Source organism: Pseudomonas sp. Irchel s3a10, assembly GCF_900187525.1.
Taxonomy (GTDB): Bacteria; Pseudomonadota; Gammaproteobacteria; order Pseudomonadales; family Pseudomonadaceae; genus Aquipseudomonas; species Aquipseudomonas koreensis_G.
In genome coordinates this window covers 57,125-114,795 of the sequence record NZ_FYDR01000005.1, presented here as the reverse complement: position 1 = coordinate 114,795, position 57,671 = coordinate 57,125, and the positions used below count along the sequence as shown (strand labels likewise).

49 protein-coding genes (2 of these 49 running past the window's edge) are annotated in these 57,671 nt (G+C 60.3%); 18 read left to right on the top strand and 31 right to left on the bottom strand.

Features of this window, described 5'->3' with window-relative positions:
* The 11 genes from CKW11_RS16255 to CKW11_RS16205 all read right to left on the bottom strand — a co-directional run.
* Window positions 1–381 carry the 5' portion of a hypothetical protein gene (locus CKW11_RS16255; protein ID WP_095138322.1) on the bottom strand. 177 nt of this gene lie to the left of the window's left edge, so only the first 381 of its 558 coding nucleotides appear in the window; the start codon lies at window positions 379–381; its stop codon lies off the left edge, out of view.
* 155 nt (window positions 382–536) lie between these two features.
* On the bottom strand, window positions 537–1,250 hold the full coding sequence (locus tag CKW11_RS16250; RefSeq protein WP_095138321.1) for a TetR/AcrR family transcriptional regulator: 714 nt from the start codon (window positions 1,248–1,250) through the stop codon (window positions 537–539).
* A 105-nt stretch (window positions 1,251–1,355) separates the two neighbouring features.
* Window positions 1,356–2,858 (bottom strand): lysine--tRNA ligase, encoded by a 1,503-nt coding sequence (gene lysS, locus CKW11_RS16245; protein ID WP_095138320.1) that lies wholly within the window; start codon window positions 2,856–2,858, stop codon window positions 1,356–1,358.
* A gap of 112 nt (window positions 2,859–2,970) precedes the next feature.
* A protein-coding gene (gene prfB / locus CKW11_RS16240; RefSeq protein WP_143500019.1) for a peptide chain release factor 2 occupies window positions 2,971–4,066 on the bottom strand; the annotation gives its coding sequence in 2 pieces (ribosomal slippage) (window positions 2,971–3,993 and window positions 3,995–4,066; 1,095 coding nt in all).
* 235 nt (window positions 4,067–4,301) lie between these two features.
* Window positions 4,302–5,303, bottom strand: a complete 1,002-nt coding sequence (locus CKW11_RS16235) for a diguanylate cyclase domain-containing protein (RefSeq protein ID WP_095138319.1) — start codon at window positions 5,301–5,303, stop codon at window positions 4,302–4,304.
* Window positions 5,304–5,351: 48 nt separating this feature from the next.
* Window positions 5,352–6,362, bottom strand: coding sequence for a chemotaxis response regulator protein-glutamate methylesterase (locus CKW11_RS16230; protein WP_095138318.1), 1,011 nt, complete (start codon window positions 6,360–6,362; stop codon window positions 5,352–5,354).
* Window positions 6,359–8,650 carry a hybrid sensor histidine kinase/response regulator gene (locus CKW11_RS16225; RefSeq protein WP_095138317.1) on the bottom strand — a complete coding sequence of 764 codons (2,292 nt, stop codon included), beginning with the start codon at window positions 8,648–8,650 and terminating at the stop codon, window positions 6,359–6,361. Before CKW11_RS16225 ends, CKW11_RS16230 begins: the two co-directional genes overlap by 4 nt.
* Window positions 8,647–9,342, bottom strand: coding sequence for a chemotaxis protein CheW (locus CKW11_RS16220; protein ID WP_095138316.1), 696 nt, complete (start codon window positions 9,340–9,342; stop codon window positions 8,647–8,649). The genes CKW11_RS16225 and CKW11_RS16220 overlap by 4 nt, the downstream gene beginning before the upstream one ends.
* Window positions 9,339–10,610, bottom strand: a complete 1,272-nt coding sequence (locus tag CKW11_RS16215; protein ID WP_095138315.1) for a protein-glutamate O-methyltransferase CheR — start codon at window positions 10,608–10,610, stop codon at window positions 9,339–9,341. Before CKW11_RS16215 ends, CKW11_RS16220 begins: the two co-directional genes overlap by 4 nt.
* A complete protein-coding gene (locus tag CKW11_RS16210) occupies window positions 10,607–11,125 on the bottom strand; it encodes a chemotaxis protein CheW (protein WP_095138314.1) in 519 nt (172 codons plus the stop codon). The genes CKW11_RS16215 and CKW11_RS16210 overlap by 4 nt, the downstream gene beginning before the upstream one ends.
* Entirely contained in the window at window positions 11,125–12,747 is a 1,623-nt protein-coding gene (locus CKW11_RS16205; protein ID WP_095138313.1) for a methyl-accepting chemotaxis protein, read from the bottom strand. Before CKW11_RS16205 ends, CKW11_RS16210 begins: the two co-directional genes overlap by 1 nt.
* A 266-nt stretch (window positions 12,748–13,013) precedes the next feature.
* Between CKW11_RS16205 and CKW11_RS16200 the strand changes: the two genes are divergently transcribed.
* Both CKW11_RS16200 and CKW11_RS16195 read left to right on the top strand, forming a co-directional pair.
* Window positions 13,014–17,690 (top strand): RHS repeat-associated core domain-containing protein, encoded by a 4,677-nt coding sequence (locus CKW11_RS16200; protein ID WP_256582081.1) that lies wholly within the window; start codon window positions 13,014–13,016, stop codon window positions 17,688–17,690.
* Between the two features lies 1 nt (window position 17,691).
* Window positions 17,692–18,222, top strand: a complete 531-nt coding sequence (locus tag CKW11_RS16195) for a CPCC family cysteine-rich protein (RefSeq protein ID WP_159974167.1) — start codon at window positions 17,692–17,694, stop codon at window positions 18,220–18,222.
* 396 nt (window positions 18,223–18,618) lie between these two features.
* Here CKW11_RS16195 and CKW11_RS16190 read toward each other — a convergent pair whose 3' ends face one another.
* Window positions 18,619–19,341 carry a tellurite resistance TerB family protein gene (locus CKW11_RS16190; RefSeq protein WP_095138311.1) on the bottom strand — a complete coding sequence of 241 codons (723 nt, stop codon included), beginning with the start codon at window positions 19,339–19,341 and terminating at the stop codon, window positions 18,619–18,621.
* 177 nt (window positions 19,342–19,518) lie between these two features.
* Here CKW11_RS16190 and CKW11_RS16185 point away from each other — a divergent pair, with 177 nt between their 5' ends.
* The 8 genes from CKW11_RS16185 to CKW11_RS16150 all read left to right on the top strand — a co-directional run bounded on the left by CKW11_RS16185 (window position 19,519) and on the right by CKW11_RS16150 (window position 29,558).
* Entirely contained in the window at window positions 19,519–20,433 is a 915-nt protein-coding gene (locus CKW11_RS16185) for a LysR family transcriptional regulator (RefSeq protein WP_007967749.1), read from the top strand.
* A gap of 130 nt (window positions 20,434–20,563) precedes the next feature.
* On the top strand, window positions 20,564–22,021 hold the full coding sequence (locus CKW11_RS16180) for a gamma-aminobutyraldehyde dehydrogenase (RefSeq protein WP_095138310.1): 1,458 nt from the start codon (window positions 20,564–20,566) through the stop codon (window positions 22,019–22,021).
* 85 nt (window positions 22,022–22,106) lie between these two features.
* The gene (gene ydcS, locus CKW11_RS16175; protein ID WP_095138309.1) at window positions 22,107–23,258 is read left to right on the top strand and encodes a putative ABC transporter substrate-binding protein YdcS; all 1,152 of its coding nucleotides are present in this window, start codon (window positions 22,107–22,109) and stop codon (window positions 23,256–23,258) included.
* Between the two features lie 225 nt (window positions 23,259–23,483).
* A complete protein-coding gene (locus tag CKW11_RS16170) occupies window positions 23,484–24,521 on the top strand; it encodes an ABC transporter ATP-binding protein (protein WP_095138308.1) in 1,038 nt (345 codons plus the stop codon).
* 1 nt (window position 24,522) lies between these two features.
* Window positions 24,523–25,458 carry an ABC transporter permease gene (locus tag CKW11_RS16165; RefSeq protein WP_095138307.1) on the top strand — a complete coding sequence of 312 codons (936 nt, stop codon included), beginning with the start codon at window positions 24,523–24,525 and terminating at the stop codon, window positions 25,456–25,458.
* The gene (locus tag CKW11_RS16160; RefSeq protein WP_003222021.1) at window positions 25,448–26,257 is read left to right on the top strand and encodes an ABC transporter permease; all 810 of its coding nucleotides are present in this window, start codon (window positions 25,448–25,450) and stop codon (window positions 26,255–26,257) included. Before CKW11_RS16165 ends, CKW11_RS16160 begins: the two co-directional genes overlap by 11 nt.
* Before the next feature lie 171 nt (window positions 26,258–26,428).
* The gene (locus tag CKW11_RS16155; protein ID WP_095138306.1) at window positions 26,429–27,853 is read left to right on the top strand and encodes a gamma-aminobutyraldehyde dehydrogenase; all 1,425 of its coding nucleotides are present in this window, start codon (window positions 26,429–26,431) and stop codon (window positions 27,851–27,853) included.
* Between the two features lie 220 nt (window positions 27,854–28,073).
* On the top strand, window positions 28,074–29,558 hold the full coding sequence (locus CKW11_RS16150; RefSeq protein WP_095138305.1) for an APC family permease: 1,485 nt from the start codon (window positions 28,074–28,076) through the stop codon (window positions 29,556–29,558).
* 58 nt (window positions 29,559–29,616) lie between these two features.
* Here the strand turns inward: CKW11_RS16150 and CKW11_RS16145 are convergent, their stop codons facing one another.
* Entirely contained in the window at window positions 29,617–30,174 is a 558-nt protein-coding gene (locus tag CKW11_RS16145) for a hypothetical protein (protein ID WP_095138304.1), read from the bottom strand.
* Window positions 30,175–30,614: 440 nt separating this feature from the next.
* Between CKW11_RS16145 and CKW11_RS16140 the strand changes: the two genes are divergently transcribed.
* A complete protein-coding gene (locus CKW11_RS16140; RefSeq protein WP_095138303.1) occupies window positions 30,615–31,127 on the top strand; it encodes a Bro-N domain-containing protein in 513 nt (170 codons plus the stop codon).
* 144 nt (window positions 31,128–31,271) lie between these two features.
* Here the strand turns inward: CKW11_RS16140 and CKW11_RS16135 are convergent, their stop codons facing one another.
* Window positions 31,272–31,457, bottom strand: a complete 186-nt coding sequence (locus CKW11_RS16135) for a hypothetical protein (RefSeq protein WP_003222012.1) — start codon at window positions 31,455–31,457, stop codon at window positions 31,272–31,274.
* Window positions 31,458–31,849: 392 nt separating this feature from the next.
* Between CKW11_RS16135 and CKW11_RS16130 the strand changes: the two genes are divergently transcribed.
* Window positions 31,850–33,478, top strand: a complete 1,629-nt coding sequence (locus CKW11_RS16130) for a glucan biosynthesis protein D (RefSeq protein WP_095138302.1) — start codon at window positions 31,850–31,852, stop codon at window positions 33,476–33,478.
* 159 nt (window positions 33,479–33,637) lie between these two features.
* Here the strand turns inward: CKW11_RS16130 and CKW11_RS16125 are convergent, their stop codons facing one another.
* From CKW11_RS16125 to CKW11_RS16110, 4 genes are all read right to left on the bottom strand, one after another.
* Entirely contained in the window at window positions 33,638–34,171 is a 534-nt protein-coding gene (locus tag CKW11_RS16125; RefSeq protein ID WP_095138301.1) for a GNAT family N-acetyltransferase, read from the bottom strand.
* Window positions 34,172–34,254: 83 nt separating this feature from the next.
* Entirely contained in the window at window positions 34,255–35,361 is a 1,107-nt protein-coding gene (locus CKW11_RS16120) for an NADH:flavin oxidoreductase/NADH oxidase (protein WP_095138300.1), read from the bottom strand.
* A gap of 269 nt (window positions 35,362–35,630) precedes the next feature.
* Complete coding sequence (gene recJ / locus CKW11_RS16115) at window positions 35,631–37,340, bottom strand: single-stranded-DNA-specific exonuclease RecJ (RefSeq protein ID WP_095138299.1); 1,710 nt, start codon at window positions 37,338–37,340, stop codon at window positions 35,631–35,633.
* Window positions 37,341–37,395: 55 nt separating this feature from the next.
* Window positions 37,396–37,938: a YaeQ family protein gene (locus CKW11_RS16110; protein ID WP_095138298.1), complete on the bottom strand. Its 543-nt coding sequence runs from the start codon at window positions 37,936–37,938 to the stop codon at window positions 37,396–37,398.
* Window positions 37,939–38,084: 146 nt separating this feature from the next.
* Here CKW11_RS16110 and CKW11_RS16105 point away from each other — a divergent pair, with 146 nt between their 5' ends.
* Window positions 38,085–39,284: a CaiB/BaiF CoA-transferase family protein gene (locus CKW11_RS16105; protein WP_095138297.1), complete on the top strand. Its 1,200-nt coding sequence runs from the start codon at window positions 38,085–38,087 to the stop codon at window positions 39,282–39,284.
* The gene (locus CKW11_RS16100; protein WP_256582080.1) at window positions 39,232–40,191 is read left to right on the top strand and encodes a TIGR02285 family protein; all 960 of its coding nucleotides are present in this window, start codon (window positions 39,232–39,234) and stop codon (window positions 40,189–40,191) included. The genes CKW11_RS16105 and CKW11_RS16100 overlap by 53 nt, the downstream gene beginning before the upstream one ends.
* A 175-nt stretch (window positions 40,192–40,366) precedes the next feature.
* Here CKW11_RS16100 and CKW11_RS16095 read toward each other — a convergent pair whose 3' ends face one another.
* The 7 genes from CKW11_RS16095 to xerD all read right to left on the bottom strand — a co-directional run bounded on the left by CKW11_RS16095 (window position 40,367) and on the right by xerD (window position 47,657).
* Window positions 40,367–40,648 (bottom strand): DUF3509 domain-containing protein, encoded by a 282-nt coding sequence (locus CKW11_RS16095; protein ID WP_041063178.1) that lies wholly within the window; start codon window positions 40,646–40,648, stop codon window positions 40,367–40,369.
* A gap of 162 nt (window positions 40,649–40,810) precedes the next feature.
* Window positions 40,811–41,218 carry a response regulator transcription factor gene (locus tag CKW11_RS16090; protein ID WP_095138296.1) on the bottom strand — a complete coding sequence of 136 codons (408 nt, stop codon included), beginning with the start codon at window positions 41,216–41,218 and terminating at the stop codon, window positions 40,811–40,813.
* Window positions 41,219–41,334: 116 nt separating this feature from the next.
* Window positions 41,335–42,699 carry a transporter substrate-binding domain-containing protein gene (locus CKW11_RS16085; protein WP_095138295.1) on the bottom strand — a complete coding sequence of 455 codons (1,365 nt, stop codon included), beginning with the start codon at window positions 42,697–42,699 and terminating at the stop codon, window positions 41,335–41,337.
* Window positions 42,700–42,818: 119 nt separating this feature from the next.
* Window positions 42,819–44,228 carry a threonine synthase gene (gene thrC, locus CKW11_RS16080; protein ID WP_095138294.1) on the bottom strand — a complete coding sequence of 470 codons (1,410 nt, stop codon included), beginning with the start codon at window positions 44,226–44,228 and terminating at the stop codon, window positions 42,819–42,821.
* Window positions 44,229–44,294: 66 nt separating this feature from the next.
* Window positions 44,295–45,599 carry a homoserine dehydrogenase gene (locus CKW11_RS16075; RefSeq protein WP_095138293.1) on the bottom strand — a complete coding sequence of 435 codons (1,305 nt, stop codon included), beginning with the start codon at window positions 45,597–45,599 and terminating at the stop codon, window positions 44,295–44,297.
* Between the two features lie 131 nt (window positions 45,600–45,730).
* Window positions 45,731–46,462 (bottom strand): bifunctional protein-disulfide isomerase/oxidoreductase DsbC, encoded by a 732-nt coding sequence (gene dsbC, locus CKW11_RS16070; RefSeq protein ID WP_095138292.1) that lies wholly within the window; start codon window positions 46,460–46,462, stop codon window positions 45,731–45,733.
* 298 nt (window positions 46,463–46,760) lie between these two features.
* Entirely contained in the window at window positions 46,761–47,657 is an 897-nt protein-coding gene (gene xerD, locus CKW11_RS16060) for a site-specific tyrosine recombinase XerD (protein ID WP_007967784.1), read from the bottom strand.
* Between the two features lie 108 nt (window positions 47,658–47,765).
* Between xerD and CKW11_RS16055 the strand changes: the two genes are divergently transcribed.
* Window positions 47,766–49,574: a sodium:proton antiporter gene (locus CKW11_RS16055; protein WP_095138290.1), complete on the top strand. Its 1,809-nt coding sequence runs from the start codon at window positions 47,766–47,768 to the stop codon at window positions 49,572–49,574.
* Window positions 49,575–49,674: 100 nt separating this feature from the next.
* Here CKW11_RS16055 and CKW11_RS16050 read toward each other — a convergent pair whose 3' ends face one another.
* The 6 genes from CKW11_RS16050 to ffh form a co-directional block, all read right to left on the bottom strand.
* On the bottom strand, window positions 49,675–50,088 hold the full coding sequence (locus CKW11_RS16050; protein WP_007908981.1) for an acyl-CoA thioesterase: 414 nt from the start codon (window positions 50,086–50,088) through the stop codon (window positions 49,675–49,677).
* 147 nt (window positions 50,089–50,235) lie between these two features.
* Complete coding sequence (rplS, locus tag CKW11_RS16045) at window positions 50,236–50,586, bottom strand: 50S ribosomal protein L19 (RefSeq protein ID WP_003175895.1); 351 nt, start codon at window positions 50,584–50,586, stop codon at window positions 50,236–50,238.
* A 45-nt stretch (window positions 50,587–50,631) separates the two neighbouring features.
* Complete coding sequence (gene trmD, locus CKW11_RS16040) at window positions 50,632–51,384, bottom strand: tRNA (guanosine(37)-N1)-methyltransferase TrmD (RefSeq protein ID WP_095138289.1); 753 nt, start codon at window positions 51,382–51,384, stop codon at window positions 50,632–50,634.
* A gap of 3 nt (window positions 51,385–51,387) precedes the next feature.
* Window positions 51,388–51,924, bottom strand: coding sequence for a ribosome maturation factor RimM (rimM, locus tag CKW11_RS16035; protein WP_095138288.1), 537 nt, complete (start codon window positions 51,922–51,924; stop codon window positions 51,388–51,390).
* 5 nt (window positions 51,925–51,929) lie between these two features.
* Complete coding sequence (gene rpsP, locus CKW11_RS16030) at window positions 51,930–52,181, bottom strand: 30S ribosomal protein S16 (protein WP_003185073.1); 252 nt, start codon at window positions 52,179–52,181, stop codon at window positions 51,930–51,932.
* A gap of 262 nt (window positions 52,182–52,443) precedes the next feature.
* Window positions 52,444–53,820 (bottom strand): signal recognition particle protein, encoded by a 1,377-nt coding sequence (gene ffh, locus CKW11_RS16025; RefSeq protein ID WP_007967791.1) that lies wholly within the window; start codon window positions 53,818–53,820, stop codon window positions 52,444–52,446.
* 195 nt (window positions 53,821–54,015) lie between these two features.
* Here ffh and CKW11_RS16020 point away from each other — a divergent pair, with 195 nt between their 5' ends.
* The 3 genes from CKW11_RS16020 to CKW11_RS16010 all read left to right on the top strand — a co-directional run.
* Window positions 54,016–54,828, top strand: a complete 813-nt coding sequence (locus CKW11_RS16020; RefSeq protein WP_027610969.1) for an inner membrane protein YpjD — start codon at window positions 54,016–54,018, stop codon at window positions 54,826–54,828.
* Window positions 54,829–54,840: 12 nt separating this feature from the next.
* Complete coding sequence (locus CKW11_RS16015) at window positions 54,841–56,073, top strand: transporter associated domain-containing protein (protein ID WP_095138287.1); 1,233 nt, start codon at window positions 54,841–54,843, stop codon at window positions 56,071–56,073.
* 362 nt (window positions 56,074–56,435) lie between these two features.
* Window positions 56,436–57,671, top strand: partial view of an MFS transporter gene (locus tag CKW11_RS16010; RefSeq protein WP_047601383.1) — the 5' portion only. Its footprint extends 81 nt past the window's final position; the window shows 1,236 of its 1,317 coding nt (coding positions 1–1,236); its start codon is at window positions 56,436–56,438; its stop codon lies beyond the right edge, outside the window.

The window sequence follows — 57,671 nt, the reverse complement described above, 5'->3', positions numbered from 1 at the left end:
GATCTGTTCGAGGTCGAGGTTGTACACCACCAGCTCGTTTTTGTCGGTGAGTTCGAACCCGGCAATGGTGTATTGCCCCCCGTAACGCGCCGGCACTTTCGCCGACAGGTACCAGCGGCTGCCATGGCGCGACACAGTGAACGGGTGCGCCTCGCGCTCGTGGGGTCGGGCCTTGAACCAGGTAACGGCCTGATAGCGATTGGTGCCGATGCGGGTCAGCTCCAGGTTCATCGGCTCGCCCCAGGCATTGGTGCTCGCCCACGTGCCCAGCAGGCCCTTGGGCGCCGGCTCACTGGCAGGCAGCGGATCCTTGAAAGTCACCAGACAACCGCTAAGCAGCAGGAACGACAAGGCGATCAGCACGCCACGCCAGGCTTTCATTCAATACTCCCTATGAACACATAGCCCTGAACACCGCCACATTCCCCCTGTGGGAGCGAGCTTGCTCGCGAAGGCGGTGGGTCAGTCAACTGAAGCGTTGAATGTGATACCGCATTCGCGAGCAAGCCCGCTCCCACAGGGGACCTGATCAGCTGTCAGACCGAGGCCAGGACCAGATGCATATACCGCGTCAGAATCCCGAGCATGTCCTCTTCGGCCAATGGCTCGGCGTCGTTGAGCAGGCCCTGATATTCCATCCGTCCGATAATCGCCGTCAACACCTTGGCATCCTGCTGCGGTTCACGCGAGCCCAATACCTGAAACAACTGGCAGGTGCCCTGCAGCAGAATCTGCTGATGCGAGCGCACCAGATCCGCCAGACGCGGGTTGAGCAGCGCTTCCTGGCGGAACGCCTGCTCGGCCATCAGGTGTTCGCGGCGATTGACCAGTTGCCGGTGCACATAGTCAGCCATCAGCCGCGCGATGTCGTCCGCCAGTTGCGAGCGCGACTCGGGGCTGCCGTCGCCACTGACGACCATCTCGCGCAGCAGGCCTTCGTTGTTGATCCACAGCTTGGCCATGTAGGCCGCGCTGCGCTCGACGTATTGGGCGAAGGTATCGGTGAGCAGGTCATCGATATCCTTGAAGTAATAAGTAGTGGCCGACAGTGGCACGCCGGCCTCGGCCGCCACGGCCCGGTGGCGCACGGCGCGCACGCCGTCACGCACGACAATGCGCATCGCCGCGTCGAGAATGTCCTGTCGACGCTGCTCACTGCCCTGTCGGCTGGCCTTGCGGCCCTGGTACTGAACACTTTCAGCGACCGCAGTGGCGATACCCGCTGCACCTTCTTGAGCGATTGCAACCATCACGACTGGACTTCCTCTGCTATTGCAAAATTAACCAATTGATACATTTGTACCAGACAGGCAATAAAAAGCCGCCTGTTTTAGGCGGCTTTTTAACTGAAACGTTTACGCTTGCGGTCGCATGTGCGGGAACAGGATCACATCGCGGATCGACGGCGAGTTGGTCAGCAACATCACCAGACGGTCGATGCCGATGCCTTCACCGGCCGTTGGCGGCATGCCGTACTCCAGCGCGCGAACGAAGTCGGCGTCGTAGTGCATGGCTTCGTCGTCGCCGGCGTCCTTGTCGGCCACCTGCGCCATGAAGCGCTCGGCCTGGTCTTCCGCGTCGTTCAACTCGGAGTAGGCGTTGGCGATTTCACGGCCACCGATGAACAGCTCGAAACGGTCAGTGACGTTCGGATTCTCGTCATTACGACGGGCCAGCGGCGACACTTCGAACGGGTACTGAGTGATGAAGTGCGGCTGTTCCAGCTTGTGCTCGACCAGTTCTTCGAAAATCATCACCTGCAGCTTGCCCAGACCTTCGAAGCCCAGCACCTTGGCGCCGGCCTTCTTGGCGATGGCGCGGGCCTTGTCGATGTCGTTCAGATCATCGGCGGTCAGCTCAGGGTTGTACTTGAGGATCGAATCGAACACCGACAGGCGCACGAACGGCTCGCCGAAATGGAACACCTTGTCGCCGTATGGCACGTCGGTGCTGCCCAGAACCAGCTGCGCCAGTTCACGGAACAGTTCTTCGGTCAGGTCCATGTTGTCTTCGTAGTCGGCGTAAGCCTGGTAGAACTCCAACATGGTGAATTCAGGGTTGTGACGGGTCGAAACGCCTTCGTTACGGAAGTTGCGGTTGATCTCGAACACTTTCTCGAAACCGCCAACCACCAGACGCTTGAGGTACAGCTCAGGCGCGATACGCAGGAACATTTCCATGTCCAGCGCGTTGTGGTGGGTTTCGAACGGCTTGGCCGCAGCGCCGCCAGGAATGGTCTGCAGCATCGGCGTTTCGACTTCGAGGAAGTCGCGCTTCATCAGGAAGCTGCGGATGTGCGCGATCACTTGCGAACGCACGCGGAAGGTCTGACGCACGTCTTCGTTGACGATCAGGTCAACGTAACGCTGACGGTAGCGCTGTTCGGTGTCGGTCAGGCCGTGGTGCTTGTCCGGCAGCGGGCGCAGCGACTTGGTCAGCAGGCGCACGTTGGTCATTTCGACGTACAGGTCGCCCTTGCCGGAACGCGCCAGGGTGCCTTCGGCGGCAATGATGTCGCCCATGTCCCAGGTCTTGACGGCGGCCAGGGTGTCTTCGGACAGGGTTTTACGGTTGACGTAGACCTGGATGCGACCGGTCATGTCCTGGATCACCATGAACGAGCCACGGTTGAGCATGATGCGACCGGCTACCTTGACCGGAATTGCAGCCTCGGCCAGCTCTTCCTTGGTCTTGTCCGCGTACTTCTTCTGCAGATCTTCGCAGTAGTTTTCGCGGCGGAAGTCGTTCGGGAAGGCGTTGCCCTTGGCGCGCTCGGCAGCCAGCTTTTCCTTGCGCAGGGCGATCAGGGAGTTTTCTTCCTGTTGCAGGGCTTGCGGGTCGAGTTGTTGGTCGCTCATGTCTTCAGATATTCCATCAGGTTCGTTGCCCCCGGGCCTGACGGCCCGGGAATCGCCAGCAGGGCTGGCTCCTACAGGGATCGCGTTGCATCAGCGATCCTGTGTGCGTCTTTTACAGCCCCGATTTCAGGCTGGCTTCCAGGTATTCGTCGATGTCGCCGTCGAGCACCTTGTCGCAGTCGCTGCGTTCGATGTTGGTACGCAGGTCCTTGATCCGCGACGCGTCGAGCACGTACGAACGGATCTGGTGACCCCAGCCGATGTCCGACTTGGTGTCTTCCAGCGCCTGGGAAGCGGCGTTGCGCTTCTGCATTTCCTGCTCGTACAACTTGGCCCGCAGCATTTTCATGGCGGTGTCCTTGTTGGCGTGCTGGGAACGCTCGTTCTGGCAGCTGACCACGGTGTTGGTCGGTACGTGGGTGATACGTACGGCCGAGTCGGTGGTGTTTACGTGCTGACCACCGGCACCGGAGGAACGATAGGTGTCGATCCGTAGGTCTGCCGGGTTGATTTCGATTTCGACCTTGTCGTCGATCTCTGGCGAGACGAAAACCGCAGAGAACGAGGTGTGGCGACGGTTACCGGAGTCGAACGGGCTCTTGCGCACCAGACGGTGCACGCCGATCTCGGTACGCAGCCAGCCAAAGGCGTATTCGCCCTTGATGTGCACGGTCGCACCTTTGATACCGGCGACTTCACCGGCCGACAGTTCCATGATGGTCGCGTCGAAACCGCGTTTGTCCGCCCAGCGCAGGTACATGCGCAGCAGGATGTTGGCCCAGTCCTGGGCCTCGGTGCCGCCGGAGCCGGCCTGGATGTCCAGGTAGGCGTTGTTCGGGTCCATCTCGTGGCTGAACATGCGGCGGAATTCAAGCTTGGCGAGGTTTTCCTCGAGACGGGCCAGCTCGGCGACGACATCGCCCACCGCGCCTTCGTCGTTTTCTTCGACGGCCATGTCCAGCAGGTCGCGGCAATCGGCCAGACCAGCGTTCAGTTCGTCGAGGGTGTCGACGATCTGCGCCAGCGATGCTCGCTCGCGGCCCAGTTCCTGGGCGTATTCAGGTTTGTTCCAGACTGCAGGATCTTCAAGCTCGCGATTGACTTCGATCAGACGCTCATGCTTTTGATCGTAGTCAAAGATACCCCCGAATAGTTTCGGAGCGCTCGGACAGGTCCTTGATGGTGTTCAGGATCGGGTTGATTTCCATGACGGGCAGCACTCGTTGGCGAACTTTTGAAAGCCGGCGAGTATAACGTAATCAGGCTGTCACGGCAGCCCGTCTGGCGGCTGTTACGCCGAATCGATTGACATTGGCTCGGCGCACTTTTCAATGTGGGAGCGAGCTTGCTCGCGAAGGCGGCGTGTCAGGCAACATCAATGTCGACTGTCCGGCCGCTTTCGCGAGCAAGCTCGCTCCCACAGTGATTTGCGGTGCCCGGGGGTTATTCGATGCCGACCTGGTTACGGCCGTTATTCTTGGCCAGGTACAGGCCACGATCCGCCGCCGAAATCAGCAGCCGGCAATCACTGCCCGCCTGCGGCACCATGGTCGCCAGGCCGATGCTGATGGTCAGGCTCGCCCCGTCGCTCGGGGTGTTGTGCGGAATTTTCAGCGCCGCCACGGTCTGGCGCAGTTTCTCCGCCACCAGCCGCGCGCCGCCCGGCGAGGTGTTCGGCAGCACCAGCGCGAACTCTTCACCGCCGTAACGTGCCGGCAAGTCCGACGGCCGGGCGCTGGCGTCGCGGATCGCCGTGGCGACCTTGCGCAGCGCCTCGTCGCCCTCGACATGGCCAAAGCTGTCGTTGTAGGACTTGAAGTAATCGACATCAATCATCAGCAATGACAACTGGCTCTGGTCGCGCAGCGAGCGGCGCCACTCCAGCTCCAGGTACTCGTCGAAGTGCCGGCGGTTGGACAGCCCGGTCAGGCCGTCGGAGTTCATCAGGCGTTGCAGCACCAGGTTGGTGTCGAGCAACTGCTGCTGGCTGACGCGCAGCGCACGGTACGCCGCATCACGCTGCAGCAGGGTCATGTAGGAACGCGAGTGGTAGCGAATCCGCGCCACCAGTTCGATGGTGTCTGGCAGTTTCACCAGATAATCGTTGGCCCCGGCGGAAAATGCCGCGCTCTTGATCAGCGGGTCTTCCTTGGTCGACAGCACGATGATCGGGATGTCCTTGGTCGCCGGGTGATTGCGGTATTCGCGTACCAGGCTCAGGCCATCGAGGCCGGGCATCACCAGATCCTGCAGGATCACCGTCGGTTTGATCCGTACCGCCTGGGCGATGGCCTGGTGCGGGTCGGAGCAGAAGTGGAAGTCGATGTTCTCTTCGTTCGACAGCCCACGGCGCACGGCTTCGCCGATCATCGCCTGATCGTCCACCAACAACACCATGGCGGCGTTTTCGTCGGTTTTAATGTCGTCGATCTGTAAATCATTCATGGGCGGTCACCTGAGTACTGCGGGGGCCAGGATTGCGGAATAGCCTGTTCATTTGGGAAATACCTCCAGCAACCGTGGCGCGATCTTTTCCAGTGGACGGATTTCGACGGCAGCATCAATGGCCGCTGCGGCCTTGGGCATGCCGTACACCGCACTGCTGTGCTGGTCCTGCGCGATGGTCAGATAACCCTGCTGGCGCATGAGCTTAAGCCCTTGCGCCCCGTCGCGTCCCATCCCGGTCAACAAAACCCCGATGGCATCGCCGTTCCAGTAACTGGCGACACTTTCGAAAAACACGTCGATCGAAGGCCGGTAGATCTCGTTGACCGGCTCGGCGGTATAGGCCAGCGTGCCGTTTTTCAATAAGCGAATATGGTGGTTGGTGCCGGCCAGCAGCACCGCGCCGGCCTGCGGTGGCTCGCCTTCGCGGGCCAGACGTACGTCGAGACCGCTGGCGCTGGCCAGCCATTCGGCCATGCCCGCGGCAAACACCTGATCCACGTGCTGCACCAGCACGATGGCGGCCGAGAAATTGCGCGGCAGGCCCTTGAGCAGCACTTCCAGCGCTGCCGGCCCGCCGGCAGACGAACCGATCGCCACCAGGCGCTTGCACGACGCCGAACTGCGGTGGGGCGTCGGCACCGGGCGCGAGCGCGGGGTTTTCTCGCCGATCAGCCAGCCGATGTTGAGGATCTTGCGCAGCAACGGCGCCGCCGCTTCCTGCGCGTTCCCTGCACCAATGGCCGGGGTATCGACCACGTCCAGCGCGCCGTGGCCCATGGCTTCGAAGACCCGGTGCACGTTCTGCTGGCGGTCGACCGTGACAATCACGATCGCACAAGGGCTCTCGGCCATGATCCGTCGCGTGGCCTCGACGCCGTCCATCACCGGCATGATCAGATCCATCAGGATCAGATCCGGGGTGTTTTCGGCGCACAGACGCACGGCCTCGGCGCCGTTGTTGGCGACCCAGACCACCTGATGCGCCGGCTCGAAGGCCAGCGCACGGCGCAAAGCCTCCACCGCCAGGGGCATGTCGTTGACGATTGCGATTTTCATGCCCGCGCTCCTCCAATGAGCTCAACCACTGCATCAAGCAGGGCGTCGTCATGAAAACTGGCCTTGGCTAAATAATAGTCGGCGCCAGCGTCCAGTCCACGACGCCGGTCCTCTTCACGATCCTTGTACGAGACCACCATCACCGGCAGCGATTGCAGGCGGTTGTCACGGCGCAACAGGGTGACCAGTTCGATGCCGTCCATACGCGGCATGTCGATGTCGGTGATCAGTAAATCGAAGTCCTCCGAACGCAGCGCGTTCCAGCCGTCCATGCCGTCCACTGCCACCGCCACGTCGTAGCCGCGATTGAGCAGCAGCTTGCGTTGCAACTCGCGCACGGTCAGCGAGTCATCGACCACCAGAATCCGTTTGCGCGCCACTTCGGCGGCCTGATTGCCATGACGGGCAATGCGTTCCAGACGCCCGGTATTGAGCAGTTTGTCCACCGAACGCAGCATGTCTTCGACATCGACGATCAGCACCACCGAACCGTCGTCGAGCAGCGCCCCGGCGGAAATATCCTGAACCTTGCCCAGCCGCTCATCCAGCGGCAGCACCACCAGCGTGCGCTCGCCGACAAAACGCTCGACCGCCACCCCGTAGATCGCGTCACGCTCGCGGATCACCACGACCTTGAGGGTTTCGCCGCTGCTCTGACTGGCCGGACGATTCAGCAACTGACTGGCCGCGACCAGCCCGACGTGTCGGCCTTCATGCCAGAAATGCTGACGGCCCTCGATCTGTACGATGTCCTGTGGCTCCAGATCACACATGCGCTCGATATGCGCCAGCGGAAACGCATAAGCCTCCTCGCCGACTTCGACCACCAGACTGCGCACCACCGACAGGGTCAGCGGCACTTCCAGATGAAAGCGGCTGCCCTCGCCCGCCGTCTGCTCCAGCACCACCGCGCCGCGCAGTTGCCGCACCATGTGCTGCACCGCATCGAGACCAACGCCACGCCCGGACACTTCGGTCACCGTGTCGCGCAAGCTGAAGCCCGGCAGGAACAGGAACGTCAGCAGTTCCTCTTCGCTCAACTGCGCGGCAGTTTCTGCCGGTGACAATTGGCGTTCGACGATGCTGCGGCGGACCTTTTCCAGATCGACGCCATTGCCGTCATCGCTCAGTTCCAGCACCAGCAAACCCGCCTGATGCGAGGCCCGCAGGCGAATCAGGCCTTCTGCGGATTTGCCTTTGAGCAGGCGTTGTTCCGGGGTTTCGATGCCGTGATCGACGGCGTTGCGCAGCAGATGAGTCAACGGCGCTTCGAGTTTTTCCAATACGTCGCGATCGACCTGGGTCTTCTCGCCTTCGATCTCCAGCCTTACCTGTTTGCCCAGGCTGCGTCCCAGGTCTCGAACCATGCGCACCTGACCGGTGAGCACGTCGGCAAACGGGCGCATGCGGCAGGCCAGCGCGGTGTCGTAGAGCACTTGCGCGCGCTGGCTGGCTTGCCAGGCGAACTCGTCGAGTTCGGCGTTCTTTTCCGCGAGCAATTGCTGGGACTCGGCCAGCAAGCGCCGCGCATCTTCAAGCGCTTCCTGTGCCTCAAGGCTCAGCGCGTGCTCCTTGAGGTGCACATTGAGGCTTTCCAGCGCCCGCAGGCCGTTGTTCTGCATGCGCTTGAGACGCTGCATGGTCGCCAGATGCGGCTTGAGGCGCTGGGTTTCGACCAGCGATTTACTCGACAGGTCGAGCAGGCTGTTCAGGCGTTCGGCGGTGACCCGCAGCACCCGTTCGCCACCTTCGGTGGTGCGCTTGTTCTTGGGCGGTGCCGGATCGGAGGCTTCCAGCGGTGTCTCGATCACTGGCGCCGGGGTTTCAATCGGTGCTGGCGCAGGCGGCGCCTGCATCTGCAACTCGGCCATCGGCGGTGGCGCCACTGTGGGCGCTGCCGAAGGGTCGAGCAGGAGTCCCATCAACGCCACATACGCTTCGATGTCCGGCGCTTGCGGAGCATTGGCCGGCGTGGCGATACGCATCAACAGATCGGTGCCCTGCAACAACGCATCGATGTGCTCGGGACGCAGCAACAGCCGCCCTTCCTGGGCGCTGACCAGGCAATCTTCCATCACATGGGCGACGCTGACACCGCTGTCGATGCCAACGATCCGCGCCGCACCCTTGAGCGAGTGCGCCGCGCGCATGCACGACTCCAGATAGTCGGCCTGAGTCGGGTTGCGCTCCAGCGCCAGCAGTCCGCTGCTGAGCACCTGGGTCTGGGCTTCGGCTTCCAGGCTAAACAGCTCCAGCAGCGAGGCGTCGCGCATTTGCTCGGGGGTCATGTGAGGCTCCGGGTCACGGCGGACAGCAGCTGTTCTTCATCCAGCCAACGCAGGCTGCGACCCCGGAATTGCAGGACGCCACGGGTGTATTTGGCGCTGGACGTGCTGTGGTGTTCAGCGCCGGCACGCGAGGCAGCGTCGAGAATACGTTCGTCAATGGCGTGGATGCCGTCGACCTCGTCCACCGGCACCACCACCGGTCCGCCGTGGGCCGCGATGATCAGCATGCGCGGCATGATCCGCGCGCCAGTGGCCGGTGCGGCGTTGCCATCAAGGTCGAGCAACTCGACCAGCGACAGGCACGCGACCAACGCCCCGCGCACGTTCGCCACGCCGAGCAAGGCCCGCGAACGCTGGTGCGGCAACGAGTGAATCGCCTGCAGCGGCGCTACCTCCACCAGGCTGCGGGTGGCCAGCCCCAGCCATTCCTCACCGAGGCGGAACATCAGCAGCGAACGGGTTTTCACATCGGTTTCGACCGCCACGGCGACCGGATCGTGTTCGTCCTGCTGCAATGCATAACGGTCCAGCAGGCGCGTGGCGGCGGCGGAATACACCGCGCAGTTGCGGCAATGAATATGCTCGGCCAGCAACGGGCAGGACTTGTCGCCATGAATACCGATACGGTTCCAGCAATCATCGATGGCCCGGGCGTCTTCGTGGGTGACGTTCAAGGTGTCGGACGGGATCATCGTTTACGCTCACTGTCGGCGGTGCGGCCGCTGCGGGCGGCGCGTTCCTGCAATCGTCTGGCACCGGCGTTGTCGCCCTGTGCCTGCAGCAAGGCGGCCAGATGCATCAACGCTTCGGGGTGTTGCGGTTCAAGGTACAAGGCCTTGCGGTAATGACTCTGGGCTTCGAGCGCGGCGCCGGCCACGTCACTGAGCAGGCCGAGCCAGTAGAACACCTGTGCCACGGGTTCGTGACTGCGCAAATACTGCTCGCATGCCGCTCGGGCCTCGGCGCTTTTGCCTTCGTTGGCCAGCGCAGCGATGTTGGCGAGCAAGGTCGCCGCGTCCGGGTTGGCACTTTTGCTGGTCACGGGCAACGGTGCAATGCTGGCAAACGGACGCGGGCGCACCGTTGGCGGCGGCGCGCTGCGCAACGGTTGGCGCACGGGCAATGGCGTCGGGGTCGGCAACGACAGCGGTTCCGGTATCGGATCATTGTGTCGACTGAAGGCAAACGACTGCGGGATGCCGATCGAGCGCATGCCCAGACGCCCGAGCAGACTGCCCTCGGCCGGGCCGATGAACAGCACGCCATCAACGTGAGTCAGACGCTTGAGCACTTCAAACACCTGCTTCTGGGTCGGCTGGTCGAAATAGATCAACAGGTTGCGGCAGAACACGAAGTCGAACGGCGGCTCACCCGCCAGCAGCGTCGGGTCCAGCACATTGCCGGCCTGTAGACGCACCTGTTCGCGTACGGCATCGCTGACTCGATGGCCGTCCTGCTCGGCCGTGAAATGACGCTCGCGGAAATCCAGATCCTGCCCCCGAAACGAGTTCTTGCCATACAGCGCCCGTCGCGCCTTGTCCACCGACAGCGGGCTGACATCCATGCCGTCGACCTTGAACTGGTGCGGTTTGAGCCCGGCATCAAGCAAGGCCATGGCAATCGAATAGGGTTCTTCACCGGTCGAACACGGCAGGCTGAGAATGCGCAGCGCGCGCATGTTGTTCAATTCGTCCAGCCGCTTGCGTGCCAGCTTGCCAAGGGTGGCGAAGGATTCCGGATAACGGAAAAACCAGGTTTCGGGGACGATCACCGCTTCGATCAGCGCCTGCTGTTCGTCCCGCGAACCTTGCAGCAGTTGCCAGTATTCATCGCTGTGTGCCGCTTGCGAGAGCGTGGTGCGTTGGCGCACCGCGCGCTCGATGATCGCCGGCCCGACCGAGGTGACATCCAGGCCGATGCGTTCCTTGAGGAAATCGAAAAAACGCTGATCGCTGCTCATGACTGCGCCTCATGCGGCGCGGGGAACAGCAGACTGCGCACCGCGTCATCCAGCAGGTCGTTGACCCGCACCCACTGCACCAGCCCATGGGCATCTTCGCGCACCGGGCCGAGGTACGGTGCCTGGCGATTGTCCAGACCATACGGCTGAAAATCCTCGGGGTTGCAGCGCAAGGTGTCGGTCGCCTGCTCAAGGATCAGCCCGAGCCAGTGCGACGGCTTCAGTTCATCCGGACGGTAATGCACCAGCACCAGCCGGGTGCTGGTGCGCGCCTCGGCCGGTTGACCAAAGGTCAACGCGCTGAGGTCGATCGCCGGTACCACCGTGCCGCGATAGGCAAACACCCCGGCAACCCAGTTCGGCGCTTGGGCAATCGGCTTCAACGGCAGGCGCGGCAGCACTTCCGCGACCTCGGTGGCGCGCAAGGCGTAACGCTCGCTGCCGATGCGAAACAGCAGGAACAACGACTGTTTCGCCACTGGCGCAGCGCTGCGTTTGGCAGTGATTTCGCTCATCAGACTTTGAATCGCGAAACGCCGCTGCGCAGCCCGACGGCCACCTGACTCAGTTCGTCAATGGCGAAACTGGCCTGACGCAGCGACTCGACAGTCTGGCTGCTGGCGTCGCCCAACTGCACCAGCGCATGGTTGATCTGTTCGGCACCAGTGGCCTGGGCCTGCATGCCTTCGTTGACCATCAACACCCGCGGCGCCAGGGCCTGCACCTGATGGATGATCTGCGACAGCTGCTCGCCGACCTGCTGCACTTCGGCCATGCCCCGGCGTACTTCTTCGGAAAACTTGTCCATGCCCATCACGCCGGCAGACACCGCCGACTGGATCTCGCGGACCATTTGTTCGATGTCGTAAGTGGCGACGGCCGTCTGATCCGCCAGACGCCGCACTTCGGTGGCGACCACGGCAAAACCGCGCCCGTATTCGCCAGCCTTCTCGGCCTCGATGGCGGCGTTGAGCGACAGCAGGTTGGTCTGGTCGGCGACCTTGACGATGGTCACCACCACCTGATTGATGTTGCCGGCCTTCTCGTTGAGGATCGCCAGTTTGGCGTTGACCAGATCGGCCGCGCCCATCACCGAGTGCATGGTGTCTTCCATGCGCGCCAGCCCTTGCTGGCCGGAACCGGCGAGCACCGAGGCCTGATCGGCGGCGGTGGACACTTCGGTCATGGTGCGCACCAGATCCCGCGAAGTCGCGGCAATCTCCCGCGAGGTCGCGCCGATTTCGGTGGTGGTGGCCGCAGTTTCGGTGGCGGTGGCCTGTTGCTGCTTGGACGTGGCGGCGATTTCGGTCACCGAAGTCGTCACCTGCACCGAGGAGCGCTGGGCCTGGGACACCAGCGAGGTCAGCTCGGTCATCATGTCGTTGAAGCCGGTTTCCACCGCGCCGAACTCGTCCTTGCGGTCCAGATTCAGCCGGCTGCTCAGGTCGCCGGTACGCATGATTTCGAGGATCTTCACGATGCGGTTCATCGGCGCCATGATCGCGCGCATCAGCAGCAGACCGCAGGCACCGGCTGCGAGCACGGCCACCAGTAGCGAGACGAACATGCTGACCTTGGCCGCCGCCACCGCCTCGTCGATGTTGGCCATGGCCTGATCAGCGACCCGCTTGTTCTCGCCAATGATGTCGTTGAGTTTCATGCGCCCGGAATACCAGGCCGGGGTCAGCTTCTCGGTGAACATCTTGACCGCGTCCGCTTCCAGGTTGCGCTTATGCAGGTCCAGCACGGCATCCTGAATCTGGATGTAGGCATCGTGGTACTTCTCGAACGCGGCGAATTCGCTACGGTCCTCGTCAGTGGCCATGGTTTTGCGATAGTTGGCCATCTGCTCCTGCAAGCGCGCCTCAAACGCCTTGTAGTCTGCCGCGTCCTCGCTGGAAATCCCCTGACCTTCCTTGAGCCCGAGCAGTTCCTGGGTCTGCAGATAGCTGTCGACCCACGCACCGCGAATCATCGAGCTGTAATAGACGCCGGGAATCGCGTCATCACGCACGCTGTTTTCACTGGCCTCGATCTTCAGCAGCCGCGAATACGAAACGACCACCATCAGCAACATGATGGCGATAATCACCGCAAAGCTCGCCAAAATGCGTTGGCGCAACGTCCAGTTCTTCACAGTGATTCCTCGTACCGTAAGTCGAAATGCGGGGAGTATAGCCGAGGGCGGTGTTTCATTTATAAGACGCTTTTTAACCTGCTGCTCAACTGGCTCTTTTGTAGGGCGCGAGCTGATTTACAACCGTTCGCCCTGACAAACACCTCGTACATCGCAAAAATCGCCAAACTGTTCTATTTTTTGGATCCAAGGTCAGGTAAAGCGACTCGGGACTGCGCAAGGCTGCCACCCGCGACGCGGTTGTCACAGGAATCAAGGGAGCAAGGATGATCTCGTTAGTCAAGAAACGCATAGATTTTGTAGACAGCCAACTGAACGCCTTCACACTCAGTTTGGACAACTACAGAAAAACCTTGAAGAGCTCGTGGAATCAGCCCTTTGAAATGGGAAGTAAAGTAGCCAATACGCCCTCGCTACTTGGCATGGAACGAGTAATAAGGGTGGGTGATACATCCAAATCCGTGAACATGGAGGACGGATACTTCGCTTCAAATGTCGCCAAATGCCCACTGCAAGGTCCGCTCTTCATACACAGCAAATTCGAATCGGTTTTCGACATTCCAATTGGCGATATTGAAGTTGAGATCATTGCGCAAGAGGGCGGCGCGATAACCAAGGTTCGACTCGACTCAGAAGGAAAAGCCAGCTGGGCGGGGGGGATTCCCGGCAAGCAATACACGGTACGAGTTCATCAAGAAGTATCCTCAGAGCAGATTGATGAATTGTTTGAAGCCTACTCAAAGCTGGCAGGTGACCTGGAAAAAAACCTTCGAGAGAAATGGGAAGGCCCGACGGGGTATCGTCAGCAATGGTCGAGCCTTTCGGTCTCGGGCACCGTCTACGCTGTGGGCAAAGGCATTTTCGAAGCAGGGTTTGACGCCATCAAAGGCGTGTGGGAAGGCATCAAAACGGTGCTGGACATGCTGCAAGACCCGGCAAAATTCCGTGAAGAGCTAGGCGCCAGTGTTGATCGACTTGAGAACGTCGCCAGACAGTCGCCCCACATCATGAAGCAAGCCATGGTATTGGCCAGCGATGAGGCGGCACTGTTCTTGATGATGAACTGTGCATTTATATGGCTCGCGAGTTTACCGCCGATGCAGACGGCGGGAGAGCAGGCGAAAATGACCAGCAGTTTTTTATTCACAATCGCCATCGATATTGTTGTATCGATCGTATTGACCCTCGCCGCAGAAGGAACAGGCCTTATTTATCTGGGCAGCAAGTTGGGGAAGTACGGAAAAGTTCTTTACAACCTGGTTGTGGGTTTCGTCGAATCAATATTCGAAGTCATAACAGCCTTCATGGCGTATGTATCCAAATACATCCGCGTGGGGCTTAGAGGAATGGCGAAGCAAGTTAGAAATGGAACAACCGAAATTCGCTTCGACGGGCAGTCGAACGCTAGACTGGTGAGCGGTAAAACAGCTGACGATGCATCCACACAGGCGGTGACCCCCGCAGGTAAAAAAGCAGAGCCTGCCAATCGTACCTCCACCGACAAATGCCCGGTATCCATGGTTACCGGTGAGGAACTGTTGACGCTAACCGACGGCCAACTTGACGGTCTGCTGCCGTTTGAATGGACCCGTCTCTACCGAACCAGTGCAGTGGAAATCGATTGTGGCCTGGGTTATGGCTGGAGCCATGCGCTGGCGCATCGCCTCGAGATCAGTGACGACGAAGTCATCTGGACCGACCACGAAAACCGCTCGACACCCTTCCCGCTACCAAGCGAACAACGTCCAGCCATCACCAACAGCCTCTCGCGAGCCGCCATTTTTCTCGGTGACGATCCGTCAGAACTGGTTCTGGCGCAGGCAGGCAAACGCCCATCGTTCTACCACTTCCGCTTCAACAGCAAAGGCGCCACCCTGATCGCCATCAGCGACAGCTATGGCAATCGGCTGCACGTCACGCGCGATATCCACGGTCGAATCAAGCGCCTCGATAACGGTGCCGGGCGCGCCCTGCTGCTGCGTTACGACCGTAAACACATTATCGCTGTGGACTATCAACAGTTCTTGCCAGCGGACAACCTGGAAGATGCCTGGAACACCGTTCAAACGCTGGTGACGTACAGCTATGACGCACAGCATCGTCTGATCGAAGCGAAGAACGCAGCCGGCGAAGCCGAGCGCTATCGCTACAACGATCAGCACGTCATTCTGGAGCGGCAACTGGCAGGCGGCGCGGCCTTCTACTGGGAGTGGGAGAACGAAGGCAAGTTGTCTCGCTGCACCCGTCACTGGGCCAACTTCTCGCAGATGGAAGCGCATTACGCCTGGGACGATAAAGGCAGCGTAACGGTAACCAACGCCGACGGCAGCGAAGAGGTCTACACCCACGACGACCAGGCGCGACTGATCAGCAAGGTCGACCCGGACGGCGCCGAACACCTCAAAGCCTATAACGATAAAGGCCAGTTAATCGCGGAAAAGGATCCGTTGGGTGCCGTCACCGAATACCGGTACGACGACAACGGACTGATGACTGCCGTCATCCCGCCGGAAGACGAAGCCACCACGTATGAATACATCAATGGCTTCGTCAGCGATGTTCATCGCGGCAAAGCCAGTTGGAAGTACCAACGCAACCGTCAGGGCGACATCACCCAGCAAATCGACCCGGACGGCAATGCCACGCTATACAGCTACGACGCCCAGGGTCGCCTGCTGGAGATCCGCCACCCCGACGGCAGCCGCCATCAACTCGGCTGGAACAACCTCGGACAGTTACTGGAAGAACGCCTGCCGGACGGAGGTCAACGCAAGTATCGCTACGACGCACTGGGTCGGCAGATTACCCGCCAGGAAGAATCCGGCGCCATCACCCACTACCAATGGGATGCGGCCAACCGCCTGGCACAAGTCACGCTGCCGGGCGGTGCAACACGTGCCTTCACCTACAACGCCTATGGCAACGTCACCGCCGAACGCGACGAACTCGGTCGCGTCACGCGATATGAGTATGCGGACAACCTGCACCTGGTCAGCCGCCGCATCAATCCGGACGGCAGCCAACTGCGCTACCGCTACGACAACTCGCAACTCAACCTCACCGAGATCGAGAACGAACGCGGTGAGCGCTATCAGCTCGATTACTACTCGAACGGCCTGATCCAACAGGAAACTGGCTTCGATGGCCGTCGTACTGCCTACGAGTACGATCTCAACGGTCAGTTGCTGAAGAAAACCGAGTTCGGCGATGATGGCAGCGAGCTGATTACCGAATATCAGCGCGATGCTGCCGGCCGACTGCTGGTGAAAACCCTGGCCGACGGCGAAGAGATTCATTACGGCTACGACGCTTTGGGTCGTCTGGTGAATGTCGACGACGGCCACTGGCCGCTCGCCTATGAATACGATGTGCAGGATCGCCTGATCACTGAACACCAAGGCTGGGGCACCACGCGTTACGAATACGACAGCGTCGGCCAATTGAGCCACTGCCGCCTGCCCGATGGCAGTACGCTCGATTACCGCCACCTGCCCGGCGGGCGCCTGAGCAGCATCGACCTCAACGGCTCACGCCTGACCAGCCATCAGTTCAGCGCCGGTCGCGAACAACAGCGTCAACAAGGTCTGCTGCTCAGCCAATACCAGTACGACGAACAAGGCCGACTGCAAGCACACACCGTCGGCCAGCGTGATAAAAACCTGTTCCAGCGTCGCTACAACTACGACGCCAACGGCAACCTCGCCGGCATCGACGACAGCCGCAAGGGCAATCGCAGCTATCACTACGACCCGCTTGATCGGCTGATCAGCGTGCGCGGCGCTACGCCGGAAAGCTTCGCCCACGATCCGGCGGGTAACCTGCTCGGTCAGAACAATGAAGGCACGGCGAACCTGGCCAACGTCAAAGGCAACCGCCTGCTGATGCAGGGCGACCGCCATTACGACTACGATGCCTACGGCAACCTGATACGCGAACGCCGTGGTGCCGGCCAGAAACTCGTCACTGAATACCGCTACGACTGCCAGCACCGCCTGATCGGCGTAAGCCTGCCGGGCGGTAGCACCGCGTCCTACAAATACGACGCCTTTGGTCGCCGTGTCGAAAAAACCGTCGACGGCCAGACCACGGAATTCCTGTGGCAAGGCGAACGTCTGATCGCTGAAAGCGCCGAAAACCGCTACCGCAGCTACATCTATGAGCCCGGCAGCTTCCGCCCACTGGCGATGCTCGATGGCGAAGGCCCACGTAAGGCCACGCCGTTTTACTACCAACTCGACCACCTCGGCACACCACAGGAACTCACTGATTACAGCGGCGAGATCATGTGGTCGGCCAAGTACCGCGCCTACGGTAACCTCGCTGCGCTGGATGTCAGCGAGATCGATAACCCGCTGCGTTTCCAAGGACAGTATTTCGATCCCGAGACGGGGTTACATTACAACCGGCACCGCTACTACGATCCTGGAACTGGACGGTTTTTGACGCCGGATCCGATCACGCTTGCGGGTGGGTTGAACAACTATCAGTACGTGCCTAACCCTACGGGGTGGGTGGATCCGCTTGGTCTGAACACTTGTCCTGGCGGAGATAAATGCATTCCTGGGCAAGGTGCTGAGGCGCCTGAGGACAAAGCCAGAGTAAATCAAGGAGATGCGCAGGTTCCAACGGCGGCCGCATCTGTCAATTGGAAGGGATTTTCTTCCGGGAAGTTGGAACCTCATTATCAAAAGCATGTAATTGATCAAAAAGAATTCGGAAACATAAGCAAAACTGAATACTTAAAACAGGCGAAAGAATTCTCGAAAGAATCAGGAAATTTCAACGAAACGAATGTCGGAAATCTTGTAATCAAACATGACCCAGCAACTGGACGAATATTTATCGGAAACTTGAAATTCAGAGAAATTAGAACATTTTATAGAGAAGATGGTAGAAGCGCCGACGCCTTCCAATCCGCCATCGAATTGGCTAAGAGTTTATAAAATGACCAAAATTGATCGACACGATGCTATAAAAAAAATCTCAATGGCAATTTTGAGTTTGCTTGACCATGACGAGCGAGAATCTCATCTCCTCGATTGGTGGAGTATTGATGAGAGCAATCCTGAATTCCTTACGCTATCAGAGCCACTACAGATACTTATTACTAGCAAGGACGATTTACCTAGCGACATCGATGACAAAAAATATGACGAACTTATCATACTTGCCCTGACATCAAGCTTTAAAGGCGTAACAAACGCATTCCTGTCAAAAAAATTAAAAAAATTAAATATTGGAGAGTACGAGGTATCTGGAGAAATTGAATCTCTGATGCCTTGCCCGTGCTGTAAATATCGCACGCTTTCACTGCTTGGTAATTATGAAATTTGCGACCTATGCAAATGGGAAGACGATGGAACCAGCAACCTTGACACTTATAGCGGCCCAAACCACATGACTCTTCGGGAAGCAAAAGAAATATTTGCAAAAAAAACTGAGAAGCTTCCTTTGGATAAATGGGTGAAAGACTAACGTGGAGATGAGTCATTCGCGTGTCCGGATAGTCGAAATTGCGACTATGGCGAGCAAATCATCGGTGGATAATGTTTAGCCGCCGGCGCGGATGGCTTTATCGCGCTGATCGAAAAAAGATACCGAGCAGTTAATCTGGCTTGTGGTGCTAAGCGGAACGCCCCCCCCTTTGAGACACTGGAGTTAAGGGGGCATTTTATTCACGCAACTTCGTCCAGTAGAACTGTAGTGACCCTCCCCATCGACCAGCCAGACAAATTGTCTATCGCCTGGAACTGAGGAATCCAGAACCTGAAAAGGCGCAGATATATTTTCTGGATCTTGAAAATATATTTGCGCCTGATGTTGAAAGAAAGGCATCTGACAATGGCCGGCCCCCCGTCCGACCATCAGGATTTACGTCAACGCCAACCGCACCTGCTTCTCCAGCTCCACCTTCAACCCCGGCTCCAGCTTCAACTGGCGCGCCAGTTCATCCAGATAGCTCTTCTCCATAAAACTCTCCTCATCCACCAGCATCACACTGGCGATGTACATCTCTGCGGCCATTTCCGGCGTACTCGCGGCGCGGGCGACATCGGTCGGGTCGAGGGGTTTGTTGAGTTCGGCGTGCAGCCAGTGTTGCAGTTCCTGATCGTTGTCGAGTTTGGTGAATTCGCCTTCGATCAACTGGCGCTCGCGATCATCGATATGGCCGTCGGCTTTGGCGGCGGCGACCAGCGCTTTTAGAATCGCCTGACTGTGTTGCTCGGCTTGTGCCGGCGGCAGGCGATCCAGAGTTTGCGGTTCGTTCTGCGGTGCGGTGCCTTTTTGTGCGTTGTAGTTGCCGTAGGCCTTGTACGCCAGCACCCCCAGCGCTGCGAGGCCGCCGTAGATCGCGACTTTGCCGCCGACCTTGCGCACTTTTTTGTTGCCGAGCAGCAGGCCCATGGCGCCCGCCGCCAATGCGCCACCTCCAGCACCTGACAGCAGACCGCCGAGGCCACTGCCACCAGAAGAGCCACCAAGCAAACCGCCCAGCCCGCCAGCCGACGGTTTGTTCGGCGCCCCGCCAGCCTTGTTCTGCAACAGATCCTGGCCGGATTTGAGTAGTTGATCGAGCAATCCACGGGTGTTCATGTTCCGCCTCCAAAACAGGGGTTATCCGGATCTATCAGGCCCTCAGCCTAGTTCGAAAGTGCCCCGCGCCTGCTCGCGAGAGTGCTTCCAGATGTTGCTTCGCCTGCAACAGCCCTTCGTGAAAATAGATATACACTCAGGCCAATCGATAAAAACCGCCCACCGGGTACCCTTCTCATGATGACCCTGCGTCAGATCCGTCACTTCATCGCGGTGGCCGAGACCGGCTCGATTTCCGCCGCCGCGCAAACCGCGTTCATTTCCCAATCGACCCTGACCCTCGCCATTCAGCAACTGGAAGAGGAAATCGGCGTCAGCCTGTTCAGCCGTCACGCCAAGGGCATGACGCTGACGCATCAGGGCCATCAATTCCTGCGGCAGGCGCATCTGATTCTGGCCACCGTGGATAACGCCAAACGCAGCCTGCAACAGAGCACCGATCAGGTCGCCGGGCAGTTGATCGTCGGGGTGACCAGCCTGGTCGCCGGTTATTACCTCGCCGATTTGCTTACCCGATTCCAGCGCGCCTATCCCAACGTCGAGATTCGGGTGATGGAGGACGAGCGGCCGTACATCGAGCATTTGCTGGTCAGCGGCGAGATCGATGTCGGCGTGCTGATCCTCTCCAACCTCGAAGACCGCCACGCCCTGCAGACCGAAGTGCTGACTCACTCGCCGCATCGTCTGTGGCTGCCGGCCCAGCATCCACTGCTGGAACACGACAGCATCAACCTCGCCGACGTCGCTCGCGAACCGCTGATTCAACTGAATGTTGATGAAATGGATCGCAACGCCCAAAGACTTTGGCGCGGCGCCGGGCTGCAACCGAAGATCACTCTGCGCACCGCCTCCACCGAAGCCGTGCGAAGTCTGGTGGCGGCGGGTTTGGGTGTGTCGATCCAGCCGGACATGACTTATCGCCCATGGTCACTGGAGGGCGACATCATCGAAGCGCGGCCGATTGCCGACCTCAACCAGACCCTCGATGTCGGTCTGGCCTGGCGCCGCGGTACTGCACGTCCCGCTCTGGTCGACCCGTTTTTGACTGTGGCCCGCGAACAACCGCATGGCGGACGCAAGCCATCTATTTAATCGAATGCCACCTTCAGTATTTAGAATTTGTCGACCTCGGAGCCGCGCACTAGTCTTGCTGCATCTATAAGACGGTCGGCTCCCGGGCACGGGAGCCACAATGACCACACAAGAAAAGAGATCGCGGAAAATGGCTGGCGTGCAGACCCCGATGTGTACCGCGTTGCTGATCGACGGCGAACTGGTCGCCGGGCAAGGTTTTGTCGAACCGATCCTCAACCCGGCCACCGGTGAAATCCTCACCCACATCGCCGAGGCCAGCACCGAGCAGGTCGAAACGGCGATCCTCGCCGCCCACCACGCCTTTGCCGAATGGTCACGCACCACGCCGCAACAACGCTCCAACCTGCTGCTGGAAATCGCCAGCGCGGTGGAAAAACACGCTGACTACCTCGCCCGCCTCGAAGCGCTGAACTGCGGCAAGCCGCTGCACCTGGCGCGGCAGGACGATCTGACCGCCACCGTCGACGTGTTCCGCTTCTTTGCCGGCGCCGTGCGCTGCCAGACCGGCCAGCTCAGTGGCGAGTACCTGCCGGGCTACACCAGCATGGTGCGCCGCGATCCGATTGGCGTGGTGGCGTCGATTGCGCCGTGGAACTACCCAATCATGATGGCCGCGTGGAAAATCGCCCCGGCCCTCGCCGCCGGCAACACCCTGGTGTTCAAGCCGTCCGAACACACGCCGCTGTCGATCCTCGCACTGGCGCCAGCACTCGCCGAGATCCTGCCGCGCGGGGTGATCAACATCATCTGCGGCGGCGGTGAAGGCGTCGGCAGCCATCTGGTCGGGCACGCCAAGGTGCGCATGGTTTCGCTGACCGGCGATATCGTCACCGGGCAAAAGATCCTCCAGGCCGCGGCGAAAACCCTGAAACGCACACACCTGGAACTCGGCGGCAAAGCCCCGGTGATCGTCTGCAACGACGCCGACATTCAAGCGGTGGTCGACGGCGTGCGCACCTACGGTTACTACAACGCCGGGCAGGACTGCACCGCCGCGTGCCGGATCTACGCGCAGGCCGGGATTCACGACAAACTGGTGGCTGAGCTCGGCGCGGCGGTCAGCAGCCTGCGCTTCGCCGGCAAGCGCGATGCCGACAACGAGATCGGCCCGCTGATCAGCACCCGCCAGCGCGACCGCGTCGCCAGTTTCGTCGAACGCGCCCTCGGCCAGCCGCACATCGAACGGGTGACCGGCGCGGCGGTGCATTCCGGCGCCGGGTTCTTCTACCAACCGACGTTGCTGGCCGGTTGCAAACAGACTGATGAAATCGTCCAGCGCGAAGTGTTCGGCCCGGTGGTCACCGTGACCCGCTTCGACGAACTCGCGCAAGCCGTGGACTGGGCCAACGACTCCGAATACGGCCTCGCCTCGTCGGTGTGGACGCAGAATCTGGACAAGGCGATGCAGGTCGCCGCCCGTTTGCAGTACGGCTGCACCTGGATCAACAGCCATTTCATGCTGGTCAGCGAAATGCCCCATGGCGGGCTGAAACGCTCGGGATACGGCAAAGACTTATCCAGTGATTCGTTGCAGGACTACAGCGTGGTGCGGCACATCATGGCCCGCCACGGCCAGCATCTCTGACTACGCTAATAACAAGCCGCAAAACGGCATGGCTTCACCGCGTTCACAACTGCCCCGACCATAATTTAAAGAAGAGGGTTCAACCATGTTCGTGCACAAGACCGCACTGCTCAGTACAATCACCACAGCCCTGCTGGCCAGCGCCAGCCTGCAAGCTGCCGAGCCGCTGAAAGCCGTCGGCGCCGGCGAAGGTCAGCTGGATATCGTGGCCTGGCCGGGCTACATCGAACGTGGCGAGAGCGACAAGGCTTACGACTGGGTGAGCGGTTTCGAAAAGGAAACCGGCTGCAAGGTCAATGTGAAGACTGCCGCGACCTCCGACGAGATGGTCAGTCTGATGGCCAAAGGCGGTTACGACCTGGTCACCGCTTCGGGCGATGCCTCGTTGCGCTTGATCGTCGGCAAGCGCGTGCAGCCGATCAACACCGCATTGATCCCGAACTGGAAAACCCTCGACCCACGTCTGAAAGATGCGCCGTGGTACGTGGTCAACAACCAGACCTACGGCACCCCGTATCAGTGGGGCCCGAACGTGCTGATGTACAACACCAACGTGTTCAAGACACCGCCGACCAGCTGGAACGTACTGTTCGACGCGCAGAATTTCCCCGACGGCAAACCGAACAAGGGCCGCGTGCAGGCCTATGACGGCCCGATCTACATCGCCGACGCGGCGTTGTATCTGAAAACTGCCAAGCCGGAGCTGGGGATCAATGATCCGTATCAACTCACCGAAGCGCAGTACAAAGCCGTGCTCGATCTGTTGCGCGCGCAGCAACCGCTGATCCACCGCTACTGGCATGACACCACGGTACAAATGAGCGACTTCAAGAACGAAGGCGTGGTGGCGTCCAGCGCCTGGCCGTATCAGGTCAACGGTCTGATCAACGAGAAACAGCCGATCGCTTCGACCATCCCCAAAGAAGGCGCCACCGGTTGGGCCGACACCACCATGCTGCACGCCGAAGCCAAGCACCCGAACTGCGCGTACAAGTGGATGGACTGGTCGTTGCAGCCGAAAGTCCAGGGTGACGTGGCGGCGTGGTTTGGTTCGCTGCCAGCAGTGCCCGCGGCGTGCAAGGAGAGCGAACTGCTCGGCGCCGAGGGTTGCAAGACCAATGGCTTCGACCAGTTCGACAAGATCGCCTTCTGGAAAACCCCGCAGGCTGAGGGCGGCAAGTTTGTACCGTACAGCCGCTGGACGCAGGACTACATTGCGATCATGGGCGGCCGCTGACACGCCGCTCACCTGTGGCGAGGGAGCTTGCTCCCGCTGGGTGGCGAAGCCGCCCCAAGACCTGGCAATGCGGTCTGCCATTCAAATCGCATGTGGCCAATTTGGGAGTGCTGCGCACTCCAGCGGGAGCAAGCTCCCTCGCCACAAAAGAAACAGGATTCAGCTTTTTCAGAAGTCCAGGCGAGGGCCGCTGCGACGGCCCACGCCTTTTTGGAGCACCGCACCATGACGCTTGCAGTCCAGTTCACCAACGTTTCCCGGCAGTTCGGCGAGGTGAAGGCCGTTGACCGGGTTTCCATCGATATCCAGGACGGCGAGTTCTTTTCCATGCTCGGCCCTTCCGGCTCGGGTAAGACCACCTGCCTGCGCCTGATCGCCGGTTTCGAACAACCGAGCGCCGGCTCGATCCGCATTCACGGCGCCGAAGCGGCCGGTCTGCCGCCGTATCAACGTGATGTGAACACCGTCTTCCAGGACTACGCGCTGTTCCCGCACATGAACGTGCTGGACAACGTCGCCTATGGCTTGAAGGTCAAAGGCGTGAGCAAAACCGAGCGCCACAAGCGCGCCGAAGAGGCCTTGGACATGGTCGCCCTCGGCGGTTATGGCGCACGCAAACCGGTGCAGTTGTCCGGCGGTCAGCGCCAGCGTGTCGCCCTCGCCCGCGCTTTGGTCAATCGCCCACGGGTGCTGTTGCTTGATGAGCCGTTGGGCGCGCTCGATTTGAAATTGCGCGAGCAGATGCAAAGCGAACTGAAGAAGCTGCAACGCCAACTCGGCATCACCTTCATCTTCGTCACCCACGATCAAACCGAAGCGCTGTCGATGTCCGACCGTGTCGCGGTATTCAACAAGGGCCGCATTGAACAGGTCGACACCCCACGCAATCTGTACATGAAACCCACCACCACCTTCGTCGCCGAATTCGTCGGCACCTCGAACGTGATTCGCGGCGATCTGGCCCGCCAGCTCAGCGGTCATCCGCAGCCGTTTTCGATTCGCCCCGAGCACGTGCGTTTCGCCGAAGGGCCGCTCGCCAGCCATGAAATCGAAGTCAGTGGTCTGCTCCACGACATCCAGTATCAGGGCAGCGCCACGCGCTATGAACTGACGCTGGAAAACGGCCAGACCTTGAGCATCAGCCACGCCAACAATCAGTGGATCGACAGCAGCGCACAACACCAGACCGGCCAGCGCTTGAGCGCACGCTGGGCGCGGGAAGCGATGATTCCACTGCACGACACCGTCGCGAGCGAGGCGTGAAATGAGCACGCTCGCGATGACTCAATCGCCGCCCCTGCGCCGGTTTTCCAACCTGCTCTATCGCAAGCCGAACCTGTACTTGTCGATGCTGCTGATACCGCCACTGCTGTGGTTCGGCGCGATCTATCTTGGCTCGCTGCTGGTGCTGCTGTGGCAGGGTTTCTACACCTTCGACGACTTCACCATGGCGGTCACCCCTGACCTGACGCTGGCGAATTTTGCCGCGCTGTTTCAGCCGTCGAACTTCGACATCATCCTGCGCACGCTGAGCATGGCCATCGTCGTGTCGATCGCCAGCGCTATCGTCGCGTTCCCGATTGCCTATTACATGGCGCGCTACACCACGGGCAAGACCAAGGCGTTTTTCTACATCGCAGTGATGCTACCGATGTGGGCCAGTTACATCGTCAAGGCCTACGCCTGGACGTTGCTGCTGGCCAAGGGCGGTGTGGCGCAATGGTTCGTCCAGCATCTGGGGCTGGAGCCGGTGTTGCAGTTCATCCTCGGCATTCCCGGGTTGGGCGGCAGCACGTTGTCGACTTCGCATCTGGGCCGGTTCATGGTGTTCGTCTACATCTGGCTGCCGTTCATGATCCTGCCGATTCAGGCCTCGCTGGAGCGCTTGCCGCCGTCGCTGTTGCAGGCCTCAGCCGACCTTGGCGCGAAGCCGCGTCAGACCTTCATGCAAGTGATTCTGCCGCTGTCGATTCCCGGAATTGCTGCCGGCTCGATCTTCACCTTTTCCCTGACCCTGGGCGATTTCATCGTGCCGCAATTGGTCGGACCGCCGGGCTATTTCGTTGGCAGCATGGTGTACGCGCAGCAAGGTGCGATCGGCAACATGCCGATGGCGGCGGCGTTCACCTTGGTACCGATTGTGTTGATCGCGGTTTATCTGTCCATCGTCAAACGTCTGGGGGCCTTCGATGCACTCTGAGCGCGCTTCACTGGGCCTGCGCATTGCTGCCTGGGGCGGGTTGGTGTTTCTGCACTTCCCGATCCTGATCATCTTCCTTTACGCCTTCAACACCGAGGAAGCCGCGTTCAGCTTTCCGCCGAAGGGTTTCACCCTGCACTGGTTCAGCGTGGCGTTTTCGCGGCCGGATGTGCTGGAGGCGATCAAGCTCTCGCTGCAGATCGCCGCCATCGCCACGTTGATCGCGATGGTGCTCGGCACGCTCGCTTCGGCAGCGTTGTACCGCCGCGATTTCTTCGGCAAGCAGGGCATTTCACTGATGCTGATTTTGCCGATCGCATTGCCGGGGATCATCACCGGGATCGCACTGTTGGCGACGTTCAAGACGCTGGGGATCGAGCCGGGGATGTTCACCATCATCGTCGGCCACGCGACCTTCTGCGTGGTGATCGTCTACAACAATGTCATCGCCCGCCTGCGCCGTACCTCGCACAGCCTGATCGAAGCCTCGATGGACCTCGGCGCGGATGGCTGGCAAACCTTTCGCTACATCATCCTGCCGAACCTCGGCTCGGCGTTGCTGGCCGGCGGCATGCTGGCGTTTGCGCTGTCGTTCGACGAAATCATCGTCACCACGTTTACCGCCGGCCACGAACGTACGTTGCCGCTGTGGCTGCTCAACCAGCTCAGCCGCCCACGGGATGTGCCGGTGACCAACGTCGTCGCCATGCTGGTGATGATGGTGACCATGTTGCCGATCCTTGGCGCGTACTACCTGACACGCGGTGGCGAGAGCGTGGCCGGCAGCGGCGGCAAATAACCGAATAACTGAAGAAACCGGATCGAAATGTGGGAGCGGGCTTGCTCGCGAAGAGGCAATCAAATTCAGCATTGATGTCGGCTGACCCACCGCCTTCGCGAGCAAGCCCGCTCCCACAATGGAACCCGGTTTCTTCAGAAAAATAACAATTGCTTCGAAGAGGACAACAACATGCAAACCAGACTCTTGATCAACGGCCACCTGGTCAACGGCGAAGGCCCGGCGCAACCGGTGCTCAATCCTTCACTCGGCAGCGTACTGGTGGAGATCAACGAAGCCTCCGAGGCCCAGGTAGACGCCGCCGTGCGCGCCGCCGACAACGCCTTCGCCGAGTGGTCGCAAACCACGCCGAAAGACCGTTCGCTGTTGCTGCTCAAACTCGCCGACGCCATTGAAGCCCATGGCGAGGAACTGGCGAAATTCGAATCCGACAACTGCGGCAAACCCTACAGCGCCGCACTGAACGACGAGATCCCGGCGATTGCCGACGTGTTCCGTTTCTTCGCCGGTGCCAGCCGTTGCATGAGCGGTTCGGCCGGTGGTGAATACCTGCCCGGCCACACCTCGATGATCCGCCGCGACCCGGTGGGCGTGATCGCCTCCATTGCACCGTGGAATTACCCGCTGATGATGGTCGCCTGGAAAATCGCCCCGGCCCTCGCTGCCGGTAATACCGTGGTGCTCAAGCCGTCGGAACAAACCCCGCTGACCGCGTTGCGTCTGGCCGAACTGGCGTCGGAAATCTTCCCGGCTGGCGTACTCAATCTGGTGTTTGGTCGTGGTCCTACCGTCGGCAGCCCTTTGGTCACGCACCCGAAAGTGCGCATGGTCTCGCTGACCGGCTCCATCGCCACCGGTTCGAACATCATTTCCAGCACCGCCGACAGCGTCAAACGCATGCACATGGAACTGGGCGGCAAAGCGCCGGTGATCATCTTCGACGACGCCGACATCGATGCCGCCGTCGAAGGCATCCGCACCTTCGGTTTCTATAACGCCGGGCAGGACTGCACCGCCGCGTGCCGGATCTACGCGCAGCAAGGCATCTACGACCAGTTCGTCGAGAAGCTCGGCGCAGCGGTCAGCACAATCAAGTACGGCTTGCAGGATGATCCGTCGACCGAGTTGGGGCCGCTGATCACCGCGCAACATCGCGACCGCGTGGCCGCGTTCGTCGAACGCGCCGTGGCGCAGTCGCACATTCGCTTGATCACGGGTGGCAAGGCTGTGGAAGGCGACGGCTTCTTCTTCGAACCGACGGTGCTGGCCGACGCGCAACAGGATGACGAAATCGTCCGCCGTGAAGTGTTCGGGCCGGTGGTGTCGGTGACCCAGTTCACCGATGAAGCGCAGGCGCTGGCGTGGGCCAACGACTCCGACTATGGCCTGGCGTCCTCGGTGTGGACGGCGGATGTCGGACGCGCGCATCGCTTGTCCGCGCGATTGCAGTACGGCTGCACCTGGGTCAATACGCACTTCATGCTCGTCAGCGAAATGCCCCATGGCGGTCAGAAATTGTCTGGTTATGGCAAGGACATGTCCATGTACGGGCTGGAGGACTACACCACGGTTCGGCATGTGATGTTCAAGCACTAAGCCTTTAAAAGCTTCGCGAGCAAGCCCGCTCCCACAGGGGGACGCATTCCAAGGTGGGAGCGGGCTTGCTCGCGAAGGCGTCACCTCGGTTTCAGGAAGAAAACCGGCATTACGCACCAACAGGATCCCAAAACAATAACTACCGACCCGGGCGGTGCCCGCAAAGCCCCGCCACGGCTTCGGCCATCCGAAATCTGCCGATTTCCCGGAGCAAACACCCATGAGTGCCTCACCCGAATTCCCGGCCGCCGTCGCCGACAGCGATGCCGAACAACTGCGCAAACTCGGCTACACCTCGAACTTCAACCGCAGCATGAGCCTGTGGGAAAACTTCGCTTTGGGCTTCACCTATCTGTCACCAGTCGTAGGGGTTTATACCCTGTTCGGTCTGTGCCTCGCCGCTGGCGGCCCGCCGATGTTCTGGGCTTACCTGCTGGTCGGTTGCGGCCAGCTGCTGGTGTGCCTGATCTTCGGCGAAGTGGTTTCGCAGTTCCCGATTTCCGGCGGCGTTTATCCATGGGCGCGGCGTCTGGTCGGCAAGAAATGGGCGTGGATGGTCGGCTGGATCTACTCCATCGCCCTGTGCGTGACCATTGCTGCGGTGGCTGTCGGTGCCGGCCCGTATCTGGCGGCAATGCTCGGATTTGAGCCAAGCAACAACACCAACATTGTCATCGCGCTGGTGCTGACCTTGTTTGCCACGCTGGTCAATCTGAGCGGCACCAAAGTGCTGGCGCGCATTGCCATGTTCGGCTTCCTCTGCGAACTGGTCGGCGCGGTGATCGTCGGCGTGTACCTGCTGATCTTCGAGCGTCACCAACCGCTGAGCGTGCTGTTCAACACCTTCGACATCAGCGTTGATGGCTCGTACCTGCCGGCGTTCCTCACCGCCTCGCTGGCGGGGATGTTCCTCTACTACGGCTTCGAGGCCTGCGGCGACGTTGCCGAAGAAACCCCGAACCCCAGCGCGAAAATCCCGGTGGCCATGCGCATGACCATCTACATCGGCGGCATCGCGGCGATGTTCGCCTGCCTGGCGCTGATCCTCGCCGTGCCGGACATGCAAGCGGTGATCAACGGCACAGACAAAGACCCGGTCACCACCATCCTCAACAACGCCTTCGGCCCGATCGGCTCGAAAGTGGTGATGGGCGTGGTGATGATTTCCTTCATCTCCTGTGTCATCAGCCTACAGGCCGCAGCGAGTCGTCTGCTGTACTCCTACGCTCGCGACGAAATGGTCATCGGCAGCCGACTGCTGAAAAAGATTTCTCCTACAACCCAGGTGCCAGTTGCCGCGCTGTTCGTGTCCGGCGTCCTGCCCGCCCTGATCATCGCCCTCGGCTTCTTCCTGCAAGACGCCGTGGCCACCATCGTCAGCTTCGCCGCCATCGGCATCTACCTCGCGTTCCAGATGATCGTCCTCGCTGCCCTCTACGCCCGCAGCAAAGGCTGGAAACCCAGCGGCAAATTCACCCTCGGCACATGGGGCTGGCCGGTGAACATCGGCGCGCTGGTGTACGGCGTTGGCGCAATCACCAACATGGCCTGGCCACGTACGCCGGATGCGGCGTGGTACGTGAACTATGCGATGGTGTTGAGTACTGCGATCGTGATTGGTTTGGGGCTGGTTTACATGTGGATTGGCAAGCCGTATGACCATGGCAAGGCGCCGGCTGGGGATGCGTGGAAGGTGAGTCGCTAAGAGCGTTTGATCCCGGCACCGACAAGGTGCCGGGGTTCAGCAAAGACGAGAAAAGTCATCAAAAAGAAAGCTCTGCCTGATCGTGCTTCAGTAACGAAATACGATCGAACAACCTGATTTTTTCATTGGCTTTTTGCTTGGCGTGATCGGACATGAATGCAATCAACTCTTCGAGCTGACTGACGTCTCCGACCACTTTGAATTCCTTTTCCTTGTTGACGAAGACAAGCGACTTCTTCTTTCTCGACAACAGTTCAATGACGTTGCTGAGCGTGCCGGTGCTCTTTGCATCCCAGATCATCAGGCCGTAATCAGCCGCTTCAGCCATCACCACGTCTTTTTCGGTGAAGAAGGCTCTCGACCCTTTGGAGTGTTTGGAGTCGACTGTTCTGGCGGGCCATTTCCCAAGGTTATTCCTCGGTGCCGAACCGCTGCAGAACACCGTGGTTTTGGATCGCTCAAGACTGAGCAGATACTCCTGAATGTAGGTGTCGGCGCCACCTGCATCACCCACCACCACCTCAAAATCGGACGCAACGATATTATTGATACGCTCTTTAACCTTCGGATCAAGGTTCTTGATGTTGATAGAGCCGGCAATAAATACAGTGGTCATTGAGTTCAAATTCTCCGCGGCAATGCACGTGAATCAAATGAATAACGGAAAAAGTACCGGTTAGGGATGGGCTCACCATCCTCAGTGCAAAAACAGGCATTTCCTACAGATACAGCCTTCCCGAGAAAGCCCCATTTCCTACGCTGTGCATCGAAAGAGTAGACTTGGCGCCGCTAGCGCCTGACCGATAGGCTTTATCCCGTCGCTGCCAAATCAGCGGCCCGGGGTCGAAGCCGGAACATCATCAACATGGCGCAACTGCGTCCTCCATAGAAACCAAGGCTTCTTGCCTTTCAGTTTCGCGTTATGGCGGATCGTGTGGTGCGGGCCTCTCGGCTTACATGTTGATCGAGAATTCCGACTTCGAACGCCACACGGTTCGCCACCCAAAAATCTGTCGAAGGATTCGTGGCGACTCTCATTTCAACATGGAGTCAGAAATGCCTAAGCACACGCCAAATCCACCTGAAACCCATCCGCACTTCACCCCCACCGTCTTCACCCGCCACAACCGCTTCCTCCACGCCTTCATGCAAGACCACGAAGCCTGGTTCTGTGTTCAGGATCTCGGTCGCTTGATGGGCTACCCGCTAAACGAACGCCTCACGCTGAAACTCGATCCCGACCAGCGTCGCAATGTCCTCCTGCGCAAGGACGGCGAAATCGTCGATTGCGCGATAGTCAGCGAGTCCGGCCTATACGCCCTGCTTGTCCACCACTTCGTCCCGGAAAACCGCAACCTGCGCCAATGGCTAAGTCATGAAGTGATCCCGATGCTGCGCGAAGCCCAATCAAGCCCTGTGGAAAACCACCCGAGCCTGAGCTCAATGCATTGGGCAGGCGTTACCGTGCCGTTGCTGCACTGGCAACAGCAGGCATGGGTCAAATGGCGGGATGTGCCGGATTTGATGCATGGACAGCGACCGTATCCGGTTTTGGGAACGTGTAGCTGAAGTCCATTCAATAAAAAACCTGCGGCGAGGGAGCTTGTCGAATCGTCGCACCGTCCCGCAGGGTCGCGCAGCTGCCCGTCTACAAAAAGCAGGGGACTGCTGCGCAGTCCAGCGGGAGCAAGCTCCCTCGCCACAGGTCCAGCGTTAAAACCGCGAAACGCTCCTCATCGCATCCACCAGATAGCGCATCGCTATCCGGTCACTCTCCGACAACTCGCGATAACGCTCCACCAGCTTCAGCTCTTCAGAACTCAATCGACGCCTTCTGCGGCCGCTGCCGAGGCAGGGGAAGATGCCGAGCATTTCGGCGATACCTTGTATTTTTGCCATGGACGATGTCCTTCAATACTTCAAAGAATTGCTAAACCACCACATCGCCCTGCCCCTTACAGCAGCGCCGTGTGCCCTACCGGTCAACACCGGTCATGCCCATAGAATAGAAATTAAATCGGCGCTGAAAAGCGGTTTTTAGAGTAATTAGTCGAAAAAAGCAGATATGCCGTGTAAATCAGAACGCGCTGTCAGATTTTTAACCGACATGTCTTGTTTCATTGACACTCTGTCACGGTGTATCAACGAATTTTGCTCGGCGAGCGAACCGTTTAAGCTAGCCGGCATCTGTTACTAGTCCGTTGCGTTTGGCCGAAGGCTTGTCCGAACCGTAATTTCTGATCCAGCACGTGCCAGGTAAGGCGCGGGATTGCTCACGATAGGTTGTATCTATGCACCGCAGGAATTTGCTCAAAGCGTCGATGGCCATTGCGGCTTACACCGGTCTCTCGGCTTCCGGCCTGCTGGCCGCCCGTGCCTGGGCCGCCAATGGTGGCGCCGCCGATGGTGAAGCGCAGGCCTTCGACTTCGAAGCGCTCAAGCGTCAGGCCAAGCAACTGGCCGGCTCGGCCTATCAGGACACCAAACAGGTGCTGCCGCCGACTCTGGCGACCATGACCCCACAGAACTTCAACGCGATCCGCTACGACGGTGATCATTCGCTGTGGAAGGAAAACAAGGGTCAGCTCGACGTGCAGTTCTTCCACGTCGGCATGGGGTTCCGCCAGCCGGTGCGCATGTACAGCGTCGATCCGAAGACCCGTACCGCGCGCGAGGTGCATTTCCGCCCGACGCTGTTCAACTACGAGAACACCTCGGTCGACACCCAGCAGCTCAAGGGCGACCTGGGGTTTGCCGGCTTCAAGCTGTTCAAGGCGCCGGAGCTGGATCGCCATGACGTGGTGTCGTTCCTCGGCGCCAGCTATTTCCGCGCGGTGGACGCCACTGGCCAATATGGCCTATCCGCCCGCGGTCTGGCCGTCGACACCTACGCGAAAAAGCGCGAAGAATTCCCTGACTTCACCAAGTTCTGGTTCGAGACTCCGGAGCAGAACGCCACCCGTTTTGTGGTCTACGCCCTGCTCGACTCGCCGAGCGCCACCGGTGCCTACCGCTTCGACATCGACTGCCAGGCCGAGCGCGTAGTGATGGAGATCGACGCCCACATCAACGCGCGTACCGCCATCGAACAACTGGGCATCGCGCCGATGACCAGCATGTTCAGCTGCGGCACCCACGAACGGCGCATGTGCGACACCATTCACCCGCAGATCCACGACTCCGATCGCCTGGCGATGTGGCGCGGCAACGGCGAGTGGATCTGCCGTCCGCTGAACAATCCGGCGACCCTGCAGTTCAACGCGTTCGCCGACAAGGATCCGAAGGGCTTCGGTCTGGTGCAGACCGACCACGAATTCGCCAACTATCAGGACACTGTCGACTGGTACAGCAAGCGCCCGAGCCTGTGGGTCGAACCGACCACCGCGTGGGGCGAAGGCTCGATCGATCTGCTGGAAATTCCTACCACCGGCGAAACCCTCGACAACATCGTCGCGTTCTGGACCCCGAAGAAACCAGTGGCTGCCGGCGACTCGCTGAACTATGGCTACAAGCTTTACTGGAGCGCCCTGCCACCGGTTGGTACGCCACTGGCGCGGGTAAATGCGACCCGGTCGGGCATGGGTGGTTTCGTCGAAGGCTGGGCACCAGGCGAGCATTACCCGCCGGTCTGGGCCCGTCGCTTTGCCGTGGACTTCACCGGTGGCGGCCTGGATCGCCTGCCGCAGGGCACCGGAATCGAACCGGTGGTCACCTGCTCCCACGGCAAGGTGCAGGACTTCAGCGTGCTGGTGCTTGATGACATCAAGGGATACCGGATCCTGTTCGACTGGTACCCGACCAGCGACAGCGTCGAGCCGGTGGAACTGCGCCTGTTCATCCGCACCAATGACCGCACGCTGAGCGAGACCTGGTTGTACCAGTACTTCCCGCCGGCGCCGGACAAACGCAAGTATCCTTGATGATTTGAGGCGTCTGTTCCGGCCTCTTCGCGAGCAAGCCCGCTCCCACACTGGATCCCGGTCGATCACACAGTTTGCGACCGACACAGAACCAGGGTGGGAGCGGGCTTGCTCGCGAATGCGTCAGAACATTCAACATCGGATATTGAAGAAACTGCGTCAGGTCAGTGGGCAATACAGATGAATGTCTCTGGGTTCTTGATCAAACAACTCTGGATCCGCCTGATCAACCAACCGGCAACCCTGACGCTGATAAAACTCCACAGTGTTGCGCGATTCAGTCGCTGAAACATATAACGCCTGGGCACCGAATCGCCGCCCCTGCTTACAAGCCAGCGCAAACAACTTCGCCCCCAGCCCTTGCCCGCGGTAATCACGGCTGATGTGCAGAAACTTCAACTGGCGCATGCTCAACCCCTGATTGTGAATAACCCGGTTATCCACAGCCACCGCCGCGACCAGTGCCAGCCCATCGAAAACCCCGTACAACCAGCCACCGCGCCGCAAGCACTTCTCCAGCGCCAGCGCGTTTTCCTCAGCTTCCCCTTCCGGCCAGCCACGCATGTCGAAATGTACCGGGAACAGAATCAGCTCACCGTTTTCCAGCCGATAACATTCTTCGACCAGCTCACTGCGGTCGATTTGCGCCAGCAGCGGCAAGTCGTGTTCGGTCAGTTCTCGCTCGATCAACATGCTCGACTTCCTTGGCAAATGGCAGGCAAGAAAAAACCCGCCGGTTCAATGGCGGGTTTTATAGACGTTGCGCCGGTTTGAAATCAATCGCGCAGGTCAGACTCGTGAATCGGCTGATCACGATGGGTCGCGCGCTGATACTGCGCCGGCCACACCGCTTTGCGCCCGCCCAGATCATCGTCGGCATGCAGCGGCCAGTACGGGTCACGCAGCAGCTCGCGGGCGAGGAAGATGATGTCGGCCTGACAGGTGCGCAGAATGTGCTCGGCCTGCGCCGGCTCGGTAATCATGCCGACGGTGCCGGTGGCGATGCCGGACTCCTTGCGCACGCGTTCGGCGAAGCGCGTCTGATAACCCGGCCCCACAGGAATCTCGGCGTTGGCGGCGGTACCACCGGAGGAGACGTCGATCAGATCCGCTCCCAATGCCTTGAGGCGCCGCGCCAGTTCCACGGTTTCATCCGGGTTCCAGCCGTCTTCCACCCAGTCGGTGGCCGATACCCGGACAAACACCGGCAACTCTTGCGGCCAGACCTCGCGCACGGCCTCGGTGACTTGCAGCACCAGCCGAATACGGTTTTCGAACGAACCACCGTATTGATCGCGGCGCTGGTTGCTCAATGGCGACAGAAACTGATGCAGCAGATAACCATGGGCGGCATGCACCTCAACCACGCTGAAACCTGCGGTCAACGCGCGTTTGGCCGCAGCAACGAAGGCCTGGATGACTTCGGCGATTTGCCCTTCATCCAGCTGCTTGGGTTGCGTGTGTTGCGGGTCGAAGGCAATCGGTGACGGCCCGACCGGGATCCAGCCGCCATCCTCCGGTTTGACGCTGCCGTGTTTGCCGATCCATGGCCGATGGGTGCTGGCCTTGCGCCCGGCATGAGCCAGTTGAATGCCGGCGACAGCGCCCTGAGCCGTAATGAAACGGGTGATGCGTTGCAGCGGTTCGATCTGTTCGTCGTTCCACAAGCCGAGGTCTTCGGCGGTGATTCGCCCGTCGGCGGTGACCGCCGTGGCCTCGGTGAAAATCAGGCCGGCACCGCCCACCGCGCGGCTGCCCAGGTGCACCAGATGCCAGTCGTTGGCCAGACCGTCGACGCTGGAATACTGGCACATCGGCGACACGGCGATGCGGTTGGGCAGGGTCAGTTGGCGAAGGGTAAAGGGTTCGAGCAGCAGACTCATGGGGCACCTCTCAAATCAGTGGGCAGGCTCCAGGGTTCTGTTTGAAAAGTCGACGAGTGACAGGAAAAAGGTGCAGCACCCGCCCCCGCGGGCAAAACATTCGACAAGACGTCACAAGGCCAATCAAGCAGTGCTTAGAGCCTAGTCGACAACCGGGGATGAGGGAGGGTTCAGAGTAATTCTGTGTGTGAAAGAGCGCCTTCGCGAGCAAGCCCGCTCCCACCAGGGCAACACTGTACTTGTGGGAGCGGGCTTGCTCGCGAATGGCGTCAGCGCGGTTCGATGTGGGCAATCATCAGTTGCACCGTCTCGTTGCCCCGGAACTCGTTGACGTCGAGCTTGTAGGCCAGCTCGACCCACTGAATGGTCGGGTTCGGCCAGACATCACGGTCAATGCCGAAAGCGATGCCATCCAGCTTCACCGACCCGCACTCGCTCTTCAGCACCACTTTCAGGTGCCGCTCGCCGACCACCCGTTGCTCGACCAACTGGAACACACCATGGAACAGCGGCTCCGGGAAGTGCTGGCCCCAAGGCCCGGCATGGCGCAGGGCGCGAGCCAGTTCCAGATGGAATTCCTCGACCGCCAGCGTGCCGTCCGAGAGCATGCGCCCGGTCAGGTCTTCTTCGCGAAGTTGCCGACGCACTTCAGCGTCAAACGCCTCGGCGAACAGCGGAAAATTCTCTTGCGGCAAGGTCAGGCCGGCCGCCATCGCGTGACCACCGTACTTGGCAATCAGGTTCGGATGCTGCGCGGCCACCACACTCAACGCATCGCGAATGTGGAAACCCTGCACCGAACGCCCCGAGCCCTTGAGCAAACCGTCACCGGCATCGGCGAAGGCGATGGTCGGACGGAAATAACGTTCTTTCATCCGCGAGGCGAGAATGCCGATCACGCCCTGATGCCACTCAGGATCGAACAGGCACAGGCCGAATGGCATCGATTCCACCGGCAAGTCCTTGAGCTGGGCCAGCGCCTCGCGCTGCATGCCCTGTTCGATGGATTTGCGATCCTGGTTCATGCCATCCAGTTGCGCGGCCATTTCCCGCGCCAGATTGGCGTCGGCGGTGAGCAGGCATTCGATCCCGAGGCTCATGTCATCCAGGCGCCCCGCCGCATTCAGGCGCGGGCCGACGATGAAACCCAGGTCGGTGGAGGTAATCCGCGCCGCGTCACGCTTGGCCACTTCAAGAATCGCCTTGATCCCCGGTCGTGCACGCCCGGCGCGAATCCGCTCAAGGCCCTGATGCACCAGAATCCGGTTGTTGGCGTCCAGCGGCACCACGTCGGCAACGCTGCCCAGCGCCACCAGATCGAGCAGTTCGCCGATGTTCGGCTGCGGCTTGCTCTCATACCAGCCGAGGCTGCGCAGGCGCGCACGCAAGGCCATCAACACGTAGAAAATCACCCCGACCCCGGCCAGCGCCTTGCTCGGAAACTCGCAGCCGGGCTGGTTCGGGTTGACCAGCGCATCGGCCAGCGGCAGTTCATCGCCGGGCAAGTGGTGGTCGGTGATCAACACCTTGAGCCCGGCCTTCTTCGCCGCCACCACGCCTTCGACGCTGGAGATGCCGTTGTCGACGGTGATCAGCAACTGCGGCTCGCGGGTCAGGGCGACTTCGACGATTTCCGGGGTCAGGCCATAGCCGTATTCGAAGCGGTTCGGCACCAGATAATCGACATGCGCCGCGCCCAGCAGACGCAAGCCGAGCACGCCGACCGTACTGGCCGTCGCGCCATCGGCGTCGAAGTCACCGACGATCAGAATCCGCTGACGCTGCTCCAGCGCCGTCACCAGCAGATCCACCGCCGCCTCGATGCCCTTGAGCTGCTGGAACGGAATCAGCCGCGCCAGACTTTTATCCAGCTCCGCCTCGGATTGCACGCCCCGCGCCGCGTACAAACGGGTCAGCAAAGGTGGCAGGTCACCGAGAAACGGCAGCGTGGCAGGCAACGGTCGAGGATCAATACGCATGGGCTAACGGAAACTTCTCTTGGATACGTGGGATTAATCAGTGAGCGGCGCAGGATCAGCCGCGTTCACCGGCCAGCCATTCCAGCTGGACTTCATGCTGACCACGGTCGTCGGTGACGAAGATCGTGCCTTCGCTGATCATCACGTCCCACTTGATGACGCGCGGCATGTCCTTGGCCAGGGTTTCCAGCACTTCCTGCGGCACGGCGGCGATGTTGACGTTTTTCAGGTTCTTCGCCACCGGCACCACTTTGCCCTCCCACACGCGCAGGCTGCCATAGGCCAGCAGGCTGGTGCGCTCGGTGCGACGCGAGCACCAGGTCAGGCGATCAGCGTCTGGCTGGCCGACTTCGATCCAGTGCAGAACACGGTCATCCAGGCTTTTTTCCCACAGTGCAGGTTCATCCACGTCCGACAGACCACGGCCGAATAACAGCAGTTCGTTGTACCAGAGGGCGTAGGCCAGCAGCCGCACGGTCATGCGCTCTTCGGTTTCCGAAGGGTGACGGGCGATGGTCTGCTTGACGCTCTCGTAGACGCTGCGGTCGAGGTCGGTGAGGTTCAATTCGAATTTGTACGTGGTAGACGGCTGGGCCATGAACGGGCTTCTTGATACGAGGAAAGTCGGCAAGTCTAACCGATGCCGTAGGCAATCATCGAATTGATGGCGATCAACCTGCGGCGTCTGACAGCCGGCTATGTTAAAACGCTGTATCCGCTCAGCCTTGTCCTACAGGATTCAATATGCCGTTCGCCAACAAACCGCTCAGCGGTGTGAAAGTCATTGAATTGGGTACGTTGATTGCCGGGCCGTTTGCCTCGCGCATTTGCGGCGAGTTCGGCGCCGAAGTGATCAAGATCGAATCGCCCGACGGCGGTGATCCGCTGCGCAAGTGGCGCAAATTGTATGAAGGCACCTCGCTGTGGTGGTTCGTCCAGGCGCGCAACAAGAAGTCGCTGACCCTGAACCTCAAGCACCCCGAGGGCCTGGCGATTCTGAAAAAACTGCTGGGCGAAGCCGACATCCTGATCGAGAACTTTCGCCCCGGCGTGCTGGAAAAACTCGGGCTGAGCTGGGAAACCCTGCATGCGCTGAACCCGAAGCTGGTGATGGTGCGTCTGTCCGGTTTCGGCCAGACCGGGCCGATGAAAGATCAACCGGGCTTCGGCGCAGTCGGCGAGTCCATGGGCGGCTTGCGCTACATCACCGGCTTCGAAGACCGGCCACCGGTGCGCACCGGGATCTCCATCGGTGATTCGATCGCCGCGCTGTGGGGCGTGATCGGTGCGCTGATGGCGCTGCGTCATCGCGAGGTCAACGGCGGTCTCGGCCAAGTGGTCGATGTCGCGTTGTACGAGGCGATTTTCGCCATGATGGAAAGCATGGTGCCGGAGTTCGACGTGTTCGGCTTCATCCGCGAGCGCACCGGCAACATCATGCCGGGCATCACGCCGTCATCGATCCACACCAGCGCCGACGGCAAGCACGTGCAGATTGGCGCCAATGGCGACGCGATCTTCAAACGCTTCATGCTGATCATCGGCCGCGAGGATCTGGCCAACGACCCGACACTGGCGAGTAACGACGGGCGCGACAGTCGCCGCGACGAGTTGTATGGCGTGATCGACCGCTGGGTCAATTCGCTGCCGCTGCAAAGCGTGCTCGACCTGCTCAATCAGGCGGAAGTGCCGGCCAGCCGGATCTTCAGTGCCGAGGACATGTTCAGCGATCCGCAGTACCTCGCCCGGGAAATGTTCCTGCAGGCCAAGCTGCCGGACGGCAAGCCTTTCAAGATGCCGGGCATCGTGCCGAAACTCTCCGAGACACCGGGCACTTCCGAATGGGTCGGGCCGCAGCTCGGTGAACACAATGCGCAGGTACTGCACGATCTTGGCTACGACGAACAGCAGATCGCCCGGTTGCGCGCAGACGGAGCTATCTAAGCTGAAACATCGGCAGACATCGGACGCCAACCGCGCCCACCACTGGTGGACGTGGCGGCTGTTCGGCCTGTTGTTTCTGCTCGCCCTGCCCGCCTGGGCGCAAGCGAAACCCACGCTGGTCTGGTTGCTGCGCGACCTGCCGCCCCTGACCATCTTCGAAGGCCCGAAAAAGGGCCAGGGCGTCATCGATCAACTGATGCCGATGCTGATCGCCGGCATGCCGCAATACGAACACACGCTGATGCGGGTCAATCGCGCCCGCGGCATGCAGATGCTGCACGAGCCGTCCTTCACCTGCGATCCGTCGCTGATCTGGAGCAAGGAGCGCACGCAATGGATCACTTTCTCTGTCCCGGCGTTTCGTGCTGTCAGTAATGGTCTGGTGGTGCGTCAGAAGGATCGCGACGTACTGGCGCCGTACCTGATCGACGGCGAAGTCGATCTGCCGGCATTTCTGGCCAATGGCGAGATCAAGATCGGAGTCGTCGCCGAGCGCAGTTACGGCGAGTATCTCGACGCGCTGCTCAAGCAGGCTCCCGACGGTTCGCTCACGCCGCATTACGGCAACGACGCCCTGAGCAGCCTGCTGTCGATGCAGCGCCTGGGGCGTCTGCAGGTGGTGTTGGGTTACTGGCCGGAGATCCGCTATCAGGCGCAGCAGGCGCAAATTGCCGAAGACGAACTGGTGTTCTTTCCGATTCGCGGCACCGGCAAGTATCTGTCGGGTTACGTCGGATGTTCCGATACGCCCCAGGGCCGTCAGGCAATCAGTGAGATCAACCAACTGCTGCGTACCCTGCTCCACGAGCAACTGAGCCAGTCGTATGCCGACTGGCTGGACCCCGAAATGCGCACGGATTACCTGCAACAGGCGCGGATTTTTTTCGAGCAACAGACCGCGCAATAAAACCTGCGGGCAAAAAGAAACCCCGAGCAGTGGGGAGACAACTCGGGGTTAAACGCGGTCTGCTTAAAGACCCGTAGCAGCAAGCGACAAGCACCGGAGCACAATGCTTGATCCTGCTGTTATGGGGTCTGACTGACGGGGATGCAGGAAGGTTCCCACAAAAAATATTTCATCTTTACAACGCCGCACGCTTATCCAGCGCCGCATTGCGCAAGGCCGCGATGACACAGGGCTCCAGTCGCCCTTCGGCGATCAGGACGTCACGGTGCAAACCATCGACCACATCGGTCAGCAGGCGTTTGTCGGTCAACTGCGCCTGATTGAATTCGCGCTCCACCACGAGGGCGCCGTTGCTGTTCTTGAGCGTTACCAGGCATTCGCCATGGGCGCCACATGGAGTCAACGTCACCTGATACGGGCTCAGAGCCTCACCGAGCAATAGACTGATACTTTCCATCTCGATCTCCACTCAATAGTCCGAAAACATTGTGCCTGGGGCGTGTTCACAATAAATGACCACCGGCCCGAGAAGAAAGTTCTGAATACCGCGCTGCTCCCGGAGCAGTTAGCGGTCTGTCAGAGCATGCACGGTGAAGATGACAGAAACATAACCGTCGGCTCAAGCCCCCGCTGGATGGGCTGCCGCTTGCAGGTAGCTGTCCAGCAGCCCGCGCATCAGCACGGCCGAAACCGGCGTTTGCAGGCGCCCCAGCAGCGTCACCTCGTGTGTTTGCAGCAGGCTTTCGAGATCGCTCAGCAAGCCCGGCGCTACACGCCCCAGTAGAATGAGCGCATTGGCCTCCCCTTCGGCCGCCAGATGGTGGATCAGCGCCAGGCCTTCCCCGCCTTTCAACTGCGGATCGCAGATCGCAATGTCGACCCGGGTGCGACGCTCCAGCGAGCAACGTGCCGAGGCCAGCGATGGCGCCGTGAGTACGTCATAGATACCGAACGCATTGAGCATCTGGTGCAACGCCATCATTCGATAAGGATCGGGTTCGAGAATCAGTACTTTGAGCGAGCGCATGGACGACCTCTGAAACGGCAATCGCGGACTCGTCCGCAGTTGCTGTCCACTTTAGGGCAGCCTCCTTCAGTCCCCCATCGGAAAAGGAGGCGCGTGATATAGGAAATTTCCCTATATCAATGCGGATGTCCCCCCGTTGCCGCGTCACGCCGGGTGATGTCCGTCCACCCGCCGAGCAGGCCTCGCAACTCCCCATTGGCACTGTAAAACGGCACCGTCCATTGATAGATGTCCCGATTGCCATGCTTGAATTGCAGGCGGCGTCTGCTGAAACGGGTTCGGCGGGTTCTCAGCTGAATCATGAACTCCTCATGCAGCATGCCGGCGGTGGCACGCGGCAAGGCATCGACGTCGATCAGTCGGCATCCCTGCACCTGTTCAAAACGGATCGACAACGCCTCTTCGTAGCTTTTGTTACAGAGGATCAGGCGTCCTTCCAGGTCGCGGACGAACACCGGGTCAGGCATGGCGTCTATCAGCGCGCGCTGGAAAACCAATTGATCGCCGAGTTGGCTCTGCACGTCCCGATGCTGTTTGATCAGCGCCGCCATGCGCCGATGCCATAACAGCGACAACCCGAAAAAAGCCCCCACCACAAACACGCCCCAGTAGCTCGGCCGGGACCAGTGTTGCCAGCCCGCAGCGGCTGGTTTCGGCCCGATGCCGCCCAGCCAGTTCAGGCGAATGGCCCGGAGTTCGGAAGCCGGGAACGCTTCAAGCGCCTTGTTCAGGATGCTCAGCAATTGCGGCTGGCCCTTGCGCACGGCCAGAAGATCCGCCTCCCATTTTCCCTCCAGCAACTCGCCAACCTTCAGCAAGCCCGAGGGATAGAGCTGCGCACCGATTTCATTTTCGATGGTGGCATAGGCCTCACCGCTTTCGACCAGCGCCCGTGCCTCGGCATAGGTTTTCACCGAACGTAATTCGATGGACGGATAATCGCGTCGGATCACCCCCTCCAGCGCGTGCCGCCCCGGCAATACCAGCACCCGTTTGGCCAACTGCTCCAGCGATTGCACTCCAGGCTCGCCGGCGCGGCCGACAAATACCCAGCCGGCACCGCCAAAGGCATGACTGAAATCCAGACTCAAACGGCGCTCATCATTCATCGCCAGGGTCGTGCTCATGTCTGCGGCACCTGTTTCCAGGCGCTCGAGCATCTGCGCGGTGGAAAACGACTCCCGGTAAACGAATTGCAACCCGGTCATGGCACTGATGCGTTTGAGCACATCGTTGTTCAAGCCGCTCCAATGACCATGCTCATCCAGAAACAGGTACAACGGGTACTGCTCCGCCGCCACGATCACCGTCGGGTTATCGCGAACCCATTGCTGCTCGGCTTCACTCAGCACAACGGTGCCGATGTTCAACTGCTCTTCATCATGCGCCAGATGCGCCGCAACGCCCATGCGCCAGCCAACCAACAGGCACAACAGAAAAACCCGCTTCAGGGTGTATTTCCATCCTCTCTCAAACAGCATTGCCACTTCCTTCGTGATCGACTCACCCGTCCTTCATGGGCGAAAACCCGAGCAGTGTGGCAGCAGAAACAAAAAAGCCCGTCAGGAGACGGGCTTCAAAATGTGACAGCTTTTTCGGCTTACAGCGGCTTGCCACGGTTGCCATGCTGGCTGACAAAGGCCTGTACGGCTTTCAGCTCGTTTGGCAGAACGGTGCAGCGCTCGTTTCGCTCAAACAAATCAGAAAGATGTGCAGGCAGTTCGAGAGCTTTTCCTACACCCGCTTTCTCCACGGCATCCGGGAATTTCACCGGATGTGCGGTGCCCAGGATCACCATCGGGATGTCCAGGCTGCGGCGGCATTCGCGCGCGGCCTTGACGCCGATGGCGGTGTGCGGGTCCAGCACTTCGCCGCACTGCGCGTAGACTTCGGCGATGGTTTCGCAGGTTTGCGCGTCATCCACGGCCAGCGAGTCGAACAGCTTGCGGGCTTCGGTCCAGCGCTCTTGCTCGACGCTGAAACCACCGCCCTGCTTGAACGAATCCATCAAACCGGCGATGGCCGCGCCGTTGCGACCGTGCAGGTCGAACAGCAGGCGTTCGAAGTTCGACGAAACCATGATGTCCATCGACGGCGACAGCGTGGCGTGCAGGGTTTCCTTGACGTACTGATTGCCGCTCATGAAGCGGTGCAGGATGTCATTGCGGTTGGTGGCGACGATCAACTGGTTGATCGGCAGGCCCATGTTGCGCGCCAGGTAACCGGCGAAGATGTCGCCGAAGTTGCCGGTCGGCACCGAGAACGACACCGAACGCGCCGGGCCACCCAACTGCAGGGCTGCGTGGAAGTAGTAGACGATCTGGGCCATGATCCGCGCCCAATTGATCGAGTTGACCGCCACCAGACGTGTGCCCTTGAGGAAGCTCTGGTCGGCGAAGCTGTTCTTGACCATTTCCTGGCAGTCATCGAAGTTGCCTTCGATGGCGATGTTGTGGATGTTCTCGCCGACAATCGTCGTCATCTGCCGACGCTGCACTTCGGACACACGGTTGTGCGGGTGCAGGATGAAGATGTCGACGTTTTCGCAGTGTTTGCAGCCTTCGATGGCGGCCGAACCGGTGTCACCGGAGGTAGCGCCGACGATGACCACGCGCTCGCCGCGCTTTTCCAGCACGTAATCGAGCAGACGACCGAGCAGTTGCAGGGCGAAGTCCTTGAACGCCAGGGTCGGGCCGTGGAACAGCTCCAGCACCCATTCGTTGCCGTTGAGCTGACGCAGCGGCGCAACGGCGCTGTGCGAGAACACACCGTAGGTTTCTTCGAGGATCTTTTTGAAATCCGCGTCAGGAATGCTGCCGGTCACGAACGGGCGCATGACGCGGAAAGCCAGCTCCTGATACGGCAGGCCGGCCCAGGAAGCGATTTCTTCCTGGGTGAAACGTGGCAGGTTTTCCGGGACGTACAGACCGCCGTCGGTGGCCAGACCGGCCAGCAGGACGTCTTCGAAATTCAGGGCCGGTGCTTGGCCGCGGGTACTGATGTAACGCATGACTGACTCCAATGGAGAGTGTGCACAACAGTGGCCCCTTTCACGGGGCCATTGTAGGACAACGACTTAGTTCAGGTGCTCGACGCGGATCCGTACAACCGGACCATTCACACCGGCCAGGGCTTCGAGGGCGGCGATTGCATCGTTGATGCGCTGCTCGACCACGCGGTGGGTCAGCAGGATCATCGGTACCAGACCGTCGTGTTCCTCGACTTCCTTCTGCATGATCGACTCGATGTTGATGCCGCGCTCCGAGAGGATGCTCGCCACCTGAGCCAGTACGCCCGGATGGTCCTTGGCCTGGATGCGCAGGTAGTAGGCGCTTTCGCAGGCTTCGATCGGCAGGATCGGGTGCGCCGACAGCGCGTCCGGCTGGAAGGCCAGATGCGGCACGCGGTTTTCCGGATCGGAAGTCATGGCGCGAACCACGTCCACCAGGTCGGCGATCACCGACGAAGCGGTCGGCTCCATGCCGGCACCGGCGCCGTAGAACAGCGTCGAACCGGCGGCGTCACCGTTGACCATCACGGCGTTCATCACGCCGTTGACGTTGGCGATCAGGCGATCGGCCGGGATCAGCGTCGGGTGTACGCGCAGCTCGATGCCGGCAGCGGTGCTGCGCGCCACACCGAGGTGCTTGATCCGGTAGCCCAGCGCTTCGGCGTAGTTCACGTCAGCGGTGGTCAGCTTGGTGATGCCTTCGGTGTAGGCCTTATCGAATTGCAGCGGAATGCCGAACGCGATGGAAGCCAGAATCGTCAGTTTGTGCGCGGCGTCGATGCCTTCGACGTCGAAGGTCGGATCGGCTTCGGCGTAGCCCAGCGCTTGCGCTTCGGCCAGCACGTCTTCGAAGGTGCGACCCTTCTCGCGCATTTCGGTGAGGATGAAGTTACCGGTGCCGTTGATGATCCCGGCGACCCAGTTGATGCGGTTGGCGGACAGGCCTTCACGGATCGCCTTGATCACCGGAATGCCACCGGCCACGGCCGCTTCGAATGCCACGATCACGCCTTTCTCGCGTGCCTTGGCGAAAATCTCATTACCGTGAACGGCAATCAGTGCCTTGTTCGCGGTGACCACATGCTTGCCATTCTCGATGGCCTTGAGTACCAGCTCGCGGGCAACGGTGTAGCCGCCCATCAGCTCTATGACGATGTCGATCTCAGGGTTCGTGGCCACTTCGAAGACATCGTTGGTAATCGCAATACCGGTCGTCTGGAACTGAGGCTTTGGCGTGCGCATGGCAATTTGTGCCACTTCGATCCCACGCCCGGCACGACGAGCAATTTCCTCGGCGTTGCGCTGAAGTACGTTGAAGGTACCGCCACCGACGGTCCCTAACCCACAGATGCCTACTTTGACCGGATTCACTGTGAACTCCCCATGAAACGGCCGACGCAAGGTCGGCCGGAAAACAACCGCGTGTTCGCGGCTCTCTATTAATGGCCCGGCGAAGTTACCGCCGGACCATGATCGTCAAAGGCTGACCGTGACGATGCGAATTACTTGGCGCCCAGCGCCAGTTTGGCGACTTGTGGCGCCGGCTGGTAGCCCGGAATGACTTGTCCGTCGGCCAAAACGATGGCCGGTGTGCCGTTCACGCCGATCGACTGGCCCAAAGCGAACTGTTTGGAAACCGGGTTGGCGCACTTGGCGGCCTTGATTTCCTTGCCATCGACCATTTTGTCCATGGCGGCTTTCTTGTCGGTCGAGCACCACACGGCTTGCAGTTGCTCGTCACCCGGCGAACCGAGACCCTGACGCGGGAACGCCACGTAACGCACTTCGATGCCGCGCTTGTTCAGCTCGGGCACTTCGGCGTGCAGCTTGTGGCAGTACGGGCAGGTAGTGTCGGTGAACACGGTGATGTGCGATTTGGTCTCGCCCACGGCTGGGTAAACCACGGTTTCGGCCACCGGGATGGCGTTGACCAGCTTGGAGATGCCCAGGCGTTCGGTCTTCTCGGTCAGGTTGACCGGTTTGCCGTCCTTGAGCTGAAACAGATAGCCCTGAACGATGTACTGGCCGTCGGCGCTGGCGTACAGCACGCGGCTGCCCTTGAGCTTGACTTCATACATGCCCGGCAACGGGCTGGTGCTGATGCTTTCGACCGGAACCTCGAGTTCGAGTTTTTCCAGGCTTTGACGAATGGCTTTGTCGGCCGCGTCATCGGCGACGGCAAAGGTGCTGACCAACGCAATGGCTGCGGCGGCGAAAATCTGGGTCAGACGCATGAGAACTCCTGAAGGCGGACAAATGAAACGGTCAGAACGCCCGTGCCGGAACACCGGGTCATAACCGTCCATCGTGCAAACCGGCAAAGCCTACCACATAAGGCTCGCATGGCCGAATGCGCCTGTCGCCAGACACTCGCTGCAGGGTGACTCAAATTCCCCTGTGGCGAGGGAGCTTGCTCCCGCTCGGCTGCGCAGCAGCCGTAGATATTGCACAACCGATGCGACTGACAGATTTTGGGGGCGCTTCGCACCCCAGCGGGAGCAAGCTCCCTCGCCACAAAAAGCTGGCTTTGCATCAGCCTCTAGGGTGGTGTTTGGCGTGGAGGTCTTGCAGGCGCGCGCGGGCCACATGGGTGTAGATCTGCGTTGTCGACAGATCACTGTGACCCAGCAACATCTGCACCACCCGCAGATCGGCGCCGTGGTTGAGCAGGTGCGTGGCAAACGCATGGCGCAGGGTGTGCGGCGACAGCGACTTGCCGATCCCGGCGACCTTGGCCCAATGCTTGATCCGGTGCCAGAAAGTCTGGCGGGTCATCTGCTCGCCGCGCTGGCTGGGAAACAGCACATCGCTGGGCCGTCCGCCGAGCAGCTCGCTGCGGCCATCGCGCATGTAGCGTTCGACCCAGACAATCGCCTCCTCGCCCATCGGCACCAGGCGCTCCTTGCTGCCCTTGCCCATCACCCGCAACACGCCCTGACGCAGGTTGACCTGCTCCAGCGTCAGGCTCACCAGTTCGGTCACCCGCAGCCCGCAGGCGTACAGCACTTCAAGCATGGCGCGGTCACGCTGGCCGATGGCTTCGCTCAGATCCGGCGCCTTGAGCAGCGCTTCGACGTCGGCTTCCGACAACGACTTGGGCAGCGGCCGACCGAGTTGCGGCATATCGACGCGCAAGGTCGGATCGACCGTAATCAGCTTTTCCCGCAGCAGATAGCGATAAAAGCCACGTACACCGGAGAGAAATCTGGCGGTGGAGCGCGGTTTGTAGTTCTGCTCCAGTCGCCAGGACAGGTGGTCAAGGATCAACTCGCGACCGGCATTGATCAGCTCGAGGTTTTTCTCCTGCAGCCAGCCGTTGAACAGCGCCAGATCGCTGCGGTAGGCGCCGCGAGTGTTATCGGACAGGCCTTTTTCCAGCCACAGGGCGTCGAGGAATTGGTCAATCAGTGGATGGTCGATGGCAGGCATGGGCGCTCAAGACACACAACCTCCGGGGCTGTGCGCAAATGTAGAGTGAACTGTAGGAATGGCCGCTAGTCTTTCATAGCCCGCTAATTCAAGGAACAGGGAGCATCAATGAACGAGCAGCAAATTCTCTTGGCATTTGGCGGGATCGGCGCCGCGGCGCTGGGTTGCCAGTGGCTGGCGTGGCGCCTGAAGCTGCCGGCGATTCTGTTTCTGTTGCTGACCGGGATTCTCGCCGGGCCGGTGCTGGGCTGGCTCGACCCGCAGGAAATGTTCGGCCCGTTGCTGATGCCGCTGGTGTCGCTGGCGGTAGCGTTGATCCTGTTTGAGGGCAGTCTGACTCTGCACCTGTCGGAATGGCGCGAGATCGGCAGCGTCGTGCATCGGCTGGTGACCCTTGGTGCGCTCGTCACCTGGGTAGTCATCGCCGTCGCGACGCACTTCCTGCTCGGCTTCGACTGGTTGTTGGCAATCCTGTTCGGCAGCCTGACGCTGGTGACCGGGCCGACGGTGATCGTGCCGATGCTGCGGGTGGTGCGGCCGAAAGCCTCGATCGCCAACATCCTGCGCTGGGAAGGCATCGTCATTGACCCGATTGGCGCCCTGCTCGCGGTGGTGGTCTACAGCTTCATCATTGCCCGCTCAGAGGGCAACGGCCTCGAACAGAGCCTGCTGACCTTCGGCGGCGTGATTGTCTGCGGCAGCGTATTCGGGGTGCTCGGCGGCTGGGTGCTAGGCACCGTCATCCGTCGCCAGTGGCTGCCGGAATACCTGCACAACCTCGCCTCGCTGGCGGCGGTGCTGGGGATTTTCATTGCGTCCAATCAGGTGATGCACGAGTCCGGCTTGCTCGCGGTAACGCTGATGGGCATGTGGCTGGCAAACATGAAGGGCGTGGATGTGCGGCACATCCTGCACTTCAAGGAAAACCTCAGCGTGCTGCTGATTTCCGGGTTGTTTATCCTGCTGGCGGCGCGGCTGGATCTGCATGCCCTGATCGGCCTCGGGCCGTTGGTGCTGATTCTGTTGCTGGTGATTCAACTGATCGCACGCCCGTTGAACGTGCTGTTGAGCACCGCAGGTTCCAGCCTGAGCTGGCGTGAACGCGCCTTGCTGTGCTGGATCGCCCCGCGCGGGATCGTGGCGGCGGCGGTGTCGGCGATTTTCGCGATTCGCCTGGATCAGGCCGGACACGAAGGTGCGCTGCTGCTGGTGCCGCTGACTTTCGCGGTGATCATCGGCACCGTGGTGCTGCAAAGTGCAACCGCTCGACCACTGGCACGCTTGCTGAACGTCGCTGAACCGGCGCCGAGCGGCTTCCTGATCGTCGGCGCCAACGGCCCGGCGCGTCTGTTGGGTAAATCGTTGCAGCAACTGGGCAGCCGCGTGCTGTTGACCGATTCGAGCTGGGAGAATATTCGTGCGGCGCGCATGGAGGGTTTGCCGACGTACTTTGGCAACCCGGCTTCGCAGCATGCCGATGCGCATCTGGATCTGGTGGGGCTGGGGCATCTGCTGGCGCTATCGCCGTCGGGCGAACTGAACACCCTGGCGGCGATGCGCTTTCGCCACGAGTTCGGTCATCAGCGTTTATTCGGTCTGGCCAGCGGTCAGGAAAGTCGTCGCAGTGACAAGCATCGGGCAAGCCTGGAACATCGCGGCAATCAACTGGGGAGCGAGGCGCTGACCTACGCCAAGCTGGCCAGCCTGATCAGCAACGGCGCCGAGGTCTACAGCACGACACTGACGGACGGGTTCGGTTGGGAGGATTACCAGGCACTGCATGGCAATCGGGCGACGCTGCTGTTCATGCGCGATGACAGCGGCTGGGTACATGTGGTGACGCCGGAGACCGCTTTGAAACCGGGATCCGGGTGGACGTTGTTGGCGTTGATTCAGCCTGAGAGCAGCGGTGCCTGAGCTGACGCCTTCGCGAGCAAGCCCGCTCCCACAGGTTTTGTGTTCACCCCGGACACTGTGGGAGCGAGCTTGCTCGCGAAGGCCACGACTCGATTTCAGATCAGGCTGCAAACCCAGGCAGCACCGGCACCGGCCGCTTGTCATCATCAATAGCGACAAAGCTGAACTGCCCATGAATCGCCTTCTCGCGGCCATCACAACTCATGCTCTCGACAAACACTTCCACCTCGACCTTGAGGCTGGTATTGCCGACCTTGATCACTTTACCGACCAGCTCGACGATGGAGCCGGCCGGGATCGCGTGATTGAAGTCGATGCGGTCGGTTGAAACAGTCACCAGTGGCAGGCGGCAGAAGCGGGTGGCGGTGATGAACGACACTTCGTCCATCCACGCCAGCGCGGTGCCGCCGAAGAGGGTGTTGTGGTGGTTGGTGGTCGGCGGGAAAACGGCTTTGGTCACGCGGGTCACCGAGAGTTCGGTGCGGCGCTGGATTTCCTGGTCACGGGTGGTCATGGGTTATTGCTCGTAAATCGGGGGCTCCCGAAAACAGCAAGATCAAAAGATCGCAGCCTTCGGCAGCTCCTACATAGTGAGGGCAGTTTATTGCGGGCAACAAAAAAGCAGCCCGTAGGCTGCTTTTTTCTGCATCGGAAGCTGGACTTAAGCCAGTTTTTCCTTGATGCGAGCTGCTTTACCCGACAGGTCGCGCAGGTAGTACAGCTTGGCTTTACGTACGTCACCGCGACGTTTAACAGCCATGCTGTCGATCTGCGGGGAGTAGGTCTGGAAAGTACGCTCTACGCCAACACCGTTGGAGATTTTACGAACGGTGAACGCACTGTTCACGCCGCGGTTACGCTTGGCGATTACAACGCCTTCGAACGCTTGCAGACGGGAACGATCGCCTTCCTTCACTTTCACCTGAACGACAATGGTGTCGCCTGGGGCAAAGGTAGGGATTTCTTTGGTCATCTGCTCTGCTTCGAGTGCAAGGATGATTTTGTTGGTCATGCTGTGCTCCTAAGGTAAATCAACTGATCTACCATCGATACGTTGTTAACTATCGTCCCGCTCGCGGATGTATTCCTCGAGCAGCTTCTTCTCTTCTCCAGAAAGCGAGCGGCTTTCCAGAAGATCGGCGCGTCGTTCATAGGTCCGACCAAGGGACTGCTGTAAACGCCAACGCCGGATATGCGCGTGATTGCCACTTAGCAACACGTCGGGAACACGCTGATCCGCATACACCTCAGGTCGGGTGTAGTGCGGGCAATCCAGCAGACCATCCGTAAAGGAATCTTCCTCAGCGGAATCCGCATGCCCTAAAGCTCCGGGCAGCAGTCGTGTAACCGCATCGATCATGACCATGGCCGGCAGCTCGCCGCCAGACAGTACATAGTCACCAATCGACCACTCTTCATCGACATGAGCCTCAATAAAGCGCTCGTCAATGCCTTCATAGCGGCCGGCAATCAGGATCAATGCATCCGATCTTGCCAACTCGCGTACCGCCGACTGAGTCAGTTGACGGCCTTGGGGGGACAGGTAAATCACCTTCGCCGCCTCCCCGGCTGCTGCCTTGGCCTGAACCAGAGCATCTTCCAGGGGCTTGATCTTCATCACCATGCCCGGACCACCGCCAAACGGGCGATCGTCCACAGTGTGATGCCGATCCGTCGTGTAATCCCGCGGATTCCAACAGGTCAGCTGCAACAGCCCCTGTTTGACCGCACGACTGGTAATGCCGTACTCACTGATGGCCGAGAACATCTCGGGGAACAGCGTAATGACGTCTACGCGCAGGCTGGCCATTGCTTAGAAGTCCGCGTCCCATTCCACCCGCATCACGCCTGCATCCAGGTCGATTGCCAGCACGCATTGCTCTGTATAGGGCAACAACCGCTCGCGATCATCCAGGCTGCCCGCGCAGGGCTTGACCACCAATACATCGTTCGCGCCGGTCTCCAACAGGTGATCAACCTTGCCGAACAATTGCTCGTCCTGGTTGATGACGCTCAGACCCTGCAACTGGTACCAGTAGTACTCGTCGCCTGTCAGGTTGGGCAAAAGGCTTCGCGAGATGCAAATCTCATAACCGCTCAGAAGACGGGCTTCATCGCGATCGTCGAGGCCTTTGAGCTTGGCAACCAGATCCTTTTGAGTGGATCGGCCGCTGACCAGCTCGACCTGTTTCACCACGCCTTCGCGCCGAAGCGTCCAGTTGCAGTAGTCCAACAGGTTTTCAATCGGATCGGTAAAGGAAAAGACCTTCACCTCGCCGCGAACGCCGTGAACCGAAAAAATCTTGCCGACAACGATCAGGTCATCAGCTTTTTCTGGCGTCGCGCTCATACTGCTCAGGCTGCAGCCTTGGCAGATTCCTTCAGCAACTGAGCAACACGCTCAGAAGGCTGTGCACCAACGCTCAGCCAGTAGGCTACGCGCTCTTGGTTCACGGACAGACGGATTTCCTGACCACGGGCAACAGGGTTGAAGAAGCCAACCTGTTCTTTGTGGGAGCCGTCACGCGGGTTACGCGAGTCGGTTACGGTCAGGTGGTAAAACGGGCGCTTTTTGGAGCCGCCAAGGGCAAGACGGATTGTTAGCATGTGAACATCGTTCCTGTAGTCGGTGCTGCAAATCTAAATGCACAGCGGGCATGGGTGCCCGAAAGGCCGCATATTCTAAGGAATATCCGGACTTTTGCAAATGACTTTTTCCGGCGCCTATGGCATGCCGTGCGGATTTGCATATAGAGCCGTCGATGAAAACGGCCAGTCAGCTCCCGCCGAGTGCGGGTTTGCTGTTGATCCTGCGTCCTTGCAGGGTCTGCGCCGGTGCGACGACCGGCGAAGTCTTAGTGTCCTGGTATCACATTTTTGGCATGCCGCCGCCGGGCAACATTCCGCCCATGCCGCGCATCATTTTCGCCATACCGCCTTTGGCGGTGAATTTCTTCATCATCTTCTGCATCTGCTTGTGCTGCTTGATCAAGCGGCCGATGTCCTGCACCTGAGTGCCGGAACCCATGGCGATCCGGCGTTTGCGCGAACCGCTGATCAGCTCAGGGTCGCGGCGCTCGGCCGGGGTCATGGAGTTGATGATGGCTTCCATCTGTTTGAACTGCTTCTCTGCCGCGTTCTGGGCATTGCCCATTTGCGACAGGTTGACGCCGCCGATGCTCGGCAGTTTGTCCATGAGCCCGCCGAGGCCGCCCATGTTCTTCATCTGTTGCAGCTGATCGCGGAAGTCTTCGAGGTCGAAGCCCTTGCCCTTCTTCAGCTTCTTGGCCAGTTTGTCGGCCTTGTCCTTGTCGAGGGTCGCTTCAGCCTGTTCGATCAGGCTGAGCACGTCGCCCATGCCGAGGATCCGCGAAGCGATACGCTCAGGGTGGAACGGATCGAGCGCTTCGCTCTTCTCGCCCATACCGATGAACTTGATCGGCTTGCCGGTGATCGCGCGTACCGACAGCGCGGCACCGCCACGGGCATCGCCGTCGACCTTGGTCAGGATCACACCGGTCAGCGGCAGCGCATCACCGAAGGCCTTGGCCGTGTTGGCCGCGTCCTGACCGGTCATGGCGTCAACCACGAACAGGGTTTCCACCGGGTTGATCGCGGCGTGCAGCGCCTTGATCTCGCCCATCATCTCTTCGTCGATGTGCAGACGACCGGCGGTGTCGACGATGACCACGTCGATGAATTTGAGTTTTGCTTCTTTAATAGCCGCGTTGGCGATGTCGACCGGCTTCTGGCTCAGGTCGGACGGGAAGAACGTCACGCCGATGTCGTTGGCCAGGGTTTCCAGCTGCTTGATAGCAGCCGGACGGTAAATGTCCGCCGACACGACCATCACCGACTTCTTCTTGCGTTCTTTAAGGAAGCGCGCGAGTTTGCCGGCGGTGGTGGTTTTACCGGCACCCTGCAGACCGGCCATCAGAATGACGGCGGGCGGCACGGCGCTCAGGTTCAAGTCTTCGTTGGCCGCGCCCATCAGGCTTTCGAGTTCGGCCTGGACGATCTTCACGAATGCCTGGCCCGGCGTCAGGCTGCGCGACACCTCGGTGCCGACAGCGCGCTCCTTGACCGAATTGACGAAGTCCTTGACCACCGGCAGGGCGACGTCGGCTTCGAGCAACGCCATGCGCACTTCGCGCAGGGTGTCTTTGATATTGTCTTCAGTCAGCTTCGCCTTGCCGGTGACATGGCGCAGCGTCTGCGAGAGACGGTCGGTTAAGTTTTCAAACATTGCGCGATCCTTTCAGGCCCTGTGTAGACCGGGATAATGGCGGCCCAGACCGGATTCAACATGTGCTCGGCGAGCCTGCGGCGTGGGCAGGTCGCGGATTATAGCGAAGACTGCGTCGGGCGGACACCTCGCACTTTCGTGGTGTGGCGGTTCTATGCCAAACTCAGCGCCTTTCGGGCCTGCCTAACAGGATTTATGCTCCCCTTGTCACCCAGTTTGCTGACTACCATCGCCGCCGCGCTTCTTTATGCCGCTGCGACCCTTTATCAGGGCACCCGCCTGGCCTCCGGCGCCAAGGCGAACAAGCGCCTGCTGGTTACGCTCGGCATCCTCGCCGTGCTCGCCCACAGCGCCAGCCTGCTCACTCACCTGCTGACGCCGATCGGCCTGGGCCTGGACTTCTTCAGCGCCGCCAGCCTGATCGCCGCGGCCGTCATCGCGCTGACGCTGCTGGCCTGCTCGCGGATCCCGGTGGAAAATCTGTTGGTACTGCTGTTCCCGCTCGGCGCGGCGACGGTGCTGCTGGCGCAGTTCGCCCCGGCCGGCACGGTACAGATCATCGACGAAGAGCCGGGCATCCTCGCTCACATCCTGCTGTCGATCCTTGCCTACGGCATGTTCACCATCGCGGTATTCCAGGCCTTGCTCTTGCTGGTGCAGGATCACCAGCTCAAGCACAAGCACCCGTCGGGCCTGATCAAGAATTTCCCGCCGCTGCAAACCATGGAAAGCCTGCTGTTCGGCTTCCTCTGGGCCGGCTGGACGCTGCTGTCGCTGTCGCTGATCTCCGGCTGGCTGTTCGTCGAGAACCTGTTCGCCCAGCATCTGGTGCACAAGACCTTGCTGGCGTGTCTGGCCTGGATCGTGTTCAGCGTGCTGCTGTGGGGCCGTAATCGCCTCGGCTGGCGCGGCCACAAGGCGATTCGCTGGACCCTCGCCGGTTTCTGCCTGCTGATGTTGGCGTATTTCGGCAGCAAGCTGGTTCGTGAATACATCCTGCACATCTGACGGGCGGCATAAATGGACGGTTTGCCCATAGGGCCGATGCTCGCGGTATTTGTCCTGCTGATTTTATGGTCGGGGCTGTTTACCGCCGTCGAAATCGCGCAGCAGCACTTGCTCGCGCAACGCACCGCCTCGCGCGCCAGCGATAAACCGCTGGCGAAGCTGAGCTTCCCGCTCGACAGTCTGATCCTGTGCAACACCCTGTGCCGCGCCCTCGCGGTAATCATTGCCACGCTGCTGGCGATCTTCCTCTGCGAAGAGAACGGCCCGTGGGCCGCCTGCCTCGGCGCCGGCGCCGTATTGCTGGTGTTTGCCGATTACTTTCCGCGCACCGTGGCCCAGCGCTACCCGGATGCGGTGCTGTCGTTCGGCAATACCCTGCTGGCGGTTCCGCTGAAGATTCTTTACCCGCTGGCCTGGCTGCTGAGCCGCATCAGCGGTTTGCTGCTGCGTCCCTTCGCGCGCAAACCCCAAGTGGTGCAGCAAAGCGAAGACGAAGAACCTGCAGGCCCTGACGACGACCCGGAACACCCGTCTCGCGCCCACCCGGTTTCCGGGATCCACGCGCTGGACAACATCACGGTCAACGACATTCTGGTGCCACGTAGCGATGTCGACGGCATCAACCTCGACGACTCGATCGAAGCGATCATCGAACAACTGCGCCAGAACAAACGCACGCGCCTGCCGGTGTTCCACAGCGACATCAACCAGGTCGAAGCGGTGCTCAACACCCGGCAGATCCGCCATCTGCTCAGCGATGGCCGACTAACCCGCGAAGCGCTGCTGGCGGCCAGCTACGAGCCGTACTTCGTTCCGGAAAGCACGCCGCTGCAACTGCAACTGCTGAACTTCCACAAGCAGCAGCGCCGGCTGGGCATGGTGGTGGACGAGTACGGCGAAGTGCTGGGCATCGTTACCCTGGAAGACATTCTCGAAGAGATCGTTGGCGAATTCGAAAGCGAGCACAGCCTCGACAACCCGCACATCCATCCGCAGCCCGACGGGCGCATGGTGATCGACGGCACCGCGTCGATCCGCGAGTTGAACAAATGCCTGGGCTGGCACTTGCCGAGCGACGGGCCGAAAACCCTCAACGGCCTGGTGACCGAGGCGCTGGAGACCATTCCGGACAGCGCGGTGTGCCTGAAGATCGGGCGTTATCGGCTGGAGATCCTCGAGACCGAGGACAACCGGGTGAGCAAGGTGTTGATCTGGCATACAAGCTCGGTGCCTGCCAAGGTCTAAGAGCTGCTGTGGCGAGGGAGCTTGCTCCCGCTGGGTTGCGAAGCAGCCCTGGCTTTTGATTTACCCACAGATTCATGCGGCCGCTTCGCGCCCGAGCGGGAGCAAGCTCCCTCGCCACAGAAAGCCCGACAGCAGCGATCTTTGCTCTTGTTCATTCGTTAGCCCCCTTCCTATAATCGAGCCGCTTACCCGAGCGCCGCCGAGCCCTGTGCTTACCCCGCACGCCAACGGTTTCGGTAATTTTCCGCACTACCCCGACGACTGTTCCTACTCGAAACAGCGCTCGCGTCTCATCCCACATCCCTGGGTGTTCAACCATAATAATTCGCTCCAACGGAGCCATGACTGTCAGGGATCACCGCATGACGACCAGTACCGCTTACAGCGCCACCGCGCCTGCCCAGCCGACCAACTCCGCCACCCGCGTGGCAACGGCGAGTTTCATCGGCACCGCCATCGAGTTCTACGACTTCTACGTTTACGCCACCGCCGCTGCACTGGTGATCGGGCCGGTGTTCTTTCCGCAGACTTCCGGCACCGCGCAGATGCTCTCGGCGTTTCTCACCTTCGGCATCGCCTTCCTCGCCCGGCCGCTGGGTTCGGCGCTGTTCGGCCATTTCGGTGACCGCATCGGGCGCAAATCGACACTGGTCGCCTCGCTACTCCTGATGGGCGTGTGCACCACGCTGATTGGCGTGCTGCCGGGTTACGACAGCATTGGCGCCTGGGCCCCGATTCTGTTGTGCGTGCTGCGTTTCGGTCAGGGTCTGGGATTGGGTGGTGAATGGGGTGGCGCGGCGCTATTGGCGACGGAGAATGCGCCCAAGGGCAAACGGGCGTGGTTCGGCATGTTCCCGCAGCTTGGCCCGTCGATCGGTTTTCTCGCGGCCAATGGGTTATTCCTGACCTTGGCGATGACCCTCGATGATGAGCAGTTCCGCAGTTGGGGCTGGCGGATTCCATTTCTGCTCAGCGCGGCACTGGTGATGGTTGGCCTGTATGTGCGTTTGAAACTTCACGAAACGCCGGTGTTCGCCAACGCGATTGCTCGTCAGGAGCGAGTGAAAGTGCCGCTGGTCGAGCTGTTCAGCCAGTACTGGGCACCAACCCTGCTCGGCGCGGCGGCGATGGTGGTGTGCTATGCGCTGTTTTACATCTCGACGGTGTTTTCCCTGAGCTACGGCGTATCCACCCTCGGCTACAGCCGTGAGACGTTCCTTGGACTGTTGTGCTTTGCCGTGCTGTTCATGGCCGCGGCAACACCGTTGTCAGCATGGGCCAGCGACCGTTACGGGCGCAAACCGGTGTTGATCGTCGGCGGTGTGCTGGCGATTCTGTCCGGATTCCTGATGGAGCCGTTGCTGACGCAGGGTTCGACCTGGGGCGTGGCGCTGTTCCTGTGCATCGAGCTGTTCTTGATGGGCGTGACGTTTGCCCCGATGGGTGCGCTGCTACCAGAACTGTTTCCGACGCACGTGCGCTATACCGGCGCATCGGCCGCTTACAACCTCGGCGGGATCGTCGGCGCCTCGGCGGCTCCGTTCTTTGCGCAGAAACTGGTGGCGATGGGTGGTTTGAGTTATGTCGGCGGGTATGTG

Excerpts from the sequence above, each read along its gene's own strand:
- CKW11_RS16095 (WP_041063178.1), bottom strand. The coding sequence starts at position 40,648 with ATGGAAAGTATCAGTCTATTGCTCGGTGAGGCTCTGAGCCCGTATCAG.
- CKW11_RS16200 (WP_256582081.1), top strand. The coding sequence starts at position 13,014 with ATGATCTCGTTAGTCAAGAAACGCATAGATTTTGTAGACAGCCAACTG.
- CKW11_RS16015 (WP_095138287.1), top strand. The coding sequence starts at position 54,841 with ATGGACGGTTTGCCCATAGGGCCGATGCTCGCGGTATTTGTCCTGCTG.
- thrC (WP_095138294.1), bottom strand. The coding sequence starts at position 44,228 with ATGCGTTACATCAGTACCCGCGGCCAAGCACCGGCCCTGAATTTCGAA.
- rimM (WP_095138288.1), bottom strand. The coding sequence starts at position 51,924 with ATGAGCGCGACGCCAGAAAAAGCTGATGACCTGATCGTTGTCGGCAAG.
- CKW11_RS16125 (WP_095138301.1), bottom strand. The coding sequence starts at position 34,171 with ATGTTGATCGAGCGAGAACTGACCGAACACGACTTGCCGCTGCTGGCG.
- CKW11_RS16020 (WP_027610969.1), top strand. The coding sequence starts at position 54,016 with ATGCTCCCCTTGTCACCCAGTTTGCTGACTACCATCGCCGCCGCGCTT.
- CKW11_RS16085 (WP_095138295.1), bottom strand. The coding sequence starts at position 42,699 with ATGCTGTTTGAGAGAGGATGGAAATACACCCTGAAGCGGGTTTTTCTG.
- CKW11_RS16195 (WP_159974167.1), top strand. The coding sequence starts at position 17,692 with ATGACCAAAATTGATCGACACGATGCTATAAAAAAAATCTCAATGGCA.
- CKW11_RS16145 (WP_095138304.1), bottom strand. The coding sequence starts at position 30,174 with ATGACCACTGTATTTATTGCCGGCTCTATCAACATCAAGAACCTTGAT.
- CKW11_RS16105 (WP_095138297.1), top strand. The coding sequence starts at position 38,085 with ATGCCGTTCGCCAACAAACCGCTCAGCGGTGTGAAAGTCATTGAATTG.
- CKW11_RS16090 (WP_095138296.1), bottom strand. The coding sequence starts at position 41,218 with ATGCGCTCGCTCAAAGTACTGATTCTCGAACCCGATCCTTATCGAATG.
- rplS (WP_003175895.1), bottom strand. The coding sequence starts at position 50,586 with ATGACCAACAAAATCATCCTTGCACTCGAAGCAGAGCAGATGACCAAA.
- trmD (WP_095138289.1), bottom strand. The coding sequence starts at position 51,384 with ATGGCCAGCCTGCGCGTAGACGTCATTACGCTGTTCCCCGAGATGTTC.
- CKW11_RS16185 (WP_007967749.1), top strand. The coding sequence starts at position 19,519 with ATGATGACCCTGCGTCAGATCCGTCACTTCATCGCGGTGGCCGAGACC.
- CKW11_RS16155 (WP_095138306.1), top strand. The coding sequence starts at position 26,429 with ATGCAAACCAGACTCTTGATCAACGGCCACCTGGTCAACGGCGAAGGC.
- xerD (WP_007967784.1), bottom strand. The coding sequence starts at position 47,657 with ATGCCTGCCATCGACCATCCACTGATTGACCAATTCCTCGACGCCCTG.
- dsbC (WP_095138292.1), bottom strand. The coding sequence starts at position 46,462 with ATGCGTCTGACCCAGATTTTCGCCGCCGCAGCCATTGCGTTGGTCAGC.
- CKW11_RS16160 (WP_003222021.1), top strand. The coding sequence starts at position 25,448 with ATGCACTCTGAGCGCGCTTCACTGGGCCTGCGCATTGCTGCCTGGGGC.
- lysS (WP_095138320.1), bottom strand. The coding sequence starts at position 2,858 with ATGAGCGACCAACAACTCGACCCGCAAGCCCTGCAACAGGAAGAAAAC.
- CKW11_RS16165 (WP_095138307.1), top strand. The coding sequence starts at position 24,523 with ATGAGCACGCTCGCGATGACTCAATCGCCGCCCCTGCGCCGGTTTTCC.
- recJ (WP_095138299.1), bottom strand. The coding sequence starts at position 37,340 with ATGCGTATTGATCCTCGACCGTTGCCTGCCACGCTGCCGTTTCTCGGT.
- CKW11_RS16150 (WP_095138305.1), top strand. The coding sequence starts at position 28,074 with ATGAGTGCCTCACCCGAATTCCCGGCCGCCGTCGCCGACAGCGATGCC.
- CKW11_RS16190 (WP_095138311.1), bottom strand. The coding sequence starts at position 19,341 with ATGAACACCCGTGGATTGCTCGATCAACTACTCAAATCCGGCCAGGAT.
- CKW11_RS16055 (WP_095138290.1), top strand. The coding sequence starts at position 47,766 with ATGAACGAGCAGCAAATTCTCTTGGCATTTGGCGGGATCGGCGCCGCG.
- CKW11_RS16220 (WP_095138316.1), bottom strand. The coding sequence starts at position 9,342 with ATGATCCCGTCCGACACCTTGAACGTCACCCACGAAGACGCCCGGGCC.
- CKW11_RS16230 (WP_095138318.1), bottom strand. The coding sequence starts at position 6,362 with ATGAAAATCGCAATCGTCAACGACATGCCCCTGGCGGTGGAGGCTTTG.
- CKW11_RS16250 (WP_095138321.1), bottom strand. The coding sequence starts at position 1,250 with ATGGTTGCAATCGCTCAAGAAGGTGCAGCGGGTATCGCCACTGCGGTC.
- CKW11_RS16050 (WP_007908981.1), bottom strand. The coding sequence starts at position 50,088 with ATGACCACCCGTGACCAGGAAATCCAGCGCCGCACCGAACTCTCGGTG.
- CKW11_RS16130 (WP_095138302.1), top strand. The coding sequence starts at position 31,850 with ATGCACCGCAGGAATTTGCTCAAAGCGTCGATGGCCATTGCGGCTTAC.
- CKW11_RS16180 (WP_095138310.1), top strand. The coding sequence starts at position 20,564 with ATGGCTGGCGTGCAGACCCCGATGTGTACCGCGTTGCTGATCGACGGC.
- CKW11_RS16135 (WP_003222012.1), bottom strand. The coding sequence starts at position 31,457 with ATGGCAAAAATACAAGGTATCGCCGAAATGCTCGGCATCTTCCCCTGC.
- CKW11_RS16110 (WP_095138298.1), bottom strand. The coding sequence starts at position 37,938 with ATGGCCCAGCCGTCTACCACGTACAAATTCGAATTGAACCTCACCGAC.
- ffh (WP_007967791.1), bottom strand. The coding sequence starts at position 53,820 with ATGTTTGAAAACTTAACCGACCGTCTCTCGCAGACGCTGCGCCATGTC.
- CKW11_RS16225 (WP_095138317.1), bottom strand. The coding sequence starts at position 8,650 with ATGACCCCCGAGCAAATGCGCGACGCCTCGCTGCTGGAGCTGTTTAGC.
- CKW11_RS16140 (WP_095138303.1), top strand. The coding sequence starts at position 30,615 with ATGCCTAAGCACACGCCAAATCCACCTGAAACCCATCCGCACTTCACC.
- CKW11_RS16235 (WP_095138319.1), bottom strand. The coding sequence starts at position 5,303 with ATGAATGATTTACAGATCGACGACATTAAAACCGACGAAAACGCCGCC.
- CKW11_RS16120 (WP_095138300.1), bottom strand. The coding sequence starts at position 35,361 with ATGAGTCTGCTGCTCGAACCCTTTACCCTTCGCCAACTGACCCTGCCC.
- CKW11_RS16215 (WP_095138315.1), bottom strand. The coding sequence starts at position 10,610 with ATGAGCAGCGATCAGCGTTTTTTCGATTTCCTCAAGGAACGCATCGGC.
- CKW11_RS16170 (WP_095138308.1), top strand. The coding sequence starts at position 23,484 with ATGACGCTTGCAGTCCAGTTCACCAACGTTTCCCGGCAGTTCGGCGAG.
- rpsP (WP_003185073.1), bottom strand. The coding sequence starts at position 52,181 with ATGCTAACAATCCGTCTTGCCCTTGGCGGCTCCAAAAAGCGCCCGTTT.
- ydcS (WP_095138309.1), top strand. The coding sequence starts at position 22,107 with ATGTTCGTGCACAAGACCGCACTGCTCAGTACAATCACCACAGCCCTG.
- CKW11_RS16210 (WP_095138314.1), bottom strand. The coding sequence starts at position 11,125 with ATGAGCGAAATCACTGCCAAACGCAGCGCTGCGCCAGTGGCGAAACAG.